Source organism: Streptomyces sp. NPDC059477 (assembly GCF_042749375.1).
Classification (GTDB): Bacteria; Actinomycetota; Actinomycetes; order Streptomycetales; family Streptomycetaceae; genus Streptomyces.
In genome coordinates, this window is the sequence record NZ_JBHYUG010000059.1 from 1 (window position 1) to 51941 (window position 51941).

41 protein-coding genes, 5 pseudogenes and 3 riboswitches are annotated in these 51941 nt (G+C 72.3%); of the genes and pseudogenes, 27 read left to right on the top strand and 19 right to left on the bottom strand.

Annotation, left to right across the window (positions count from 1 at the left end; translation table 11 throughout):
- A pseudogene (locus ACFXAZ_RS26150) lies at nt 1–541 on the bottom strand (hypothetical protein); the annotation flags it as partial.
- A 502-nt stretch (nt 542–1043) separates the two neighbouring features.
- Between ACFXAZ_RS26150 and ACFXAZ_RS26155 the strand changes: the two are divergent.
- The 11 genes from ACFXAZ_RS26155 (at nt 1044) to ACFXAZ_RS26205 (ending at nt 12937) form a co-directional block, all read left to right on the top strand.
- Nucleotides 1044–1547: a hypothetical protein gene (locus ACFXAZ_RS26155; RefSeq protein ID WP_384596075.1), complete on the top strand. Its 504-nt coding sequence runs from the start codon at nt 1044–1046 to the stop codon at nt 1545–1547.
- A gap of 77 nt (nt 1548–1624) precedes the next feature.
- Nucleotides 1625–3844 (top strand): S1 family peptidase, encoded by a 2220-nt coding sequence (locus ACFXAZ_RS26160; RefSeq protein ID WP_384595970.1) that lies wholly within the window; start codon nt 1625–1627, stop codon nt 3842–3844.
- A 127-nt stretch (nt 3845–3971) separates the two neighbouring features.
- The gene (locus ACFXAZ_RS26165; protein WP_384595973.1) at nt 3972–5372 is read left to right on the top strand and encodes a hypothetical protein; all 1401 of its coding nucleotides are present in this window, start codon (nt 3972–3974) and stop codon (nt 5370–5372) included.
- Nucleotides 5373–5401: 29 nt separating this feature from the next.
- Complete coding sequence (locus ACFXAZ_RS26170; RefSeq protein WP_384595976.1) at nt 5402–5908, top strand: DUF6461 domain-containing protein; 507 nt, start codon at nt 5402–5404, stop codon at nt 5906–5908.
- A gap of 548 nt (nt 5909–6456) precedes the next feature.
- Nucleotides 6457–7644: an ATP-binding protein gene (locus tag ACFXAZ_RS26175; RefSeq protein ID WP_384596078.1), complete on the top strand. Its 1188-nt coding sequence runs from the start codon at nt 6457–6459 to the stop codon at nt 7642–7644.
- A complete protein-coding gene (locus tag ACFXAZ_RS26180; RefSeq protein ID WP_384595979.1) occupies nt 7641–8483 on the top strand; it encodes a roadblock/LC7 domain-containing protein in 843 nt (280 codons plus the stop codon). Before ACFXAZ_RS26175 ends, ACFXAZ_RS26180 begins: the two co-directional genes overlap by 4 nt.
- Nucleotides 8476–8859, top strand: coding sequence for a DUF742 domain-containing protein (locus tag ACFXAZ_RS26185; RefSeq protein WP_384595982.1), 384 nt, complete (start codon nt 8476–8478; stop codon nt 8857–8859). Before ACFXAZ_RS26180 ends, ACFXAZ_RS26185 begins: the two co-directional genes overlap by 8 nt.
- Before the next feature lie 9 nt (nt 8860–8868).
- Complete coding sequence (locus tag ACFXAZ_RS26190) at nt 8869–9429, top strand: ATP/GTP-binding protein (RefSeq protein WP_384596081.1); 561 nt, start codon at nt 8869–8871, stop codon at nt 9427–9429.
- A 9-nt stretch (nt 9430–9438) separates the two neighbouring features.
- Nucleotides 9439–10797, top strand: coding sequence for a cytochrome P450 (locus ACFXAZ_RS26195; RefSeq protein WP_384595986.1), 1359 nt, complete (start codon nt 9439–9441; stop codon nt 10795–10797).
- Between the two features lie 56 nt (nt 10798–10853).
- The gene (locus ACFXAZ_RS26200; protein ID WP_384595989.1) at nt 10854–12143 is read left to right on the top strand and encodes a cytochrome P450; all 1290 of its coding nucleotides are present in this window, start codon (nt 10854–10856) and stop codon (nt 12141–12143) included.
- The gene (locus ACFXAZ_RS26205) at nt 12140–12937 is read left to right on the top strand and encodes an enoyl-CoA hydratase/isomerase family protein (protein WP_384595992.1); all 798 of its coding nucleotides are present in this window, start codon (nt 12140–12142) and stop codon (nt 12935–12937) included. The genes ACFXAZ_RS26200 and ACFXAZ_RS26205 overlap by 4 nt, the downstream gene beginning before the upstream one ends.
- A gap of 88 nt (nt 12938–13025) precedes the next feature.
- Here ACFXAZ_RS26205 and ACFXAZ_RS26210 read toward each other — a convergent pair whose 3' ends face one another.
- The 5 genes and pseudogenes from ACFXAZ_RS26210 to ACFXAZ_RS26230 form a co-directional block, all read right to left on the bottom strand.
- Nucleotides 13026–13796 (bottom strand): ECF transporter S component, encoded by a 771-nt coding sequence (locus ACFXAZ_RS26210; protein WP_384596084.1) that lies wholly within the window; start codon nt 13794–13796, stop codon nt 13026–13028.
- A gap of 182 nt (nt 13797–13978) precedes the next feature.
- Nucleotides 13979–15646, bottom strand: a complete 1668-nt coding sequence (locus ACFXAZ_RS26215; RefSeq protein ID WP_384595995.1) for an ABC transporter ATP-binding protein — start codon at nt 15644–15646, stop codon at nt 13979–13981.
- 476 nt (nt 15647–16122) lie between these two features.
- A pseudogene (locus ACFXAZ_RS26220) lies at nt 16123–17169 on the bottom strand (energy-coupling factor transporter transmembrane component T); the annotation flags it as partial.
- A gap of 140 nt (nt 17170–17309) precedes the next feature.
- Nucleotides 17310–18281 (bottom strand): hypothetical protein, encoded by a 972-nt coding sequence (locus tag ACFXAZ_RS26225; RefSeq protein ID WP_384595998.1) that lies wholly within the window; start codon nt 18279–18281, stop codon nt 17310–17312.
- Complete coding sequence (locus ACFXAZ_RS26230) at nt 18278–21013, bottom strand: prenyltransferase/squalene oxidase repeat-containing protein (RefSeq protein WP_384596001.1); 2736 nt, start codon at nt 21011–21013, stop codon at nt 18278–18280. Before ACFXAZ_RS26230 ends, ACFXAZ_RS26225 begins: the two co-directional genes overlap by 4 nt.
- A gap of 213 nt (nt 21014–21226) precedes the next feature.
- Nucleotides 21227–21297: riboswitch (cobalamin riboswitch) on the bottom strand.
- A gap of 230 nt (nt 21298–21527) precedes the next feature.
- Nucleotides 21528–21603: riboswitch (cobalamin riboswitch) on the top strand.
- 102 nt (nt 21604–21705) lie between these two features.
- Between ACFXAZ_RS26230 and ACFXAZ_RS26235 the strand changes: the two genes are divergently transcribed.
- Nucleotides 21706–23136, top strand: a complete 1431-nt coding sequence (locus tag ACFXAZ_RS26235) for a hypothetical protein (protein ID WP_384596004.1) — start codon at nt 21706–21708, stop codon at nt 23134–23136.
- Nucleotides 23137–23148: 12 nt separating this feature from the next.
- Here ACFXAZ_RS26235 and ACFXAZ_RS26240 read toward each other — a convergent pair whose 3' ends face one another.
- Complete coding sequence (locus ACFXAZ_RS26240) at nt 23149–23664, bottom strand: DUF4430 domain-containing protein (protein ID WP_384596007.1); 516 nt, start codon at nt 23662–23664, stop codon at nt 23149–23151.
- 125 nt (nt 23665–23789) lie between these two features.
- Nucleotides 23790–23930, bottom strand: a riboswitch (cobalamin riboswitch).
- A gap of 165 nt (nt 23931–24095) precedes the next feature.
- Between ACFXAZ_RS26240 and ACFXAZ_RS26245 the strand changes: the two genes are divergently transcribed.
- Nucleotides 24096–24365 carry a hypothetical protein gene (locus ACFXAZ_RS26245; RefSeq protein WP_384596010.1) on the top strand — a complete coding sequence of 90 codons (270 nt, stop codon included), beginning with the start codon at nt 24096–24098 and terminating at the stop codon, nt 24363–24365.
- Nucleotides 24366–24440: 75 nt separating this feature from the next.
- On the opposite strand, the gene ACFXAZ_RS26250 is transcribed toward ACFXAZ_RS26245, so the two are convergent.
- Nucleotides 24441–25517 (bottom strand): Ku protein, encoded by a 1077-nt coding sequence (locus tag ACFXAZ_RS26250; RefSeq protein ID WP_384596013.1) that lies wholly within the window; start codon nt 25515–25517, stop codon nt 24441–24443.
- Nucleotides 25518–25572: 55 nt separating this feature from the next.
- Between ACFXAZ_RS26250 and ligD the strand changes: the two genes are divergently transcribed.
- Complete coding sequence (gene ligD / locus ACFXAZ_RS26255; protein WP_384596016.1) at nt 25573–26451, top strand: non-homologous end-joining DNA ligase; 879 nt, start codon at nt 25573–25575, stop codon at nt 26449–26451.
- Between the two features lie 200 nt (nt 26452–26651).
- Here ligD and ACFXAZ_RS26260 read toward each other — a convergent pair whose 3' ends face one another.
- The gene (locus ACFXAZ_RS26260) at nt 26652–27452 is read right to left on the bottom strand and encodes a nuclease-related domain-containing protein (protein WP_384596019.1); all 801 of its coding nucleotides are present in this window, start codon (nt 27450–27452) and stop codon (nt 26652–26654) included.
- A gap of 176 nt (nt 27453–27628) precedes the next feature.
- Between ACFXAZ_RS26260 and ACFXAZ_RS26265 the strand changes: the two genes are divergently transcribed.
- From ACFXAZ_RS26265 to ACFXAZ_RS26295, 7 genes and pseudogenes are all read left to right on the top strand, one after another.
- Nucleotides 27629–28060: a dual specificity protein phosphatase family protein gene (locus tag ACFXAZ_RS26265; RefSeq protein WP_384596087.1), complete on the top strand. Its 432-nt coding sequence runs from the start codon at nt 27629–27631 to the stop codon at nt 28058–28060.
- A 216-nt stretch (nt 28061–28276) separates the two neighbouring features.
- Complete coding sequence (locus tag ACFXAZ_RS26270; protein ID WP_384596022.1) at nt 28277–29011, top strand: hypothetical protein; 735 nt, start codon at nt 28277–28279, stop codon at nt 29009–29011.
- A 59-nt stretch (nt 29012–29070) separates the two neighbouring features.
- Nucleotides 29071–30315, top strand: a complete 1245-nt coding sequence (locus ACFXAZ_RS26275; RefSeq protein WP_384596090.1) for an ATP-binding protein — start codon at nt 29071–29073, stop codon at nt 30313–30315.
- A 78-nt stretch (nt 30316–30393) separates the two neighbouring features.
- Complete coding sequence (locus ACFXAZ_RS26280; RefSeq protein ID WP_384596025.1) at nt 30394–30825, top strand: SH3 domain-containing protein; 432 nt, start codon at nt 30394–30396, stop codon at nt 30823–30825.
- Nucleotides 30826–30957: 132 nt separating this feature from the next.
- Nucleotides 30958–32307 (top strand): annotated as a pseudogene (locus ACFXAZ_RS26285) (FtsW/RodA/SpoVE family cell cycle protein); the annotation flags it as partial.
- 860 nt (nt 32308–33167) lie between these two features.
- Nucleotides 33168–34625, top strand: coding sequence for a penicillin-binding transpeptidase domain-containing protein (locus tag ACFXAZ_RS26290; RefSeq protein ID WP_384596028.1), 1458 nt, complete (start codon nt 33168–33170; stop codon nt 34623–34625).
- Nucleotides 34626–34667: 42 nt separating this feature from the next.
- On the top strand, nt 34668–35180 hold the full coding sequence (locus tag ACFXAZ_RS26295; RefSeq protein ID WP_384596031.1) for a DUF3291 domain-containing protein: 513 nt from the start codon (nt 34668–34670) through the stop codon (nt 35178–35180).
- Here ACFXAZ_RS26295 and ACFXAZ_RS26300 read toward each other — a convergent pair.
- The 3 genes from ACFXAZ_RS26300 to ACFXAZ_RS26310 all read right to left on the bottom strand — a co-directional run bounded on the left by ACFXAZ_RS26300 (nt 35165) and on the right by ACFXAZ_RS26310 (nt 39754).
- On the bottom strand, nt 35165–36112 hold the full coding sequence (locus tag ACFXAZ_RS26300; protein ID WP_384596034.1) for a hypothetical protein: 948 nt from the start codon (nt 36110–36112) through the stop codon (nt 35165–35167). The two genes, ACFXAZ_RS26295 and ACFXAZ_RS26300, sit on opposite strands and share 16 nt — an antisense overlap.
- Before the next feature lie 90 nt (nt 36113–36202).
- A complete protein-coding gene (locus ACFXAZ_RS26305) occupies nt 36203–37354 on the bottom strand; it encodes a ferritin-like domain-containing protein (RefSeq protein WP_384596037.1) in 1152 nt (383 codons plus the stop codon).
- Between the two features lie 204 nt (nt 37355–37558).
- Nucleotides 37559–39754, bottom strand: coding sequence for an MMPL family transporter (locus tag ACFXAZ_RS26310; RefSeq protein ID WP_384596040.1), 2196 nt, complete (start codon nt 39752–39754; stop codon nt 37559–37561).
- 306 nt (nt 39755–40060) lie between these two features.
- On the opposite strand from ACFXAZ_RS26310, the gene ACFXAZ_RS26315 reads away from it, so the two are divergent.
- Entirely contained in the window at nt 40061–41302 is a 1242-nt protein-coding gene (locus ACFXAZ_RS26315; RefSeq protein ID WP_384596043.1) for a sensor histidine kinase, read from the top strand.
- A gap of 29 nt (nt 41303–41331) precedes the next feature.
- A complete protein-coding gene (locus ACFXAZ_RS26320; RefSeq protein ID WP_384596046.1) occupies nt 41332–42039 on the top strand; it encodes a response regulator in 708 nt (235 codons plus the stop codon).
- Between the two features lie 22 nt (nt 42040–42061).
- Here ACFXAZ_RS26320 and ACFXAZ_RS26325 read toward each other — a convergent pair.
- Nucleotides 42062–42226: pseudogene (locus ACFXAZ_RS26325) on the bottom strand (TetR family transcriptional regulator); the annotation flags it as partial.
- Between ACFXAZ_RS26325 and ACFXAZ_RS26330 the strand changes: the two are divergent.
- From ACFXAZ_RS26330 to ACFXAZ_RS26340, 3 genes and pseudogenes are all read left to right on the top strand, one after another.
- Nucleotides 42200–42298 (top strand): annotated as a pseudogene (locus tag ACFXAZ_RS26330) (TetR family transcriptional regulator); the annotation flags it as partial. The pseudogenes ACFXAZ_RS26325 and ACFXAZ_RS26330 sit on opposite strands and share 27 nt — an antisense overlap.
- A 77-nt stretch (nt 42299–42375) precedes the next feature.
- Nucleotides 42376–42651 carry a hypothetical protein gene (locus ACFXAZ_RS26335; protein ID WP_384596049.1) on the top strand — a complete coding sequence of 92 codons (276 nt, stop codon included), beginning with the start codon at nt 42376–42378 and terminating at the stop codon, nt 42649–42651.
- A 103-nt stretch (nt 42652–42754) separates the two neighbouring features.
- The gene (locus ACFXAZ_RS26340) at nt 42755–43885 is read left to right on the top strand and encodes an NlpC/P60 family protein (RefSeq protein ID WP_384596052.1); all 1131 of its coding nucleotides are present in this window, start codon (nt 42755–42757) and stop codon (nt 43883–43885) included.
- Between the two features lie 77 nt (nt 43886–43962).
- Here ACFXAZ_RS26340 and ACFXAZ_RS26345 read toward each other — a convergent pair whose 3' ends face one another.
- Genes ACFXAZ_RS26345 through ACFXAZ_RS26365 form a run of 5 tightly spaced genes read right to left on the bottom strand, consistent with a single transcriptional unit; the run spans nt 43963 to nt 49911 of the window.
- Nucleotides 43963–45213, bottom strand: coding sequence for a styrene monooxygenase/indole monooxygenase family protein (locus ACFXAZ_RS26345; protein ID WP_384596055.1), 1251 nt, complete (start codon nt 45211–45213; stop codon nt 43963–43965).
- Nucleotides 45214–45256: 43 nt separating this feature from the next.
- On the bottom strand, nt 45257–45895 hold the full coding sequence (locus tag ACFXAZ_RS26350) for an ATP/GTP-binding protein (RefSeq protein ID WP_384596058.1): 639 nt from the start codon (nt 45893–45895) through the stop codon (nt 45257–45259).
- The gene (locus ACFXAZ_RS26355) at nt 45876–46295 is read right to left on the bottom strand and encodes a DUF742 domain-containing protein (protein ID WP_384596061.1); all 420 of its coding nucleotides are present in this window, start codon (nt 46293–46295) and stop codon (nt 45876–45878) included. The genes ACFXAZ_RS26350 and ACFXAZ_RS26355 overlap by 20 nt, the downstream gene beginning before the upstream one ends.
- Nucleotides 46292–46843, bottom strand: coding sequence for a roadblock/LC7 domain-containing protein (locus tag ACFXAZ_RS26360; protein WP_384596064.1), 552 nt, complete (start codon nt 46841–46843; stop codon nt 46292–46294). Before ACFXAZ_RS26360 ends, ACFXAZ_RS26355 begins: the two co-directional genes overlap by 4 nt.
- Nucleotides 46840–49911: a nitrate- and nitrite sensing domain-containing protein gene (locus ACFXAZ_RS26365; RefSeq protein ID WP_384596066.1), complete on the bottom strand. Its 3072-nt coding sequence runs from the start codon at nt 49909–49911 to the stop codon at nt 46840–46842. The genes ACFXAZ_RS26360 and ACFXAZ_RS26365 overlap by 4 nt, the downstream gene beginning before the upstream one ends.
- A 386-nt stretch (nt 49912–50297) precedes the next feature.
- Between ACFXAZ_RS26365 and ACFXAZ_RS26370 the strand changes: the two genes are divergently transcribed.
- The gene (locus ACFXAZ_RS26370) at nt 50298–51086 is read left to right on the top strand and encodes a protein phosphatase 2C domain-containing protein (RefSeq protein ID WP_384596069.1); all 789 of its coding nucleotides are present in this window, start codon (nt 50298–50300) and stop codon (nt 51084–51086) included.
- 150 nt (nt 51087–51236) lie between these two features.
- Here ACFXAZ_RS26370 and ACFXAZ_RS26375 read toward each other — a convergent pair whose 3' ends face one another.
- Nucleotides 51237–51797, bottom strand: a complete 561-nt coding sequence (locus tag ACFXAZ_RS26375) for a MarR family winged helix-turn-helix transcriptional regulator (protein WP_384596072.1) — start codon at nt 51795–51797, stop codon at nt 51237–51239.
- Nucleotides 51798–51941: the final 144 nt, after the last annotated feature.

Consider the following 51941-nt stretch of genomic DNA (forward strand, 5'->3'; position numbering starts at 1 on the left):
TGACCGGCAACCCAAAGCACCGGAACCCGCTCATCCGCCCTCCACCGGCCGTCTGGGCGCGCTCCCCACCCGTACGACCGGCCGCCCCTCGCCGTGGGGGGCCCGGGCCGCCCCGCCCCCCCCGCCGGGGGGGCGCGTCCCCGTGGGCGTGGAACGGGGCGTTGGCGTTGCCCCCGCCGCGGGGGGCGGCGACGGCCTCGCGGCGCAGGCCCTTGCCGGAGCGGGCGAGGTAGCTCACGATCGCGACCCGGTTGTCCTCCACGACCACCTTGGGCAGCGTCTCGCCGAGGAAGGCCCGGATCTGGGTGTCGGTGCCGTACAGCGCGTCGGCCGCCGCGGCCTTGGTTGCCCTGCCGCCGGTCAGCCATGCCTTGACCACCTTGGCCCGGTCGGTGTCCGGCAGGGCGAGCGGGTCGAGCGGCGGGTCCTGCGCGGTGGCGGCGCGGGCCATGGGGGCGAGGGTCAGGGGGGTGGCCGCGACGGCCGCAGTGGCGGCCAGGGTGGCGATGAGCCGTCTCCGACTCCAGAAAATCGTCTGCATAAGGGATTTACCTCATGGTCGGTCGGACGAGCAGGGGCTAGCAATGGACAGGACCCATAAGAACGTGCGTTCAGCAGGAAATCAATCGTCGCGCAAACGATTCGGACCGTCGGAAAATGGGTGTTTCTCCGGGAATCTCCGCACGGAATCATCGCCCCCCGAAGGAAACGTGTGACTCGTCACATTGCCCTGCAACTGGCCTGTTTCTCATGGCAGTTAAGGTCTGGACAGCAGTAGGTGATCAGTGATGGCATGGTCGGGCCGACGAGTGCACGAGGCGCGATCCGGGGTGTCTGTCCCCGCCAGCGGAATTCACGGACCGGTTCCGCACATCCGGGTCCGCCACCCGCGTAACGGCCATCGATTTGATTACACAAGGCTCCGCTTCGGGCACCATGCACGGCAGGAATCATTCGAATTGAGGAGTGTGAGAGGTGTGAGGGAAATACCCGCTGTTCTCGCGGCACGTCCGCGCCGGAGAAGATGGATCGGACGCGCACTGATGGCGGCGGGCGCCAGTGCGCTGGCGTGGACCGCCGTGCTGACCGCAGGCGCCCCTGGCGACTCCCCGGGCGCGACCGTCGCGGGGGACTCCCCCGGCGCGGCCGTGAACGTCGCGGAGGAGGCGCCGGGTTATGCGGTCGAGGACTTCGCCTATCCGGGGGCGGACACGATCCTCGCCGAGCAGAACATCCTCCTCCAGCGCGGCGACGGCCACATCACGCTCGCCGACTGCGCGGGCGGCACCGGTCTCATCCAGATCCTGGCCCGGGAGCACGCCGACCCGATCTGCTTCCGGGTGATCGGCAACGAGGGCTGGCTGACCCTGGAGATCCCCTCGGTCTATGCCGTCAGGGGCAACGACTACGACACCCAGGTCGACATGACGGTGGGTGCCGAGGAGAAGTCCTACGACATCGGCAACAACACCTGGACCGCCGTCGGCGAGAGCGCGGACGAGCAGGGCCGTGAGCATCTGCTCGTGGAGATCAGGAGCACCAAGTAGGCCCGCGCAGGGCCGCGGGAACGTTGTCACCCGGACTCCGGCGAACAGCCGGTCGAGACTCCAACGGGGAGCCCCCTTTGACCCGACACTCCAGACCCGTCCTCACGGCCGCTGCCCTGGCCACCGCCCTCCTGACCGGATCCCTCGCGCTCGCGGCCCCGTCCGCCACCGCCGTGACCGGCCCCGCGTCCGGCGCCTCCGACACCACCCACGCGTACACCGCCCGGATCGTCGTCGGCGCGCACGACCGGGGCTGCTCGGGCGTCCTGGTCGCCCCCGAGTGGGTGCTGACCGCCGCCAGTTGCTTCGCCGCCGACCCGGCTGTGAGCCTCGTGGTGCCCGCGGGCAAGCCCGCCCTGCGCACCACGGCCACCATCGGCCGCACCGACCTCACGACCACGCAGGGCGCGGTCCGTGACATCGTCGAACTGGTCCCCCGCGCCGACCGCGACGCGGTCCTTGCCCGGCTGAGCCGACCGGTCACCGATGTCACCCCGATCGCCCTGTCCGGCGCCGCGCCCACCACCGGTGAGCAGCTGACGCTCGCCGGGTACGGCCGCAGCGCGACCGAGTGGGCGCCGCTGACCCTGCGCACCGGCACGTTCACGGTGGACGCGGCCACCGCCACCACCGCCACGGTCACCGGTCAGGACGGCGTCGCCGCGTGCATGGGCGACACCGGTGGCCCGCTGGTGCGTACCGTGGGCGACACCCGTCAGCTCGCGGCCCTGGTCAGCCAGTCCTACCAGGGCGGCTGCTTCGGCATCGACGCGACCGAGACCCGTACGGCCGGTGTCACCACCCGGGTCGACGACCTGGCGTCCTGGGTGAGTACGGCGGTCGCCGCCCCGCGCGTCACGGACTTCAACTGCGACGGCACCGCGGACGTGGCCGTCGCCGACCCCGCGGCCACCGTGGGCGGCGACGCCGGAGCCGGTCTGGTCCGGGTGGTGTACGGCGGCGGCAAGGGCACCGCCGAACTGAACCAGGACCTGGACTGGGTGCCGGGCGGCGCCGAGGCGGGCGACGGGTTCGGTACGGCCCTGGCGACCGTCGACCACGATCAGGACGGCTGCACGGACGTGGTGGTCGGCACGCCGGGCGACGACCTGGGCACCGCCACCGACGCCGGGATGGTCGACATCCTCTACGGAGCGCCCGGGGGCCTGGGAACCGGCGCCACGAAGGCCGCCCACTTCGAGCAGGGGTCGGGAACCGGCAGCCTGGCCGCTTCCGCCTCCGAGACCGGCGACCGGATGGGCCACGCCCTGGCCGCCGGGACCACCGCCGCCGGTGAGCCGTTCGTGGCGATGGGGGTGCCGGGCGAGTCCCTGGGCACCGTCGCCAGGGCGGGCGGGGTGTTCTATCTGCACGGCGGCACCAACATCGCCGTCAACCAGGAGGCCACCGGCGTCTCCGGCGCCGCCGAGACCGACGACGCGTTCGGCAGCTCGCTCGCGGCCGACGGCCTGCACCTGGCTGTCGGCGTCCCCGGTGAGACGGTCGGGACGGACGCGGACGCCGGCATGGTGTCGGTCTTCTCCCACCAGCTCAACGCGGAGGGGCGGCCCACCCCCCGGTTCGGGATGGAGCAGGACCTGGACGCCGTCTCCGGCGCGGCCGAGGCCGGTGACCTGTTCGGCCAGTCGCTGGCCATGGTCGCCCACCGGCCCTCGGCGACGGCGGCCACGGAGTCGATTCTCGCGGTCGGCTCGCCCGGCGAGACCCTGGCCGTCGACGCCGTGGACAAGGCCGAGACCGGCTGGGTGCTGACCTTCCGGATCACCGCGGCGGGCACCTTCAGCCAGCTCGACAGCTACTCCTCGGGCACCGGCGACGACGACGTGTCCGGCACCTCCGAGGCCGGTGACCACTTCGGGCAGTATCTGACCGCCGTGAACACCGCGCCGGGCGCGGTGAGCACCCCGGCGACGCTGCGGCTGGCCGTCGGCATCCCGGGCGAGGCCATCGGCACCACGGCGGGCGCGGGCGCGATCAGCACCTTCTCCCTGCTGGACCCGGTGCCGGGCGCCAGCGACCGGTGGCTGGAGGCGGGTGACGGGGACGGCGTCCCGGGTGTCCCGGGCGCCAACCAGCGGCTGGGCAGCAGCATCCACTACACCGGCACGCACCTGTACGTGGGGATGCCCGACGGCCCGAGCGCCACAGGCGCCCTGCACGCCCTCCCGCTGTCCAACACGGTCGCGGGCGGCACGGTGGCCCCGGTGACCACGTACCAGCCTGGCCAGGGCGGGCTGCCCGCCACCGGGGACCGATTCGGCCACGCGGCCCGGTAATCCCTCCTTCCGTCCGGCCCCGGGAGGGCCCCGGCCGGGCCGGCCGCGCGTCCCGTGTCGCGGCCGGCCCGGTCTCGTGCCCGTGCGCCGGTTCGCACCAGCCGATCACTGAGCGAAGGAGCATCACGTGTCTCACCACACCTGGCGAAGACTCGTCGTCGCGATGTCCGCGGCGACCGCCCTGTGCCTCACCGTCGCCGGCGGCCCCGCCGCCGCGTCGGTGCCGGGCGGCGACGCCCGCCCCGCAGAGCAGGCCGCCCGCCCGCTGCCCGTGCCGCCTCCCGGCAACGACGGCGTGGGCCAGGCCGCGTTGCAGGTCACCGAGGACTGCGCACCCGCCTCGGCACAGGTGCGCGCCACTGTGAAGTCGGCGGCCACGGAGTGCATCACGGTGACGGAGGAACCCGTCCCGGACCGCACCCGGGTCACCACCACCGAGGTACAGACCACCGCGCTCGCCGACGGCACCGCGGCGGCGGAAGATCCCGGGACATACGACCCCGGGGTCTGGGACCCGGACCCCGCGGAGCCCCCCGTTGCCGCGTCGTGCGCCATCAACCAGGAGGAATCGTCCTATGTCTGGACCCGGACGGGCGGCCTGTGCGGCAAGATCCAGGTGACGTACACGCTCTACGACACGAACGGGCGGCCCGTCGGCACCGGTCTCATCGACGTCTCGACGCACCTGCGGACGGCGTGGGACAGCACCAAGCTGGGGGAGGAGATCCAGGCCACGGTCACCGATATGTCCGGCCAGGTCACGGCGTTGAACATCAGATTCCGGACCGACTGCACCAGCTCCTGCCTCCCCACCCTGACCGCCCCCTGGTACGGGAACACCGCACTCGCCAAGGGCCAGTCGAAGTCCGGAGAGGTCACCTACAGCGTCAACATCCCCACCGGGGCGACCCGGTCCGAATTCCGGACGGGCTACACGATGTACGTCACCACGGCGGGCGCCACACCCCTGGACGCCTCCGCGACCTGGTCGTCCCCCGAGGATGTGCCGATCAGGTGCGACTCGGAGATGCCGACCACCTCCGGCTGCGTCATCCCCGAACCGGACGACACGGACGCGCCGATCCTGGAGTACTCGCTGTCCAGCGCGAACCACGGTCAGGCGTCCGCGACCTATGAGCTGGGCCTGAGAATGCGCGGCAGCAGTCTGTTCCACGGCGAGAACAAGTCCAATGCCGACGCGAACCGGACCAACACCTGCGGTTCCGCCAAATTCACCAACCTCTTTCCCGGCGCGACCGGCGCGGACTCCTGCGACGAGTTCCCGTTCGCCGGAACGCAGGAGGGGGGAACCGATGGTCTGCTGTGTGCCGAGATCACCCCGACTCTGGTGAACGGCCACTGGACGACCCCGGCCACCGACCCGAACAAGCCGGTCACCAATCAGCCCTGCATCCAGTCCCATATGCCCTTGTACAACAACAAGTCCGCAGGTGGCGTCTACGGCAACTTCAAGAAGTTCAACCGCATCATCCAGGGCGATGCCTTCTGGATGGCCATCGTTCCCTGACCAAGGGCGCGGGAAAGCAGGAAAGCAGAATGGGAGAGTTGCGCACCGTGCCGTCCTTCGACTGGGTCCGCGGCGAATCGTGGAACGTCACCTTCACCCGCGGCATCACCCCCGACGACGTACTCAGCCGCTACGGCGCGGTCCCGCGAGACGCCCGGGTGATGCCCTTGCGGGAGGCGCTCCGCCTCGGTCACGACAGTTACGGGGCCGGAACCCCGAAGTCGGTGCTGCGGGTCGGCATGGTGGGCGACTGGTCGTTCTGCTACGAGGAGTGGGGCGTCCTGGGCTGCGCGCCCCGGGTGCTGTCGGCGCTCTCCCGGGACGGCGAGACCTTCGCCGTGCACACCGACGCGAACGCCCTGGACGCTTTCGCGCACTGGCGCGACGGCCGGTGCGCCGAGAGCGTCGAACTGGACGCGGCCAGGGCGATCCGGAGGGTCGGCGACCGCACGGGCGCCGTCCCGGACGACGCCATGGTTGGCGGACCTCTGCCGACCGTGCTGCTGGCGGAGCCCCGTACGGAGCGGAAGCCGTAGGGACGGCCTGTATATAGGGGAGACCCGTGCACCAGAGGGACTCCCGTACACCCGTGGGGGCAGCGTTGCGTCGCTGCCCCCACACGCCTTCCCAATCTGTGATATGCGTCACCCCCTCCCCCCGGCCGCCCCGCCCCGCTCCCCCACCGGCCCCACCCCCACCACCCGCCCTGCCCGCTCCGGCCCGCGGCACCCCCAGCAGGTCAGCGCGTCGATGGGGGGCGATGTGTGTGTCCGGTGGGATTTATGGGGGGTTCTGACGGGCCGCCAAGGGTCCGTCAAAAGGGTGGTGAAGAGGCTGTGTTGATATGAGGTTTAGACCTCGAACAGAGACTCTGGGGAGCACTTGTGCGGTGGTAGAGTTCCGGCGTCCGCGACCTTGATCCACTCGGGTCAGGCGCCATTTTGAAGTCGGCCGGCTTGCCGTGCAGAGCGGCCACCTGTGGCCACGCAGTTCCTGGGGGATGGCTGCGGATCATCGCGAGGTGAGTCGGGCCTATGTCTGCTGCCACGCGCCGGGAAAGGTTTCCATGATTCGAGACGTGCTCATATGGTGCCTGGCTGCGGTTGCGGCGATAGCCGTGGCCGCAGTCGTCGTACTGGTGGTACGCAACAGAGCGCTGGGAGTGAAGAGGGGGCAGCTGGAGGGCGCGCTGACCCAGCTTCACGGGGAGTCCGAGGCCGAGGCGCACAAGCTGCGGGCCGAGGTGTACAAGCTCCGGCAGGAGCAGGACGACGTCATCCGCGAGGCCGAGCGGTCCGCCGAGGACCGTACCAAGGCGGTGCTCAAGGGCGCGGCCCGTTTCCTTCAGAGCCTCGCCGCCGAGCAGACGACCGTGCTCGATGACATCCAGCGCAAGTACGGCGGGCACTCGGTGCTGACCGACCTGCTGGATGTGCACCACGCCAACGCGCAGATGGCCCGCAAGGCCCAGGGCATCGCCGTGATGTGCGGGGCGCCCATCGGGCGCCGGCCCCGGCCCGCGAGTGTGTACGACGTGGTACGCAGCGCGCAGGGGCAGATCCGCAACTTCCAGCGGGTCGAGATCATGCAGCACAGCGGGATCGCGCTGAAGGCCGCCGCGGTCGCGCCGGTCGCGCTCACCGTCGCCGAACTGCTCGACAACGCGGCGAGCTTCTCGCAGCAGGACGCGCCGATCGAGGTGACGTTCCAGCGGGTGCAGAACAGTGTGTGCATCGTGATCGACGACGCCGGTGTCGGTATGAACGACGAGGACCGGCAGATGGCCTCCGCGCTGCTCGCGGGTGCCGACATGCCCCGGCTCTCGCAGCTCGGCAACCAGCCCAAGTTCGGCTTCCCCGTGATCGGGCTGCTCGCCCGACAGCACGGATTCAATGTCGATGTCACCGGTGTCTCCCGGTACGGCGGTGTCCGGGCCGTCGTCCGCCTGCCCGAGGAGCTGTGGACCATGGAGGAGACAGTCCCGCCGGCCGGCCACAGCGACAACTTCGGCGAGGCCCCCGTCAGCAGCATCCGGCCGCACGCGGACGGTGTGCCGCGGATCGGCGGGCGTACCGCCCACGGGCTGCCCAAGCGGGGGGCGCGCAAGGCGCCGATCGCCGGGTTCGGCGGCGGCGACACCGACAACGGTGGTGGCGAGCCGCAGGCGCCGCGGCGCGGGCTGTCCGGCCGCGGTCTGGGTGCGCTTCAGCGCGGCACGATGTCCGGCCGCGACCTTTCCGCTCCATCGCCCGAAGGGTCCGAAGACGTATGACCACTGACCTGTCGTGGATGGTCAAGGACATCGTGGACAACGTGCCGCGGGCGCGGCACGCCGTGGTGCTCTCGGCCGACGGTCTTCCGCGGGGAGCCACCGACGGGCTGACCGAGCGCGATGTGCGGGCCGTGTCCGCGGCCATGGCCGGGATGCAGTCGCTCAGCCGGGCGGTGGCCGGCTTCGCCGGTCCCTCGGACCAGGTGCGCTGGAACCAGACCATCGTGGAGTTCGCGCATGGCTGGATCTTTTTGATCGCGGCCGGTGACGGGGCCTATCTCGCCGCCGCCGCCGAGCCCGATGTCGACATCGAGCAGATCTCGTACCGGATGAACCGGCTGGTCGCGCGGCTCGGGGACAGTCTCACCTCGGCGCCTCGGGTCAATCCCGGGGAGCTGGGGCAGGGGGACGGCACCGACGCGGCGTTCCGGGAGGGCGCCGGTGGTCCGGCGTTCGTGATTCCGGAGCTGGACAAGGCGATCGCCGAGGTGCGGGGCGCGCGGCACGCCGTACTGCTGGGGATCAACGGGCTGCCCCGGGGCGCGTCCTCGGGGATGGGCAAGGACCTCGCCGACCGGATCGCGGCGGCGATGATGGGCCTGCACGCCTACAGCCGGGCCACCTCGCCGTTCACGGGCGGCCGGGAGGAGCCCGAGTGGCGGCAGACGATCATCGAGTTCCAGCACGGCTGGGTCTTTCTGATCGCGGCGGGAGCCGGGGCCTATCTGGCCGCCGCCGCCGAGCACGACTGCGATATCGAGGAGTTCACCACCCGTCTTCAGGATGTGGTGCCCGCGCTGAGCGGGACGCCGCGGGGAGGGCCGTTCAGCGATGCATGACGATCCGGACCAGGAAATCGAGCTGACGTCCGATTTGGTCCCACTGTTCGTGATCACCCAGGGACGGTCCCTGCCGCCGGAGCACGAGTACTCGCACACCACGCTCGTGACCGCGAAGGAAGGGGCACCGGCCGCGGCCCGCACGCTCTCCCCGGAGGCTCGGCTGGTCATGGACCTGGTCGCCAACGGGTTCCTGTCGGTCGCCGAGGTGTCCGGGCACACCCGGCTGCCGCTGGGGATCGTACGGATCCTGCTGGCCCAGATGGACGACAGCGGCCTCATCGTCGTCCGGCCGCCCATACCGCGGGCCGAGCGACCCGACCGCGAACTGCTCAGCGCTGTCATCAGCGGACTCCAGACGAAATTCGGAGCCTGACCCGTGTCCGTGTATCTGGAACCAGATGTCTCCCACGCCGTGAAGATCCTGATCGTGGGTCACTTCGGCGTGGGCAAGACCACCTGCATCGGCAGCATCTCCGAGATCCCGCCGTTGCAGACCGAGGAAGAGATCACCGAGGCCAGTGTCGGCGTCGACGACCTGTCGGGCACGCCGGACAAGAAGACCACCACCGTGGCGATGGACTTCGGCCGGCTGACCCTGAGCGACCAGCTGGTCCTCTATCTCTTCGGCACGCCGGGACAAGAGCGCTTCAAGGAGATGTGGGAGGAGTTGTCGCGGGGGGCCCTCGGCGCCCTGGTGCTGGTCGACCCGGAGCGGCTGGACGAGAGCTTCGCGGTGCTGGACCTGGTCGAGCAGTTCGGGCTGACGTACGCCATCGGCGTCAACCAGTTCGACGGCACCCCCGACTACCCGTACGAGGAAGTGCGCGAGGCACTGAACCTCTCCCGTGAGACCCCCATCGTGCACTGCGACGTGCGCGATGAGCAGTCGTCGGCCCAGGCGCTCATCGCGCTGGTGAAACACCTCATGTCCATCCTCGGCTAGGAGCCAGGCATGCAGCACCACCACGACATACCGCCCGGTTGCCCCGCGCACGCGACCCACCGGCTGTACGGCCCGGAGTTCGGTGCCGACCCGGAGGGGCACTACGCCCATCTGCGCTCGCTCGGCCCGAGCGCCCAGGTCGACATCGCCCCGGACGTCCAGGTCGAGCTGGTCACCGGGTACGACGACGCGCTGTCCATCCTCCAGCACCCGGAGCTGTTCGTCCGGGACTCGCGACGCTGGACCGCGCTGCGGGAGGGCCGGGTGCCGCAGGACAGCCCGGCGCTGCCGATGATGGGCTACCGGCCCAACGCCCTGTTCGCGGACGGGGCGGCGCACGCCCGGCTGCGGCAGGCGGTGACCGACTCGCTGGCCACCGTCAACGAACTCCAGCTGGCCCGGCAGGTGCAGCAGTCCGCCGACTATCTGATCAGCGTGTTCAGCTCGCGTGGGCAGGCCGAGCTGATGGCGGACTACGCGCAGCCGCTGCCGCTGCTGGTGTTCAGCGATCTGTTCGGCTGCACCCGGGAGATCGGTGACCGGGTGATCGTCGGCACCTCCGGGATCTTCGAGGGGACCCCGGGCGCCGATGAGGTGCTGGGCGGTGCGCTCGCCGAGCTGATCGCGCTCAAGCGGCGGCACCCGGGTCCGGACCTGACGACCCGGCTGATGCTGCACCCGGCGGGGCTGTCCGACGAGGAGGTGCTGCACCAGCTGGTGACCCTGCTGTCGGGCGGCACCGCCCCGACGTCGGCGACCATCGGGACCAGCACCGCGCTGTATCTCGGCGAGGAGTGGCAGGTCGGGCTGCCGGTGGAGGACGCGGTCGCCAAGACGCTGTGGAACTACGCGCCGATCGCGAACTACGCGGCCCACTACCCGGTCCAGGACGTGGAGCTGGGCGGGCGGATCCTGCGGGAGAACGACCCGGTGCTGGTCTCCTTCGCGGCGGCCAACACCGACCCCAAGCTGAGCGAGCACCGTGAGCAGCTCAGCGGGAAGGCGCATCTGGCGTTCGGCGCCGGGCCGCACGCGTGCCCGGCCAAGGACCCGGCGTTCATGATCGCGGTGAAGGCGGTGGAGACCCTCTCCAACCGGCTGCCCGATGTCGAGATGCGGGTCGCGTTCAAGGAGCTGGCCTGGGTGCCGGCGCCGTGGAGCCGCTCGCTGGTGACGCTTCCGGTGCGGTTCAGCCCGCGCACGCTCCAGTCGGCGGCGCGGTCCGCGGCGCGGCCGGCGACGGGTTCGGCGCCGCAGTCGGCGCAGTCGGGGGACTTCCGTTCGGCGCCCGCGGCCCCGCGTCAGGGTGCCGCGCAGTCCAAGCAGGGCATGTTCAGCCGCTTCCTCGCGTGGACCAGGGGAGAGTGACGCAGGTAACCATATAAACGCACCGTGTTATTGGATGCTTCAAACAGCGCCCGGGTATGGATGACGGCTGTGCTCAGAAAGGGGCCGTCATCGTGAGGACCGTCACGACTCCGTCGTCCGATCGCAGAGCCACCGTCTCCCTCTTCACCCGACTACGTTCGGCACAGGGCCAGGAGGATCCCTTCCCTATATATGCCGAACTGCGTTCGATGGGAGCAGTCGCGCCCGCACCCTGGGGCGGACTACTGGTGACCAGTTTCGATCTGTGCGACCAGATATTGCGCAGCCCCGCCTGGCTGGAGCCCGACAAGCGCTGGCGGGAGAAACAGGGGCCGCGCACCCGTTGGAGCGCGCCTTCGTCGCGTGAGATCAGCAGTACTCTGCCCGCACTCAACCCTCCGGACCACACCCGGGTCCGCCAGGCCGCCGGAACCTTTGACCGGGGCACGATCCAGGGGCTGGGCCCGATGGTCGCCGAGGTGACCGACCGGCTCCTGGATTCCCTGGTGGAGCGGCTGCGCGACGGCGGCGAGGCCGACTTCGCCGCCCTCGTCGGGGAGGAACTCCCCGTCGCCACCATCGGGAACTGGCTCGCGCTGCCCGAGGCCGACTGGCCCCGGCTGCGCGAGCTGACCCATGACCAGGTCTATACCCAGGAACTGCTGCCCACGGCGAGCCAGCTGGCCCGGTCCGACGCGGCGATGGCCGAGCTGCGGACCTATTTCCTGGACCTGGTCCGCGAACGCCGCACCCGACTCGGGGACGACCCCGTGTCCCGGTGGATCGCCAAATGGGACGCCATGGAGCCCGACCAGGAGAAGGCCGATGAAGGGGTCTACTTCCTGGCCCTGTTCATGCTGCTGGCCGCTCTGGAGACCACCGCCACCCTTTTGTCGACCATGACCCTGCGGCTCGTCGAGGACCCCGGGCGGTGGGAGCGGCTCGCCGATGAACCCGATCTCGCGCCCGCGTTCATCGAGGAGAGCCTCCGCTACGACCCGCCCACCCATGTGATCAGCCGGGTCGCCGCCGATGACCGGGTCCTTGAGGGCCTGGAGGTGCACCGGGACCAGATGGTGCACCTGATGGTGGGCGCCGCCCACCACGACGCCGAACGGCACCCGGACCCCGAGCGGTTCGACTTCCACCGCAAGCCCGCCCATCTGGCGTTCAGCGCCGGTATCCACTACTGCCTCGGGGCGCCGCTCGCGCGTCTGGAGGCCGAGACCCTGCTCCGCCGGCTGGTCACCCGGCTGCCCCGCCTGACCCTGGTGCGCCGTCCGACGATGGCGCCGCGCCGCGTGGTGTTCAGGCGGCTGATGAATCTGGACGTCGCACTGGCATGAACTGGACACCAACGCTCACCGCACCACCCGGTACCGTGCCCGCCGCGCAACCGGTCGGCATCGAGGAGGACGGCCCCGTACTCCGGGTCCGGCTCAACCCGGCCGCCGGGACGGACGACTCCCTCGGCATCGCCGCGCTCGACGCCCTGACCGCGCTCCTCGACGGCCTGCACGAACGCCCGGACATCCGGGTGCTGGTGCTGTCGTCCTCGGGCGAGGACTTCTGTCTCGGCGCCGACCGGCACGAGTACGAGGGCGCCCTCGCCGGTGACCCCAGCGGGGCGGCGCTGCGGCGGGTCGCCGACAAGGCGCACCGGCTGTGCCAGGCCCTGGAGAACACCCACGTCGTCACCATCGCCCGGCTGCACGGCAAGGTGATCGGCGCCGGGCTGGCGCTCGCGTCGTACTGCGATCTGCGCGCGGGCGCGGACACCTGCCGGTTCCGGATGCCGGAGGTCGGCATCGGGCTGCCGCCGGCCTGGGGCGGGGCGATGGGCCGGCTGGTCGCGGAGGCGGGCGCGTCCCGTATCCGCGAACTCATGCTGACCTGCGACCCGTTCGACGCGGCCACGGCCGAACGGCTGGGCCTGCTCCACCGGGTGGCCCCGCTCGACCGCCTGGACGACACCGTCGCCGCCTGGACGAGACCGCTGCTCCGGCGCTCACCGGAGGCCCTGGTCCTCACCAAGCGCATGCTCACCGGCTTCGCCCGCGCCGCCCGCACGGCGGACGTGGGAATGCTCGACGCGCATCTGCTGACGTCGATCCTGGCACCGGGGCGGGGGGTGTCGTAGGGGTAGGCAAGGGAGGGCGCCGTCGGGTCGATGCCCGGCGGCGCCTTTGTCGCGTCCCGGGGGGGGGGGTCGGGGGCGTGACCCCGGGTCAGCCGGGATCGGAGCGAGCCGGTCGGGGCTTCGTGAACCGGACGGGCGCCCGGAAACGGGCCCTGCGGGCGGCGCGGCGGAAGGTCGTCAGGACCGCCGGGCCGGCCAGCAGGATCGCCACGAAGTTGGTGACCGCCCGGCCGGTGTCCCAGCCGAGGGACGTGGCGAGGTCGAAGGCGACGTACCGCTGCCACTGCTCGGTGAACGGCAGTCCGGGCAGATAGGCGATCGAGCTGGCCGGATCCACGGAGAACGGCCAGAAGGAGAGATTGAGCAGAAAGCCGTACAGATAGCCGGAGAGCGAGCCGTACACCGCGAGCATCGCCACCTCCGCGCGGCCCCTCGCCCGGGGCAGGAACCCGGCGAGCATCCCCACGAACGCGCAGCCGAACATCTGGTACGGCATCCAGGGCCCGACCCCGCCCGTGATCAGCGCGGACGCGAAGAGGGAGGTGCAGCCGAGGGTGAACCCGAAGCCGGGGCCGTAGACGCGTCCGGCGAGGACCAGCACGAAGAAGACGGTCTCGATGCCGGCCGTACCGGCGCCCAGGGGCCGCAGGGCGGCGTTCACGGCGGACAGCACACCCAGCATGGCCAGGGCCTTGGAGTCGATGCCGCCCTCGGCGATCTCGGAGAGGACCACGCACAGGACGAGGATCAGGAGCACGCCGAAGATCAGCGGGGGCGTGGAGTGCGAGCCGAAGGTGCCGGGGGCGACGACGAAGGGCCAGAAGAAGGCGACGACCCCCAGGAAGGCGGCGAGGGCCATGACGACACCGACGCGGGGGGTGAGGCGGATGGCGGGGTTGCGGGGGTGGTTCAGGGCGTGGCGCGGGGGGTTGTCCTTGGCGGAGGATGCGGGGTCGTCCCTGGCGGAGGACACGGCGTCGTCCTCGGCGGAGGACATGGCGTTGTCCTTGGCGGAGGACATGGCGTCGTCCTCGGCGGAGTTCATGGGCGGGCCTCCGTTTCGCGGGTCACCTGGGTGACCGTGAGGTACGGCAGGGGCGCCAGGATCTTCGCGGTCTGCGGGGCGAACACCGGGGAGGCGACGATGACCTCGGCCGTCGGGCCGTCGGCCACCATGTCCCCCTCGGCCAGCACCACCACCCGGTCGGCGGCGCGGGCCGCGAACTCCACGTCGTGGGTGGAGATCACCACCGAGGCGCCGTCCGCCGCGAGGGTGTCGACGATGCCGATGAGCGCGGACTTGGCCCGGTAGTCCAGACCCCGGGTCGGCTCGTCCAGGAGCAGGACCCGGGGCGCGGCGGAGAGCTGGATGGCGAGGACGAGGGAGAGCTTCTGGCCCTCCGAGAGATCGCGGGGGTGGACGGTGTCCGGGATGCCGGGCGCGAGGCGGTCGAGGATCTCGCGGGCGCGGCGGCCGGTGGAACCGGACTCCGCGTCGGCCTGGTCGAGTTCCTGCCGGACGCTCTCCAGGTAGAGGAGGTCGGCGGGGGTCTGCGGAACCAGTCCGACGAGGGTGCGGGCGCGGGCGGCGGGGACGGTGTGCGGATCGGCGGCCTCCGCCTTGCGGCCCTTGCCGCCCCTACCGTCCTTGCCTTCTTGGTCGTCGGTGACCTCGACACGGCCCGCGTCGCGCCGCCCCGAGCCCTGGAGCGCCCACAGCAGTGAGGACTTGCCGGAGCCGTTGCGGCCCATCAGGGCGGTGACCTCGCCCGCGGACAGGTCCAGGTCCACTTCACGGACGGCGGGGACACCCCGGTACGTGACGGTGACGCCGCGGGCCGTCAGCAGCCGGGGCCGGTCGGCGGGCGGGGCGGGGCGTACGGGGCCGGGGGTGCGGTCGGCCAGCCGCGACCGCAGGGGTGCCGCGGCGCGGCGGGCGTCGCGCACGGACAGGGGCAGCGGGGACCAGCCCGCCGCGCGGCCCAGTTCGACGATCGGCGGCGCGATGGCGGAGGTGCGCAGGATCTCGGGGGCGGGGCCGCTACGGATGTGGCCGTCGCCGGGGAGATGGATGACCCGGTCCGCGTACTGCACCACCCGCTCCAGCCGGTGCTCGGCCATCAGGACGGTGACACCGAGGTCGTGCACGAGCCGGGTGACGGCGGCCAGCACCTCCTCGGCGGCCGTCGGGTCCAGCGCGGAGGTGGGTTCGTCCAGGACCAGGACGCGGGGGTGGGCGGTGAGGACCGAGCCGATGGCCACGCGCTGCTGCTGGCCGCCGGAGAGTTCGTACAGGGCGCGGTGGCGCAGATCGGCGAGGCCCAGCAGATCGAGGGTCTCCTCGACCCGTTTGCGCATGACGGCCGGGGGGATCGCCAGTTGCTCCATCGCGTAGGCGAGTTCCTCCTCCACGGTGTCGGTGACGAAGCCGTCGGCCGGGTCCTGGCCGACCACGCCCACCACGTCGGCGAGTTCGCGCGGCGGGTGTTCAGCGGTGTCCCGGCCATCGACGGTGACCCTGCCGTGCAGGGTCCCGCCGGTGAAGTGCGGGACGAGCCCGTTGACCGCGCCGAGCAGGGTGGACTTGCCGGTCCCGGTGTGCCCGACGACCAGAGCGAGTTCGCCCTCCTCGACGGTGAGGTCCACGTCCCGCAGGGCGGGTTCGGGGGCACCGTCGTACTGGATGGTGACCTGATCGAAGATGATCACGGGCGATCGGCTTCCTGGGGGTTGCGGCGCGGGGGGTTGCCGGTCCGGGGGCGGGGGTGGCGGGCACTGGAGTCGGGGCCGCCCGGCATCGGACCACCCGGCATCGGACCACCCGGCATCGGACCACCCGGCATCGGGACCTCGCCCGTGGGGGCGTCGGTCCCGCGAGACCTGGGCTCATGGCCGTCGGACTCGTGGCCGTAGGGCTCATGGCCGTCGGACTCGTGGTCGCCGGGCTTCCGGTCACCGTCTCTCGGGTCGCCACCCCCGGGGGCAACGACCGGGTGGCCATCGGGCCCAGGTGCAGCGGGCCCAGGCGCAGCGGGCCGCGGGACACCGGCCTCCGGGTCGGCGGCCGGGCGGGCGTCGGCCCCGCGCCGCCCGGACCGCCGGCCTCCGGGCTTCGGGACACCGGCCCCACCAGCCCCGGGCCTGCGGTCACCGCCCCTCCCGTCCTCACCCCCGCCCACCGGCCCCGGCGGGGGCGCCGCGAAGCCCGCCGTGCCCGCGAGGAGGATCGCCAGGGTCGGGACGAGGGGGAGTTCGGGCCAGCTGAGGGGGTAGTACGTGGGGTTGAGCTGGGCGGGGTCGTAGCCGAGGCTGGTCAGGAGGAGGACGGCCGCCAGGATGCCGCTGGCCGCGACGGTCCACTCGGGGAGCCGCCAGGGGTCGGGGCGGTACGTGGTGCGGGTGACCCGGCGTCCGCCGAGCCGCAGGCCCGCCACGCACAGCAGCGCGCCCGCGCCCATCGCGGGCAGGCCCAGGAAGGCGGGCGCGGTCGCGTCCAGCAGCCCGTACGCCCCGGCGCACAGCCCGCACATGCCGAGCAACAGCAGCGCGCCGGTCAGCCGCCGGGAGCGGCGGGTCGCGGTGCCCGCCCGGCCGTAGCCGCGCGAGTCCATGGCGGCGGCCAGCCGCAGGGAGCGTTCCAGGGCGTCCTCCAGGACCGGCACGACGATGCCGCGCAGCGCCCGCAGCCCCTGTGTGCGTCCGGCGCGCAGCTTGCGGGCGCGGGCAACGCGCTGCACGCTCTGCACGAGTTGCGGCGCGACGCTGATGGCGACGGTGACGGCCACGCCGAGTTCGTACAGGGCGCCCGGCAGCACCCGCAGGGCCCGTTTGGGGTTGGCGAGGGTGTTGGCGGCGCCGATGCAGCACAGCATGCAGGCCAGCCGCAGCCCCTCGGTCGCCGCCGACAGCAGCGCCTCCAGGGAGACCGGGCCGCCGAGTTCGATGCCCGCGTACCAGTCGGGCGTGGGGATGCGCGGCAGGGCGAACAGGAAGTGGTCGGTGGGGTGGACGCCGGTCGCGAAGACCGCCCGGAAGACGACCCGGATCGCCACGACCGTGAGCGCGAGGTAGAGGTAGTACTTGAAGCCACGCGCCCAGGGCGCCTCGGTGCGCCGCGCGGAGACGACGTAGCCGAGGACGGCGAGGACCAGGAACAGCAGCAGCGGGTTGTTGGTGCGGCTGGCGGCGGTGGCCAGGGCGAGCGCCCAGATCCACCAGGCCACCGGGTGCAGGATGCGCGGCAGACGGCGCCCGCGCGGGTCCGGGAGGGCAGGGAGGGGACCGGACCCGGTCGCGGGCGCCGCCGGGTTCGTAGGGTTCGTGCTCTCGCCACCGTTCACACGGTTCGTACGGTTCGCACGGGGCACCGCGTTCACTCGGTACGGCGTCGGCGGCGGGCCGCGAACACCGCCGCGCCGCCGACCAGGGCGACCAGGGCGGCGCCGGTGAGCACCGGCGTGAGCGAGCCGGTGTCGTGCGGGGCGTCGGCCGCCGGGGCGGCGTCGACCACGGTGGGACTGGGGCTGGGGGGCGGGGCCGCCACGGCGGGCGGGGTGGTCGCCGGGCTGGTGGAGGCGGTGGGGGTGGGTGACGGGGGTGGTGAGGTGCTCTTCTCCGGCTTCTTCGGGGTGGGTTCCGGCATCGTCGGGGTGGATTCCGGCTTTGTCGGGCTGGGCTTCGGGGGCGCTGTGGTGCGCTGCTCGGGTGCCGGGCCGGTGTCCGCGTCCGGGGGCAGTGGGGGTGCCTTGTCGTCGGCGGCGGGCGGGGCCGCGTTCCCCTGCGGGCTGGTGTTCTTGGCGCGCAGTTGGTCGGGGGTGACGGTCGGGCGGCCCTCGGTGCCCTCGATGTCGGTGCCGCCGAAGACCCACAGGTCGACACTCCCCGGCTTGGGTTCGTAGAGCATGGCGCCGAGTTGGCTGTAGCTCCAGTCGCGCTGCCCCGGGTCGGCGTGCCAGTAGGACCAGTACGCGGAGGCGGGCGGGGTCAGGACGCAGTCGTCCTCGGCGGCGGTCGGGAACTGCTTGCCGTTCTGGTAGCCGCTGTAGCCGATCCGGCAGATGAACGCCGGGCCGTCGTGACCGGTGCCGGTGGTGCGCCAGCCGCCCTGGTTGAGCAGCTCGTAGCCGGTGGTCGGGGTGGTCCCGCAGGAGCGCAGGACGGGGCCGCCCCAGTCGCTGAAGTCGACGGCCAGGACCGCGCCGGAGGTGGTGGTGCACTGGCCCATCGGCTGCGGGTCCGCTGCCGCGGGGGTGGTGGTGGCGGTCAGCGCGGCGGCGGTGAGGGCGGCGGCACCGAGCAGCCGGAGTCGTGGTCGTGGTTGACGTGGGCCTCGGCGTCGGCTCATCGGACACCCCCGGTCCCGGGCCCGGTCCCGGTCCGTCGCCGGGCCACGATCACGACCCGCCAGCCCGCCAGCACCAGCAGCGCGGCGGTCAGCGCCAGCGCCGTGGCCTGTACGCCGGTGGAGGCGAGGCCCCCGCCGCCCCCGCCGCTGCCGCCGTCGGCGCCGAGGCCGCCGCCCCCCGACTCACCCGGCGTGACGATGTCCGGGGTGGTGCCGCCGCTCGGGCTCGGCGTCGGCGTGGGCTGCGGGGAGGTGCCGTCGAGGCTGCGCTCCAGGTGGGCGAAGGAGATCCCGGTCGAGCCGCCCACCGCCTGGGTGGAGGCACGCAGATCGGAGCCGCGCTGGCCCTCCTCGGCCACGTTGAACCCGCCGTCGGCGTTCTGCTGCGAGGCCAGGAACTTCCGCGCGTCGGCGATCTCGTCGGCGTACTTCCCGGCGTCCAGCGACAGGCCCTGGATCGCGAGGGCCGCCGAGTTGACGGAATTGCCGACCGCGCCGGGGAAGCCGCCGTCGTCGTACTGCTGGTCCGCGATCCACTCCAGCGCCCGGTCCACGGCCTCGTCGTCGCCCGCGAGGTCCAGGGTCATGGCGGCCATCGCGGTGGAGTCGACGTCGGAGTCACCGGTGGCGGGGATCAGGCTGGGCCAGGCGCCGCTGTCCTGCTGGAGCCCGGCCAGGTAGGCGAGGGGCCCGGCGGCGGCCTCCTCCTCCCCGGCGCGCAGCTGGGCGATGACGCCGAGAGACTGGGCGAAGACCGAGGGGGCGTAGGTGTAGTTGCCCGGGGCGGCGCAGGAGCGGTCGGGCGCGGTGCTGGCCTTCGTGCAGACGGCGGCGTCCAGGGCGGCGATCAGGTCCTCGCCCGCGAAGTCGCGCGGGTCACGGCCGACGGCCTCGGCGAGCAGCGCGGTCTTGCCGATGGAACCTCCGGCGGCGTACGCGGTGCCGATGCCCATGTAGTCGGTGATGGTGCGGCCCTCGCCGTCGGTGCCCGCGTGGTCGAGGAAGTCGACGACGCCGCGCAGCTTGGCGTTGTTCAGGCCGGTCGCGGCGAGCGCGTAGGCGCCGTCGATGGTCAGCCCGAAGTCGGCGCGGGTGGAACCGGGGCCCGCGGTGTAGTACCGGCCCTGCTGGAGGTTGGCGGCGCTGGTGAGGTAGGCGACGCCCTTGGCCAGGTCCGGCCCGTCGCCCGGCGCGGGCGGGGTCGGCGAGGCGGGCGGGGTCGGCGAGGCCGGTGGGTCGCTGGTGGGCGGGCCGGTGGGCTCCGGCTCCCTGATGGTCAGCTCGGCCAGGCTGGTGCCGGTGCCGGTCAGCACGGCGAGCGAGGTCGGGTAGAGCTGCGGGTCGGTGAGGCCCTCCTCGAAGCCGAAGCCGCCGCTCTCGGTCTGCTCGCGCGACAGCCAGCCCACGGCCGCGTCGGCCCGCCCGGTCTCGCCGAGCACCCGCAGCGCCTGCGCGGCGTACGCGGTGCCGATCACTCCGGCGCTCGGGGAGCCGGTGTAGGCGGGGAAGGCGCCGTCCGCGCGCTGGTTCTCCGTCAGATACGCGAGGGCCCGGGCGACCTCGGCTTCGTGCCCGCCCGCCGTGTGCAGGGCGAGGGCGGCCAGGCCGGTGGTGCCGGCGTCGCCGTCGCAGTACTCCCCGGGGCGGATCAGGACGCTGGTGATGCCGCCGTCCCGGCACTGGAGCTGGGCGAGCCGGTCGACGGTGGCGGCGGGCGGGGTCTCGTCGGCGCGCAGCAGGGCGAGTACGGCGAGGGCCTGGCCGTCGGTGTAGGTGGCGTCCTTGAAGTCGCCCTTGGCGGTGCAGCCGGGGGTGGGGCCGGACTCGGGGCCCGCCGGGCAGACGTTCGCGACGAGGTCGCCGACGAGGTCGTGGCCGCCGAAGTCGTGGGGGTCGCGCTCGGTGATCGCGGCGAGCAGGGCGAGGCGGGCGGCGGCGGTGGCGTCGGGGGCCTGGTCGGCGCCGCCCGGGTAGGCGTGGCCGGTGGCGGTCGCTTCGAGGAAGTCGGTGACCTTGCCGAGGGGGTCGGAGTCGCCCTCGGCGGCGGCGAGGCCGTAGGCGGTCTGGACGGTGAGGAAGTAATTGGCGTCCGTGGCCCCCTCGTCCACGATCCGCTCGCCGTCGGTGAGGCGGCTCCTGAGCCAGGCGGCGGCGCCGTCGGTGTCGATGTCGCCGGGGGCGCCGGTGGGGCCGGTGGTCGGACCGGGGGTGGTGCCGCCTTCCGCGCGGACGTCGTCGGGGCTGAAGGCGGGGCGGCCGGTGCTGCCGCCGACGTCCGTGCCGCCGTACACCCAGGCGTCCACGTCACCGTCGGCGAGCCGACGGTCCATGGCGCCGTACTGGCTGTAGGACCAGTCGTCGTCACCGGGTTTCGCGACCCAGTACGACCAGTAGGCGGTGGCGGGCGGGGTCAGGACGCAGGACTCGCGGTCCGGGGTGGGGTACTGGGTGCCGGAGCCGACCGAGCCGTGGCCGATGCGGCAGATGAAGGCGGGCCCGTCGTGGTCGGTCCCGGCGGTGCTGAACCCGCCCTCGTGGAGCAGCTCGTAGCCGGTGGTGGGGGTGGTGTCGCAGCCGCGTTGCACCGGGCCGCCGAAGGGCCCGAAGTCGACGGCGACGATGGCGCCCTTCGTGGCGGTGCAGTCGTCGAGGGGGTCGGCGATCGCCGGGGAGGAGACGGTGAGGAAGCTCACGCAGGCGGCGAGGAGCGCCAGCACCGCCGTCGTGGCCACCGTCCGGGGCCGGGGCCCGGGTCTGCCACCCGCCCGTCGCTCAGTTCGCTCTCCGGTCCGCACCGCGGCCCCCTCAGTCCCTAGCCATTGCTGTCCGGCACGGACGGGAACGTGGGGAGAGCCCGCACGGCACACGGGGTCGCACCCGTGCCCGGGGAACTGGTCGCACCACGCCGTAGTCCGCGACGGCGTCTGTCGCTCGATCACGCCCCAGGCATTCCGGCTCGCCCGGCGCGAGCCGGGCCTACGGTTGCGGGTCAGCGCCGGAATTCGACCGGCTTCCCCTGGAACTTGTTGCGTATCAGCCGGATTTGAACACGCATCGCACAGAGCGTCAAGGCACCGTGAGGGCGTCGGCAGGGCGCTGACCGGGCTCCGCCAGGGCATTCCCGGCGTTCACGCCAGGGCATTCCCGGCGTTCAGGCACGGGGGACACCGAGGGTTCTGGCACGGGGTGACATAGGCCCTATGGCCAGGGCCGCCCCCCTCGGGTACCGTCCCGCTCTGCCGCGTGGGGGAACCCGGTGCGAATCCGGGGCTGACGCGCAGCGGTGTGGGACGGCGGGAGGCCGTTCCGAGCCCGAATGCCCGGCGGCGATCCATCTCTGGCAGCCCGTTCACGCGTCCCGGACGGCGGCCCGCCCCGCGCTGCCGCGGGCCCGGCCGGCGTCCTCCTTTCCCAGGAGCAGGCCATGTCCCTCACCCTTCCCGGAACCCGGAACCTCGCCGTGCGGCGTGGTCTCCTCACCTCGGTCGCGGCGCTCGGCGCGTTCGCGCTGAGCACCCTGCCCGCGGCGGCGACCGCGACCCCGGCGCAGATCGCGACCTCCAAGACCAACGGTGTCGCCTATCTCAAGACCCTCCAGGCGGCGGACGGTTCGTTCGCCGGGTCGGGGCTGTCCAACGAGTGGGCGTTCAGCGCGTTCGCGGCGGCCGGGACGGCGGCCGTGGACGTGACACCGGGCGCAGACGCCACCAAGAACGCCAGAACGGTCTACCGCGCCCTCCTCTCCACCAGCACCTGGCCGTCCGCCACCCCGGTCGTCACCGACTACGAGCGCGCGACCCTCAACGCCTACGCGGCGGGCATCGACCCGGCGAGGGTCTCCGCGTCCCGCAACCTGATCGCGGACATCTACCGCTACTGGCAGACGGCGGAGCCGGGTTACTTCGGCCCGTCGGCCAACTTCAACGGCACGGTGTTCGCGGCGCTGGCCCTGAACGGCGCGAAGACCCAGTCCGGCCAGGTCCGCGTCCCCCAGTCCCTCCGCGACTCCCTGATCACCCGTATCCGGGCCAACCAGCACAATGACGGCGGCTGGAACTACGGCAAGGCCGAGGGCAACCCGACCCAGCTCGCGGCGGCCGGCGACATCGACATGACCGGCGCGGCGATGGCGGCGCTGTGCGTGTCCGGCGTCCCGAACACGGACCCGGACATCACGCAGGCCAAGGCGTTCCTGAAGAGCAAGCTGGTGGCGAACAGCGGTGCCTTCAACGCCATGTTCGGGGCGAACACCGACTCCAACGGCTGGGCGGTGTCGGGCCTGAACGCCTGCGGCATCAACCCGCAGACCGGTGACTTCCTGACCTCCCTGGGCCGGACACCGGTGGACTTCCTCATCGCCCAGCAGTTCAACCCGGGCGGCGGCTTCAAGTACCTGCCGACCGACACCGCCCCCGCCGCCTACGCGTCGATCGACGGCCTGCGCGCGGTGGCGGGCGGCGGCTTCACCTCTCCCCCGCCGGTCCCGGTGACGTCCGGCGCCCCGCAGTGGGTGGGCCAGAGCACGTTCACCTCCGGTACGGCGACGAGTCTGCCCCTGACGGTGGACGACGGCGCCGGGGGCCTGAAGGTCTGCTCGGTGCCGGTGACCCCCACGGGAGGTACGACCACGCTGGGCGCGGTGCTGGACGCGGCGATCACCGGGGCCACCCCGTCAGGCTGCGTGACCGCCCTCACCCCGGCCTCCGGCACCGGCACGATCACCGCCCTGAACGGCAAGGCCAACAGCGGCACGAACACCTGGAAGGTGAGCGTCGACGGCGCCCCCTTCACCGCCGCCACCCGCCAGAGCACGGTGAACGTGGGTGACACGATCGCCGTGCGCTGGGGAGCGTGAAAGGCCAGAGGCTCAGAACGCCGTCCAGGTGAACGCCACCTGATCCCCGGCGTTCAGCTTGAACTGGCAGCCACCGACGGGGGTGGGGACACCGTTGACGGAGATGTTCCAGTAGGCGACCCCGCCCCCGCTGACGTTCTTGATGGTGTCGACGGAGTAGTCGTCGAACGACGCGTACCAGGTGCCGTCCCAGGTGAAGTGACGCTTGCGGGCGGCATCGTCGAGAGCGGCGGTGGGCGTCGGGACGGCGGTGGGATTGACCCCGCCGTTGGTCCCGTCGCATCTGTGGGTACCACCGCTCACGGTGGTCACGTCGTGCCCCTTGGTCCTCACCTTCCCGTTGAACAGCACCCCGTCCGGCCCCTGCACGGTGAGGGTGACCTTGATCGGGGCGTTCGTGTTCACGGCCGGGGCGGTGGTCCTGGCCGACGCTCCGGTGTCGGCATGGGCGACGGCCGGGCCGGAAACGAGGGCGAGCCCAAGGACGGCAGCGGCGGCGAGAGTACGAGAGACGGCTGTGCGCGGCATGACCGGGCCTTTCGGTGCGGTACGGCGGTCCACGCCCGTCACCGAAGAACGCACCCACGCCACCGGTTCACCGGAACCGGGCGGGACGGCCCTCTCGGCTTCGCGCTGTAGACCATGACAGGGAAGCGGTACGCACGGCACACGCCGGGTTCCCCGACTCACGGCCCCAAGGACCGCACACGGTTGCAGGTCAGCGCCGGATTCCCACCGGCTTTCCCCAGTCGCGCACCTGTTCAGTTGTGACAAGCCTTTGGATTCTAGGGCGTGTTGGCGTCCCTCGCCCCGGACTCGGCCATCATGTCCAGCACCTTCGGCTCGGCCCACCCGGTCCCGCCGCGTGAGCGACCTTTCTCGGTCATCTGCGCCGAGCCGGTCCCTACACCGGCTGCTACCGTGTCATGTCTCTGACCCAATCGAGGGGGCGGGTACTCATGACCAGGCCATGGGAAGCCGATCCGGCCACGACGTTCAAGCGGCGACTGGGGAAGTCTCCGCAGGAATTGGGGATCACGACCGACAATCCCGATTGCCCCGACATCTGGGAGCTGGCGAACGGGGACATCGCCGTCGTGGGCCGGGACCTCACGGAATCCCTGGGCGAGAAGCTGCCGCCAGGGGTCTCGGTGGGGACGGACGAACGGCTCGTGGTCATTCCGAGGAACATGCTCATCGCGGCGAAGCCGGATATCCCGAGCGCTTGATCACTATCCCGAGCGCTTGATCGCTGCTCGATGACGAGATGAGGGCGGGGCGCGCCCCGCGCTCTCTGGAGCACCTCACGCGCTGCGTTTGCGGGCCGTGGTCTTCTTGGTCGGGGTCGGCTTCGTCGTGGGTTTCTTGGTGGTGGATTTCGCCGTCGGCTTCTTGGCCGTGGACTTCGCGGTGGTGGGCTTCGCGGTCTTCTTCGCTGTGGACGCGGTCTTCTTCGCGGCCGTTTTCCCGGTCGCGGGCGTTTTTGCCGTCGTGGACGTCGACTTCTTCGCGCCCGTCTCCTTGGGGGCCGCGCGGGGTGTCCTGCGGGCGGGCAGGGTGCGGACCTCGGCCTCCTCGCCGGGCCGTGGTTCCTCGCCGCGGGATTCCTTCGCCGCGCGGACGCTGCTCTCCAGGGCCGCCATGAGGTCCAGGACCTTGCCGCCGGAGGCGGGCTCGGGGAGGGAAGGGGGGGCCTCGCCGGCCACCTTCGCGGCGATGACCTCCTCCACGGCCTCGCGGTACTCGTCGTGCAGATCGTCCAGGTCGACCTCGCCGAGGGTGGCCATCAGGGCGTCCGCCAGGTCCAGTTCCTTGTCGCGGACCGTGACGGAGGCGTCGGGGGCCACGCCCTCGGGGGCGCGTACCTCGTCGGGCCAGAGCAGGCCGTGCATGGCGATGACGTCGTCCAGCACCCGGAGCATCCCCAGGCGCTCCCGGCCACGCAGCGCGAACTTGGCGATGGCGACCTTGTTGCTGCGCTTGAGCGCCTCGCGGAGCAGGGTGTACGGCTTGGCCGCGGGGGTGCCGCTCGCGGCCAGGTAGTAGGCGGTGCCCATCTGGAGCGGGTCGATCCGGTCGGCCGGCACGAACGCGACGATCTCGATCGTCTTCGCCGTGGGGATGGGCAGCTGCGCCAGGTCCTCGTCCGTGATGGGGATGACCGTGCCGTCCGCGTCCTCGTAACCCTTGCCGATCTCGGCCTGGCTGACCTCGCGGTCCTCCAGGTCGCAGAACTTGCGGTAGCGGATCCGGCCGCCGTCCTCCACATGGATCTGGCGGAAGGAGATGGAGTGGCTCTCGGTCGCGTTCACCAGCTTGATCGGGATGCTGACCAGGCCGAAGGAGATGGCTCCGTTCCATATGGATCGCACGATCAGCACCTTTCGAGGCCCGTAAAATAGGCGAATATGGTTGATTTCGTGTGATTCTCATCGTATGACGCCTATCACCGAGGTGGCGGGGCGGCGGCTCGCGCTGAGCAATCTGGAGAAGGTGCTCTATCCGGCGACCGGGTTCACCAAGGGCGAGCTGCTGCACTACTACGCGACCATCGCCGACGTACTGCTGCCGCATCTGCGCGACCGGCCGGTGTCCTTCCTGCGGTATCCCGACGGGCCCGGCGGTCAGGTGTTCTTCACCAAGAATGTGCCGCCGGGTACGCCCGAGTGGGTCACCACCGCCGAGGTGCCGCGCGCCGAGGGGCCGGCCCGGATGGTCGTCGTCCAGGATCTGCCGTCGCTGATCTGGGCGGCCAATCTGGTCACCGAGTTCCATACGCCCCAGTGGGTCGTCCAGGCCCCGGACGTCGCCGACCGGCTTGTCCTCGATCTCGATCCGGGGGCGCCCGCGACCGTCGTGGAGTGCTGCGAGGTGGCGCTGTGGCTGCGGGAGCGGTTGGGGGTGGATGGGATCGAGGCGTATGCGAAGACCTCGGGGGCCAAGGGGCTGCATCTGCTCGCCGCCGTGCGGGGGGCCGGGTCCGGGGAGGTGTCGGAGTACGCGAAAGGGCTCGCCCTGGAGGCGGAGCGGGCCCTGCCCCGGCTGGTCGTGCATCGGATGACGCGGAGCCTGCGGGGCGGGAAGGTGTTCGTCGACTGGAGTCAGAACGCCGCGCGGAAGACGACCGCCACGCCGTACACCCTGCGGGCGCGGGGGGAGGAGATGGTGTCCGCGCCGGTCACGTGGGGGGAGGTGGAGGGGTGTGGGGTGGCGGCGGAGTTGGAGTTTCGGGCGGGGGATGTGGTGGATCGGGTTCGGGGGTTCGGGGATCTGATGGCGGGGCTCTGGGGGGCTGGTGGATCGGGTTTGCCGTGAGGGGGTGGGGGCAGCGGTTGTCGGCGGGGTGCGGGTGGTGTGTGGGTGCTCGCGCAGTTCCCCCGCCCCTGATGGCGTTGCGGTGATCGGAGGTTCCAGCGGGCCCCACTGCCCTGCAGCGACGCCCGGTCCCTCGGCCCAGGGGCGCGGGGAACTGCGCGACCAGCCACCTCCCAGCCGCAGACGAAGGGCCGCCCCCCTCACACCCGCCCCCAGGCCCTCCGGTCGCGGGCCATCGCGTGGAGGGCCTCCACGTCCGCCGGTTTGAGGACTCCGCCCTGGCGGGACAGGTCACCCAGGGTCACGTCCGTCAGCACACGGACGCCTCGCGGGAGGGCGAGGACGTCCAGCCGGGACGCGCCCACCACCGCCAGTACGGCGTGCACCTCGGCCGTGAGGGCGTAGGACGCGCGGTCGGCGTCCGCGCGGGCCCGGCGCAGCAGGGGCCGGGGCTCGCGCCGCCCCAGCATCACCATCGCGTCGGCGACCCGCACCCGCTGCTTACGGGCGTACAGGGTATGGACGGCGAACAGTCCCGCCGGGCCGATCGCGAGGTGGTGGACCCGGTCGCCGCCGGGCAGCGGCACCGAGTGCAGGGTGTGCCAGCCCGCGCCGTCGAGCCCGTCCAGCGCCTCCCCCACCGTCTGCTCCGCCTCCAGGGCGCGGCGGCGCGGGTCGGCGCGCAGCCGGGGCGGGGCCGGGTCCCGGTCCAGGGCGATGAGCAGGGCCTCGCCGGGGCGGTTGGGGGCGAGGTCGTCGTCGGGGTGGAGGGCGAGCCGGGCCAGGTCGAGCGGGGTCGGCACCGGGGGCGGGCCGACCGCGACCGTGCCGGTCAGGAAGGGACCGAGGGCCGCCAGGACATCGTCCTCATGGTCCCCGCTCAGCAGATGGACCCGGGCCGCCTCCCTGTCGTACCAGGCGACGTGCCGGCCGTCCGGGAGACAGACGTAGAGCCGCTCCTGGCCATGGCGCCGGCTCGGTACGACGCGCAGTCCTCTCATGCATCATCACCCCCCGACCCATGGGAACAGGCGGGGTGCTCCAGGGGCAAGAACCCGGCTACCTTTGAGAGGAGTTGGGTCGACTTGGTGGGGAGGCTCCTGTGCAGAGCCGGGGGAAGGAACGGGACGTACCCGCACCCGAGAACCCGTGGGACGAGATCCTGCCCGGCCTGTGGATGGGCGGGCACGAGTTCCAGGGGCGTTCGGGGCAGCGGCGGTCCGTCGTGGCCCGAGGTGAGTTCGATCTCGTACAGACACTGCTGCGACAACCGGGGCACGGGCCCGATCCCGGGGTCGAGCACCAGGTGTGGCCCATACCGGACGGGCCGCTGGACGGCACCCAGCTCGCGGGGGTGATCCGGCTGGCGCAGGCCACGGGCGACGCGCTGGACGCGGGGCGTACGGTCCTGGTGCGCTGCTTCCACGGCTACAACCGCTCGGGGCTGGTGGTGGCGCAGGCCCTGATGCACCGGGGGCACTCCGCGGACCAGGCGATCCGGCTGATCCGCGCCCGCCGCTCACCCTGGGCGCTGCACAACGATCTGTTCGTGGAGTATCTGCGGACGGGGCTGACGACCGTACGGCTGCTGGAGGAACTGACCGAGTAGCCAAGTGGCCAAGTGGCCGGGTAGCTGAGTGGCCGGGTAGCCGAGTGGTCGGGGTGCGGGGCGTCGTCCCGCCCGGGCGGTGCGCAAAAAGGGACTTCCCTGCGAATAGGGTGTACCGGGCATCGAACGCTGCCCCGGTCCCCCACCCCGCCCGTCTCCCCCGCCCGTCACACCCGCCCCCGCCCCCCGCCCCCACCCCCGTCGCCCAGGAGTGCCGTGCCCCCGAGCCGTCCGGCGCGTGCCGCCCGTCGTGGCGTCCGGCCCGCCGTCGCCGCCCTCGCCCTGCTGCTGGCGGCGACCGCCTGTGGTGACGCGGGTGAGCTGCGGGCCGCGGGCGCCGCGCCGACCGCCAGCAGTCCCGAGCGGCTGTGGCCGGAGCTGACCCCGGCCACCGCCCCGGCGTTCCCGCTGGACGAGGCCGACCGCGAGGTCGTGCGGGGCGTCGTCCCGCCCGGCGACGATCTGCGCGAGGTCGACCCGGCGGCGCTGATCCGCGCGGAAATCGCCGCCCACCCGGAGGACTACACGGCCACCGGGGCGCCGTACGGGGAGACCGCCGCCCGGATGCCGGACTGCGCGACGGACGCCGACCGGGCCCAGTGCCCCGTGCTCACGCCCTACTACCGCGATCTGACCGGCGACGGGCGACCGGAGCTGACCCTCGGCTTCCGGCTGCTGCCCGGTGCGCTGACCGCCGTGCGGATCTACACCGTCGAGGATCACCAGGTGGTGCGGGTGATGTCCTGGGACGACGCCTTCAGCTCGGCGGAGCTGGCCGAGCGGGCGCTGATCATGCGGCTGCCGTCGGACGTGCCCGGCTACGACTACCGCTTGCAGTGGACCTGGGACGCCGAGCAGCGGGCGATGCTCCTCACCCACGACGAGATGGTCCGTACGGGGGTCAGCCCCACGCCCGCCAGAAGCGCCACCCCGACTGCGAGCCCCCGGTGATCCGGCTCCCCCAGTGGGCCGGCACCCTCGGGGCGAAGGCGGCGCTGTTCATCACGGTCATGTCCTGCGCGCTGGCCGCGCTGCTCGGCATCCTCGTGCATGTCTCGGTCACCAACCAGACCGTCGGCCAGGCCCGCGAACTGGCGCTGACCCGGCTGGCCGACTCGACCCGGACGTACGAGGCCGGCGGCACCCCGCTGCCGGGTGCGGCGATCGACCCGGCGGGGCTGCCGGAGCCGCTGCGGGCGCTGGCCGCGTCCGGCCGGCGCGGCACGATGGTCGCCGACCACCGGGGGCAGCCCACGATGTGGGCGGCGGGGCCTGCGCAGGGCGGACGGGCGCTCGCCGTGCGGGTCGACTACGCGCAGCAGGCCCGCACGATCGACGCCCTGGACCAGGCGATCGTCTGGTCCTCGGCGCTGGCCATCGGGGCGACGCTGCTGGTCGGGGCGTTCGCGGTGACCCGGGTGACCCGGCGGCTGCACACGACCGCGCGGGTGGCCCGGCGGATCAGCGCGGGCGATCTGGACGCCCGGGTCAACGACCCCCGGACCAAGGACCCGGCCCGGCCGCAGGACGAGGTGGCCGTGGTCGCCGCCGCGCTGGACTCCATGGCGGGCTCGCTCCAGGGCAAGCTGCTGAGCGAGCAGCGCTTCACCGCCGATGTGGCGCACGAACTGCGCACCCCGTTGACCGGGCTGCACGCGGCGGCCGAGCTGCTGCCTCCCGGGCGTCCGACCGAACTGGTGCGCGACCGGGTGCAGGCGCTGCGCACGCTCACCGAGGACCTGCTGGAGATCTCCCGGCTGGACGCCGGGCGCGAGCGGCTCGATCTGACCACGGAGGCGCTGGGCACCGTGGCCGGGCGGGTGGCGCGGGCGGCGGGCGACGGCGCGCGGGTCGAGGTGGTGCGGGACGCGTACGTGGAGACCGACCGGCGGCGCCTGGAGCGGGTGCTGGGCAATCTGGTCGCCAACGCGCACCGGCACGCGCGTCCGCCCGTGGTGCTGACGGTCGACGGCCCGGTGGTGACCGTACGGGACCACGGGGACGGGTATCCGGGGTACCTGGTCGCGCACGGGCCGCAGCGGTTCCGTACCGAGGGCGGGGCGACCGGGCACGGGCTCGGGCTGACCATCGCGCTGGGGCAGTCCGAGGTGCTGGGGGCGCGGCTGGAGTTCGCGAACGCGCCGGACGGCGGCGCGGTGGCCCGGCTGACCCTGCCTCAGAGCCCGCCCCAGAGCCCGCCTCAGAGCCCGCCTCGGAGCCCGCCGGACCGGCGGTGCCCCGATGGGGGAACGTGACGGGCGCCCTGGGGGCACCCCTCCTAGGGTGGGCATATGTGGCGATTTGTCACATGCATCCGCCCGTGGAGGTCACCCATGTCCCTGCGCTCTTCCCTCACCCGCCTCGCCATAGCCACCGCCGCCGGCGCGCTCGTCGCCGGCACCTTCGCCGCGGTACCGGCCTCCGCCGACGAGTGGAGCGGGAGCGGCGACAGCGCCGGCCGCTCCGACGAGGGCCGTGACAGCCTGGCCCGCGACGAAGGCCGCTACGAGGACGGCCGACACGACACGCGGGGGCACTACCGGGGCCGGGTCACGGCCGACCGGCTGCTGCTGCGCACCGCGCCCAACCGGGGCAGCCGGGTGATCCGTTCGGTGCACCGCGGGCAGATCGTCTCCATCTACTGCAAGACCACCGGTGAGCGGATCGACGGCAACCGACTGTGGTATCTGCTGACGGACGGGACCTGGGCGTGGGGCTCGGCCCGGTACATCGACAACATCGGGGCGGCGCCGAGGTGGTGCTAGGGCGGGCCCGCCGGGGGACAGGTTCTGGGTGGCCCCGGACGGGCTCCGGGTGGTCGTGGCGCGCGCCACGAACCCTGACACCCGGAACGCCAATAAAGCACCCATCCAACGCCAATTAGGTAAGTTCCGGACATGAGCAAGGCCGGAACCCTCTCCACGGCGGAGCCCTCCGTGCCCGCCGTGCGCCTTCCCCGGCGCCGGGGTGTCGAGCTGGCGCTGATCGTCGTCGCCGTACTGCTGTCGGTGTACGGCTACTGCGCGGTCGGCCTGGCCCGGACCGGTTCCGTGCCGCCCGGCGCCGCGGGATACGGCGCCGGGCTGGGCGCGCTGGCGCTGGTGGCGCACCTCGCGGTGCGGCGCCGGGCGCCGTACGCCGATCCCCTCCCGTTGCCGATCGGCGTGCTGCTCAACGGGCTCGGCCTGGTCCTCATCTACCGGCTGGACCTCGACACCCCGGGCGACCGCACCGCCCCCGCCCAACTGGTGTGGTCGACGCTCGGCGTGGCGTTCTTCATCGTCGTCGTGGTCGCCCTGCGCGATCACCGGGTCCTCCAGCGGTACGCGTACGTCTGTGTCGCCGCCGCTCTCGCTCTGCTGATCCTGCCGATCCTCTTCCCCGCCGTGAACGGGGCCCGGATCTGGATCCGGATCGCCGGGTTCTCCCTCCAGCCCGGTGAGTTCGCCAAGGTGCTCCTCGCCGTCTTCTTCGCGGCCTACCTCGCCGCGAACCGCGCCGCGCTGGCCTACTCCGGGCGGCAGATCTGGCGGTTCGAGCGGCTCCAGTTGCCGACCGGGCGGGTGCTCGGGCCGATCCTCGCGATCTGGCTGGTGAGCGTGGGCGTACTGATCCTGGAGCGGGACCTCGGGACCTCGCTGCTGTTCTTCGGGCTGTTCGTCGTCATGCTGTACGTCGCCACCGGGCGCACCGGCTGGATCGCGGTGGGGCTGGTGCTGGCCGCGCTCGGGGCGGTGGCCGTCGGACGTCTTGAGCCGCATGTCGCCGCCCGGATCCAGGACTGGCTGCACCCTTTCGCGTCCATCGAGGCCGGTCAGGGCCCCAACCAGCTCGCCCAGTCGCTGTTCGCGTTCGCGGCGGGCGGGATGCTCGGCACCGGGCTCGGGCTCGGGCACTCCCCGCTCATCGGGTTCGCCGTCAAGTCCGACTTCATCCTGGCCACCGCCGGTGAGGAACTGGGACTGGCCGGGCTCAGCGCGGTCTTCCTGCTGTACGGGCTGCTGGTGGAGCGGGGCTTCCGGGCCGGGCTGGCGCTGCGCGACCCCTTCGGGCGGCTGCTCGCGGTCGGGCTGTCGTCGCTGATCGCACTCCAGGTGTTCGTCATCGCGGGCGGAGTGACGGGGCTGATCCCGCTGACCGGCATGGCGATGCCGTTCCTGGCCCAGGGCGGCTCGTCGGTGGTCACCAACTGGGCGATCGTGGCCCTGCTGATCCGCCTCAGCGACTCGGCCCGCCGACCGGGCGACGGTGGAAGTTACGCGGCGGATGGAACGAGTGACCTGGCCGGCCGGCCGAGCGGCCAGGACGGCCTGCCGAGCGGCCCGGGCAGTGAGGCGAGCGCCCCCGGCAGTGGGCCCAACACCCCGGATCACCGCCCGCGCGCGGAAGGAAGCACGCCCGGCAGCAGCCCGCGAGCCCGGGACAGTAGGGCAAGCGCCCCCGGCAGTAGGCCAGGTGACCCGGGAGGTCGGGCAAGCGCCCCGAATCACCGCCCCCGCGCCACGCAGAGCACCCCCGACAGCAGACCGAGCAGCCCGGTCTCTGGTCCGAACGTCCCGGATGGCCGGCCCAGCACACCGGACCACCGCCCCCAGGCCGGGAAAAGCGCCCCTGATGGCAGGCCGAGCGCCGAGGACAGCGGGGCAAGCGGCCCGGGCAGTGGGGCAAGCGCCTCGGATCGCCCCCGCGCCGGGAAAGGCGCCCCCGACAACAGGCCGAGCCCCCCGGACAGCAGGGCAAGCACCCCAGCCGATGACCCGAGCGCCCTGGACAGTAGGCCCAACACCCCGCACCACCACGCCCGCGAGAAAAGCAGCGCCCCCGGCGGCAAAGAAGGCGGCCCTGGCCCCCGGCCGGGCGACCCGCCCCACCCGCACGCCGAGCCGGGCGCCCCGCCCCACCCGGACCCCGGACCGAGCGCCCCGCCCCGCTCAGAGCCCGCGCCAAGCGCCCCGCCCCGCTCAGACCCCGCACCAAACAACCCACCCCACCCAAACCCCACGCCAAACAACCCACCCCACCCAAACCCCACGCCAAACAACCCACCCCACCCAGCCCCCGCGCCAAACGCCCCGCAAGCCCGCCCCCATACCGGACCGGCCGCCGGATGACCCGGCACGTACGGCACGCCGCCGTCTTCTGCGCTCTGTTGCTGGTCGCCCTGCTGGTCAACGCCACCCGTGTCCAGGTGTTCGAGTCCCGCTCCTACGACGACAACCCGGCCAACCGCCGCGAGGTCATCGCCCGTTACGGCCAGCCGCGGGGCGACATCCGGGTCGGTGGCCGGTCCGTCACCGGGTCGGTGGACACCCGGGAGCAGCTCCGCTACGAACGGACCTACGCCCACGGCCCGCTGTACGCCCCCATCACCGGCTTCGCCTCCCAGGAGTACGGCACCACCCTGCTGGAGCACGCCGAGGACCCGCTGCTCTCCGGCACCGACCCGATGCTGTCGCCGTTCCCCCTGTGGAACGACCTCGCCCGCAGCCAGAGCCCCGGCGGTGACGTCGTCACCACGATCAACGAGGCCGCGCAACGAGCCGCGTACCAGGGGCTGGGCGCCCGCAAAGGCGCCGTCGCGGCGGTGGAGCCCGCCACCGGGCGCATCCTGGCGCTGGTGTCGACCCCGTCGTACGACCCCGCCGTGCTGTCCGGCAACGGGCCGGACGTGACACGGGCGTGGGAGCGGCTGAACGGCGACCGGGAGAAGCCGATGCTCAACCGGGCGGTACGGCAGACCTATCCACCCGGGTCGACGTTCAAGGTGGTCACCGCGGCGGCGGCGCTGGACGCGGGCGTGATCGAGGACCTGGACGCGCCGACCGACTCCCCCGCCCCCTACACCCTGCCCGGCACCACCACGACCCTGGACAACGAGTCGAAGGGCTGTGCGGACGCCTCGCTGCGGGAGGCGTTCCAGTGGTCGTGCAACACGGTGTTCGCGAAGCTCGGCGTCGACACGGGCGTGCGCGACATGACGGCCACGGCCCAGGCGTTCGGGTTCAACGACACCGGCGTGAAGATCCCGTTCCCGGCCGCCCAGAGCACCTTCGACACCACCGTGGACCGGGCGCAGCTCGCGCTGTCCTCCATCGGGCAGTACAACACCCGCGCCACCCCGCTCCAGATGGCGATGGTGTCGGCGGCGGTCGCCAACAACGGTCAGCTGCGCACCCCGTACCTGGTGGAGCGCACGACCACGAAGGACGGCGACACCCTCCGCACGGCGGGCCCGCGCCCGGCGCGCCAGGCCATGCACCCGATGACCTCCGTGCGCATGCGCGAACTGATGCGGGACGTGGTCGAGGAGGGCACCGGCACCAACGCCGCGATCCGGGGCGCGATCGTCGGCGGCAAGACCGGCACCGCCCAGCACGGCGTGGACAACACCGGCACCCCGTACGCCTGGTTCGTCTCCTGGGCGCAGCGCGAGGGCGAGTACGAGCCGAAGGTGGCCGTCGCGGTGGTGGTCGAGGACGCGGCGGCCGACCGGGGCCACATCAGCGGCAACGGGGTGGCGGCGCCGATCGCGCGCGCGGTGATGAAGGCGGTGCTCGGGCGCTGACCCGGGGTACCGGAGGCGGGCGGGCCGACCTACCGTGCGGTCATGACTGCGCACACCGCTTCCCACGAACTCGCCCAGGTCAACATCGCCCGGCTCAGGGCCCCGCTGGACTCCCCGCGGCTGAAGGACTTCGTCGACGCCCTCGACGAGGTCAACGGCGACGCCGACACCGCCGACGGTTTTGTCTGGCGGTTGCAGAGCGGCACGGGCAATGCCACCGATGTGGCCGTCTTCGGGGACGACTGGCTGATCGTCAACATGTCGGTGTGGCGGGACACCGGCGCCCTGACCGCGTACATGTACCAGGGCCGGCACCGGGAGATGCTGGCCAGGCGGCGGGAGTGGTTCGAGCGGCTCCAGGAGGCGGTGACGGCCCTGTGGTGGGTGCCGGCGGGCCACCGCCCCACGGTCGCGGAGGCGGAGGCCCGGCTGCTGCGGCTGCGGACCGACGGCCCGACGCCGTACGCCTTCACCCTGCGGACGTCCTTCCCGCCGCCGGGGCGGACGGACGGGCTCGCGGACGGCGTCGCGGGCGCCGGTCAGCCGATCGGCTGACGCATCTCCTCGCGGATCTGGAGCGCCGACCTGGCCGCCGCCTCCAGGTCGACGTCCGCCGGGTCCATGGCGATCAGTTCGGGCGTCACCTCGGCGATCGAGGCGCCGGTGTTGCCGTCGACCCAGCCGCAGGTGGGGATGGACATCTCGGTGCCCATGGAGGACTGGCTGAGCACCTCGCAGGTGACCGTGACACCGGAGTCGTCCGGGGTGAAGTCCTGCGGGGGTACGGCGACCGTCATGCCCTCGGCCTCGGCGGCGCCGGTCATCATGTTGTCGCGGGCCTCGTCCGTGTTCTGGAACCGCCCGTACATGCCGGACACGACGAGCGTGCCCTGGTTCTGGTCGCCGCCCAGGTTGTAGGTGGCGACGACGGCCGTGGTGTCCTTGGCGTCCCACGCGCCGTCGGCCTCGTCCTCGATGGCCTGGCCCTCGGTGTCGGACAGGTCCTCGGCCAGCTCGTACTTGTCCGCGAGCAGCGTCTCCGGCACGGTCAGCCGGTACTCGGCGGCCGGGAAGCTGTCCTCGACCTCCTTGCCGATCAGCGCGAGCCCGACCACGACGGCCACGACGACCGCCACGCCCCCGCCGACGATGCCCAGCACCAGCCCGGTCCGCTTCTTCCTGGGCGGCGGGGCCATGGGCGGGGCGCCCCAGGGCTGGGGCTGGCCGTAGGGAGTGCCGGGCTGGGGCTGCCCGTAGGGGGCGCCGGGCGGCGGCGGAGCACCGAAGGCGCCCTGGGGTGCCTGCGGGTACTGGGACTGCTGGGGCTGCTGGGGCGGCTGACCGTAGGGCCCGACCTGGGCGGGCGGCTGCGGGTAGGCACCCGGCGGCGGGCCCTGGCCGTACGGCTCCTGGGGCGGTTGCCCGTAGGGGTTCTGCGGTGGCTGCTCGCCGTACGGGTTCTGCGGTGGCTGCGGTGGTATGGACACATCGGGAAAGGTACTGCACAGGAATGACGGTCAGGCACCCGCTTCCGGCGGACCCATCGCTTCCGCACACACCGCGCAGCGCCCGAAACCTCACCCCGTCCCCACGGCACCCCCCACCTCCACGGCACCCCCCGCTTCCATGGCGTCCCCCGCCTCGATGGCGTCCGCCACCTCCGCCACCCGCGCCCGCTCCTCGGCGGCGAACCGTTCGGCGTCCAGCCGTTCGGCGATCTCCTCGTCCTGGTGCATCAGCGCGTCCAGATCGGAGTCGCCCAGCTCCAGGACGCCCATGTCGACGTACGCCTGCTGGAGCCGGGGCCCCCACAACCCGATGTCCTTGACACAGGGCACGATCCGGGCGAACAGCAGCTTGCGGAACAGGGCGAGGGACGCGGACCGCTCGCTCAGCTCGGCCGCCTCGGCCTTCGGGATGCCGAAGTTCTCCAGCACCTCGACCCCGCGCAGCCGGTCCCGCATCAGATGGCAGCCCTCGATGACGAACTCCTCCCGCTCGCGCAACTCGGCGTCGGTGAGCTGCCGGTAGTAGTCGCGCAGGGCCATCCGGCCGAAGGCGACGTGCCGGGCCTCGTCCTGCATGACGTAGGCGAGGATCTGCTGGGGCAGGGGCTTGTCCGTGGTGTCGCGGATCATGCCGAAGGCGGCGAGGGCGAGCCCTTCGATCAGCACCTGCATACCGAGGTAGGGCATGTCCCAGCGGCTGTCGCGCAGGGTGTCGCCGAGCAGGGTCCGGAGATTGTCGTTGACGGGGTGGACGAGCCCGATCTTCTCGTGCAGGAACCGCCCGTAGATCTCGGCGTGCCGGGCCTCGTCCATCACCTGGGTCGCGGAGAAGAACTTGGCGTCCAGATCGGGCGCGGACTGCACGATCCGCGCCGCGCACACCATCGCCCCCTGCTCCCCGTGCAGAAACTGGCTGAACTGCCAGGAGGCGAAGTGCTGCCGCAGTTCACCGCGTTCGCGCTCGCTCATCTTGTGCCAGTAGGGCGTCCCGTACACGGACATGGCCTCGTCGGGGGTGCCGAGCGGATCGAGCGGGTCGACCTCGATCCCCCAGTCGATCCGCTTCTGCCCGTCCCACTGCTTGTCCTTGCCCTTCTGGTAGAGGGCGAGCAGCCGCTCCCGGCCGTCGTCGTACTCCCAGCTGAACCGGGCCGCACCACCGGCCGGAACCTGCCACAACGGGTCACCCGGATCACTGGCATACAGATCGAACGTCGACATACCCCGCAGGCTCACACGCCCCCGCCGAGGCAACAAGCGCACCCCGTCGACGACCCCCGACAAGTGAGCAACCCGACGCAAGCACTGTGACGCAGGTCCAGGGCAACCCCTGAGGGGCACGGGGCGGTATCGATATGCGGCTCCGCCGCGTGGGCGCGACCAGCCGCGTACCAGCCGCACCCACCCCCACACCCCAGCCGGCCCCTACCTCCCCTCCACCCCCTGAGAGATCAACTCCCGCTCACCCGGGCCGCCCTCGACATCCGCACCCCTCTCCACCCGGCGCCGCCCGCCGGGCCACCACATCCCCCGCCCGAACAACACCGCGAGCGCCGGCACCAGCACCAGGGACAGCACCATCGCCGACAGCAGAATCCCCAGCGCGGTGGAGAACCCGACCTCCTGGGTCGCGGGATCGGCGACCAGACTCCCGAAGGACCCGGCGAGCACCAGCCCCGCCGTGGTGATCGCGGGCGCGGTGTGCCGTACCGCCCGTGCCACAGCCACCCGTACCGGCACCCGCTTCGCCATCTCCTCCCGCATCCGGTCGCTGATCAGGATGTTGTAGTCCGTGCCGAGCGCGACCACGAACAGGAACAGCACCAGCGGCAGGGTGAAGGTCACACCCGCCCGGTCCAGCCCGTGCTGGAAGAGCAGCGTCGCCGAACCGAGCGTCGCCGCGAAGCCCAGCCCGACCGAGACCAGCAGCACGACCGGCGCCACGAGCGAGCGCAGCAGCAGGAGCAGGATCAGGGCGATGAGCGCCGCCGCGATGGGAAAGACGAGCCGCAGATCCTTCTCGACGGCGTCGGAGATGTCCGCGTAGACGGCCGCCGTACCGGTGATGTGCGCCTGCGTCCCCTCCGGTTCATGCTCGGCGAGAGCGCCCCGCACGGGCCCGGAGATGAGGTCCCGCGCCTCGGACGTATCGGAGCCGACCTCCAGGACCACGCCGATCCGGGCCGCCGTACCGTCCTGGTCGTACTGCGCGGGCGTGACCTGGCCGACCCCCTCGGTCCGGGCGAGGGCGTCCGCGAGCGAGGTCACCGCGTTCTTGTCGAGGGCGGTGTCGCCGTCGACGTAGACGGTGTGCGGGTCGGTCGCGCCGGCCGGCATCACGCGGGCGATCTCCTCGGAGACCTTCACCGCGTCCGTGCGGGCCTCCTCGGGCATGTCGTAGCTCATCCGCATGCCCATCGCGCCCGCCGAGAGCGCGCCGAGCAGCGCCAGGCTGGCGAGCACGTACCGGACGGGCTTGTGGGCGACGGACAGGCCGACCCGGGCCGCGAACCCGCCCTCCCGCTCCTTGCGCCAGGCCTTCGACGGCCAGAACATGCCCCGCCCGGCGACCGCCAGCAGCGCGGGCATCAGGGTCAGGCTGGCCAGCAGCATCACCAGGACCGAGACGGCGATGGAGGGGCCCAGCACCTTGAACTGACCGAAGCTGGCGACACCGAGCGTGGCGAACGCGGCGACGATGGTCAGCCCGGCCGAGGCGATGGCCCCGCCGACCTTCGCGGCGGTCGCGGCGGCGGCCTCACGGGCGTTCTGCCCGGGATGGGTACGCAGCTGCTCCCGGAAGCGGAACAGCAGAAAGAGGAAGTAGTCGATCCCGATCCCGAGCAGTACGACATTGATCAGCGACGGTACGGAGGCGTCCAGCGGGATGTCGAACAGCACCGCCGCGCCGGCCACCGCGCCCATCGCCACCCCGCCGATCAGCGAGCAGGCGATCAGCGGGAGCAGCGCGGCGAGCGGGCTGCGGAAGACGAGGACGTTGAGGAGGACGATCAGGCCCATGGTGAGCCCGGCGATCAGCATCTCGCGCTGCTCCCCGGCGTCGCGCGTGTCGACGGTGGAGGCGATCCCGCCGGTGAAGCCGACCCGCAGTCCGGCCGCCGAGAACTCGTCCTCGGCCAGGTCGCGGAAGTCGCGGTAGACGTCCTGGAGGCCGGGGTCGTTCATGTTGCCGGTCAGGGAGAGGGACAGCAGCTGGAAGGTGCCGTCGGGGGCGGCCGGGCCCGGGGTGAGAGCGGGCCGCTGGGAGTGGTCCTCCATCAGCGGCATCTCCGGCTTCGGCGCGGCGATGCGCCGCTCGGCCAGCTCGGCGGTGATCGCGCCGATCCGCTCCCGGTCGGCGCCGGTCAGTCCGGCGCCGTCGTCGCGGGCGACGAGCACGGTGGCCGCGTTGGCGTCCGGCTTCTCGCCGAACTCGTCCTCGGCGATCCGCAGGGCGGCGGCGGAGTCGTACCCCTTCGGGAGGAAGTCCCCGGGCTGGGAGTCGGTGGCCTTGTACATCAGCGACTGGCCGAGGAGCGTCAGGGCGATGCCGAGCACCGCCCAGACGGCGATGGTCAGCCAGCGCCGGCGCGTGGCGAACGAGGTCAGACTGCGAATCATGTCTTCTGCGGCCTCTTCCGGAGACGGGGATCGGGTACGTCTCCAGCCCATCAACCCGGGGCCGCACCGGACATCGTGCACGGGACGGAACGGCCCCCCGGACCCCGGTCATGCCCCGCCCGGCACCCAGGACCGGGGTACTGGTCCGGGATCCCCCGGGGTGGGGAGGGACCGGGGCCGGGGTCGTGGTCGGATGATGGAGTGGCTGGTCCCGGCCCGCAGGCCGGCCACAAGGCCAGCCGCGCCCGCCCGCGCACAACAAGACGTGAAAGACACAGAAGACACAGAAGACACGGAGAGACCCGGATGAACCGCGACGCAGCCGCCGCCACGGGTGACACGGGCGACCCGGCGGACCCCGGGCCCGTCGCCCGCGCCTGGCACTGGTACACCGCGCACGCCGGCCGGCGCGGCCTGGTCTCCCCGGCCCTGTCCTGGCTGCGCAACGACGTCCTGATCCTGTTCGTCACCGCGCTGGAGCTGCTGGACTACCTCGCCTCCGGCCACGGCAACGGCCAGGTGACCCGGGCCGGGATCGCCGTCGTCGCGCTCTCCCCGCAACTGCTGCTCGCCCGCCGCGACCATCCCGTACGGACGCTGGTGGCGCTGATCGCCGTACAGACCGCCACCGCGCTGTTCGTGCCGCTCACCCACGGCATGAGCATCGCCGTCCTGGTCGCCCTGTACGGGGTCGCCCGTACGGCCGGCCGGTCCACCCTGGCCTGGTGCTTCGCCCTCGCGGTGGGCTCCAGCGCGGTGCGCTCGGCGGCGGGCGACGACCCGCTGATGTCGGTCGTGTCCGACATCCTCGGCATGGCCCTGATCGTCTTCATCGCCCTGTGGGTACGGCAGTGGCGGCGGCAGACCGAGCTGACCCGGCGGCTGCTGGCGGAGAACGCGGTGGCGGCGGAGCGGCGCCGGATCGCCCGTGAGCTGCACGACGTCGTGGCGCACCACATCACCACCATGTTCCTGATGTCGGGCGGCGCCCGCAGCGTGCTGGACCATGACCCGGCCGCGTCCCGGGACGCCCTGATCACCCTGGAGGCGTCCGCGCGCGAGGCGCTCGGTGAGATGCGGACCCTGCTGGGTGTGCTGCGCAGCGACGACGCCCCGGAGGCACCGAGCGAGCCGCAGCCCGGCATCGCCGACATCGAGCGGCTGGTCGAGACCGTGACGGCCGGCGGGCTGCCGGTGAAGCTCCAGGTCAACGGCGCCCCACCCCCCGTACCCGTCCCGGCGACCGTGGGCCTGACCCTCTACCGGGTCGTGCAGGAGGCGCTGACCAACACCCGCAAGCACGCGGGCGGCACCGGCGCGACGGTTCTGCTGGAGTACCGGCCCGACGACGTCACGGTGTCGGTCACCGATGACGGGCGTCCGTCCGGCCGGACGCCCGGACGCCGGGGATCGTCGCTGGCAGGGGGCGGGTATGGTCTGCTGGGAATGCGGGAACGCGTCGCGGTGCACGGGGGCTCCATGGAGGCGGGCCCGCGCGCGGAGGGCGGGTTCCTGGTGACGGCGACGCTCCCGCTGCCGCCACCGTGACGCCGATCCACGCCATCGAGCCGCCGAGGATGACCGCCCGAGTGACGACGACCCCGCCCGTACCGCCGCCGTCCGGCGCGGCACCGCTCACGGTCCTGATCGCCGACGACCAGCCGCTGGTCCGCACCGGCCTGGCCCTGATCCTGCGGGCCGCGCCCGGCATCGAGGTGGTCGGAGAGGCCGGCAACGGCGAGGAGGCCATCGAGGCGGCCCACCGGCTGCGCCCCACCGTCGTCCTCATGGACATCCGGATGCCGGTCCTGGACGGCGTCAGCGCGACACAACGCCTGGTCGCCGAGTTGCCCGACACCCGCGTCCTCGCCCTGAGCACGTTCGACATGGACGAGTACGTGATCCGCGCCCTGCGCGCGGGCGCCTCCGGCTTCCTCCCGAAGGACGTCTCCCCCGAGGAACTGGCGGCGGCCCTGCACACGGTCCGCGCGGGCGAGGCCGTGGTCGCCCCCCGCCTGCTGACCCGCCTGATCGCCACCTTCGTGGCGGCCCCGCCCCTGGCGACGGACCTGGCCGACCTCACCTCGCGAGAGACGGAGATCCTGCGCCTGATCGCGTCGGGCCTGGACAACACGGAGATCGCGACGACCCTGGGCATCGGCGTCCAGACCGTCAAGAACCATGTCACCAGCGTCTTCGCCAAGCTGGGGGTACGGGACCGGGCACAGGCGGTGATCGTGGCGTACGAGTCGGGGTTGGTGCGCGCGAGAAACGGAACGTCGTAGCCGCGGGCGCGGCAGCCGATGCCTCGCGGGGTTCATCGAAGCGGTGTTCGAGTTCATCGGCCGCGGAGTGCGGTGCTGCCTCGTAGAGCTGCTGCTTGCCGCCGGGGAAGCAGCGGTGGACCAGGGAGCGGGAGACTCCGGCCGCTTCCGCCAGGTGACAAAGCCGCGGGACTGGCTGGTGGAACAGTTCGTGGCGATGCTCACGGTGACGGCCACCCGCGACCCGCAGACCACGACCCTGCTCGCGGCGCTCGCCGCCGGGGACGACCGACACCGGCCGGGGACCCGCCGACACGGACCGGGGATGACCGGCCGGTGGCGCGGGACACTGGTCCTGTGAAGAGCGAAGACACCCCATTCGAGGGCGGCCCCCTGGACGGCCGGGTGCTGCCGGTGCTGCTCGGCATGACCGGGCACCCCCCGAAGACGTACCGCGTCCCGGTCCCCGGCCCGGACGGCGGTGAGCCGACCGTGCTGGTGTATCTGCGGGTGCCGCGCTCCCCCAGCGGCCGGGTCGGCCTGCGGGACCGCTGGAAGTACGTCCACGCGCCGGAAGGCAAGCCGACAGGCCGACGGAACTGGCCATGGACCCGGCCGGGCACGCACGGGTGACCCCGTTACGCCATCCCGCCGACGCTCGGCGCGCGCCCCGCGCCGGGCGGCCCCATCCTCGCGGTGCGGGGCGGAGATTCCTCCCCGTGCCGGAGGTGATGACGTGTCAGGAAGGCTTCTGCGACTGGCCTGTACGGTCTGCGCGCTCTGCTCGGTCGCCCTGGCCGGTCCCCCGGCGGTGGCCGCGCCCCCGGGGGAACCGCCGCAGGACCCCACCATCGCCTCCCTCCTGACAGATCTTCAGCGGCTGTACCGGGAGGCCGAGAAGGCGACCGAGACCTACAACGCCACCGAGGAGACGCTGAAGAAGCAGCGCGCCGAGGTACGCCGGCTGGACACCGAACTGGCCCGCGCCCGGACGTCCCTGCACGACAGCCGGGGCGCGGCCGGCCGGCTGGCCCGCCAGCAGTACCAGGCCAGCACGGACATCTCCCCGTACGTCCGGCTGCTGCTGGCCCGCGATCCGCAGCACGCGCTGGACCAGGGCCATGTGATCGGCCAGATGGCGCGTGAGCGGGCGAAGACGGTGGACCGTCTGGAGGGCGGCGAACGCAAGGCCGATGTCCTCGCCCGCAAGGCCCGCACGGCCCTGGACCGGCAGCTGACCCTCGCCGAGAGACAGAAGAAGGCGCGCGACGAGGTCCAGAACCACCTGGACGACGTGGAGAAGCTCCTCGCCTCACTCACCGCCGAACAGATCCGGCAGCTCGCCGAGGTCGAGGCCGCCGACGTCGCGAAGGCCCAGGACACGTTCATGGCGTCGGGCGCCCTGAGCAGTACGGCGGGCAACCCGACCGAGGCGGGGGACCGGGCCCTGCGCTATGCCGTGGGGCAGCTGGGCAAGCCGTACGAGTGGGGCGCCGAGGGCCCCGACGCGTACGACTGCTCGGGCCTGACGTCCGAGGCATGGGCGGACGCCGGCACCCCGATCCCGCGCACCAGCCAGGAGCAGTGGGCCCAGCTGGAACACATCCCGCTGGACCGCCTGCGCCCCGGCGACCTGGTGATCTATTTCCCCGAGGCCACCCACGTGGCCCTCTACCTCGGCGAAGGCAAGGTAGTCCAGGCCCCCCGCCCCGACACGAACATCAAGGTCTCCCCCATCGCGGCCAACCCCATCCTGGGCGCGGTACGCCCAGACCCGACATCCACCCCCATGCCGACGTACACCCCACCGGACCTGCCGGAAAACGCCGAGGACGGCTCAGACGAGGGCTACAACCAACGCCGATAACGGGCGCGGGGCTGTGTCGATACGCGGCTCCGCCGCGTGGGCGCGAGCAACCACACTCAACCCGCACCCGTCAGACATCAACCAGCCAAGGAAGACAAATAAGCCGAACTCTTCTCAGGCTCATAGAAGAAGTTCTCGAAGTCCGAAGGATCATCGAACCCATTGGCGAACCGATCAGCCACAGGCTGAACCTGCCCGGCGGCCCCGATCAGATTCAGGACATGCTCGGGCGGCGGAGCCAACATCGCGTTGGTCCACTTGGTGACATGCCGCGCGGTCTCCCAGTACCGCTCGAACGTGGCCCGCATCCAGTCCTCGTCGAACTCCCCCTCCCCGCGCTCCAGGATCGACGCGAGATACACCGCCGCGCACTTGGCCGCGGAGTTGGACCCCTGCCCGGTGATCGGGTCGTTGGCGACGACGACATCGGCGACCCCGAGGACCAGGCCACCGCCCGGCAGCCGCCCGATGGGATGGCGGACGGTGGGCGCGTACCGTCCGGAGAGCGTGCCCCCGGCGTCGGTGAGTTCGACCTTGGTGGCGCGCGCGTACTCCCACGGCACGAACTTCTTCATCAGCTCCAGGGTGAGGGAGAGATGCTCGGCGGGGTCCTTGACGCCGTTGAAGACGTCCACCGGGCCGCCGGGCACGCCCTCCCAGAAGAGGATGTCGGCCCGCCCGGAGGCGGTGAAGGTGGGCATGACGAAGAGTTCGCCGACGCCGGGGACCAGATTGCAGCGGACCGCGTCGAACACCGGGTGCTCCGGGCGCGGGCCCAGACCGTGGACGTACGCGACGGCCAGCGCCCGCTGCGGCTCGGCGTACGGGGAGCGGGAGGCGTCCCGGCCGAACATCTGGACCAGCTCGCCCTTGCCGGCCGACACCAGCACCAGGTCGTACGTACGGGCGAAGAAGTCGAGGTCCCCGACCGCCGCGCCGTGGATGACGAGCTGGCCGCCGCGCTGGACGAAGGTGTCCATCCAGCCGGCCATCTTGACCCGCTGGTCGACGGACTGGGCGTAGTGGTCGAGGCGGCCGACCCAGTCGATGACCCGCTGGGTGGGGCCGGGGTCGTGCGAGCCGGGGGCGGCGACGGAGACGCCGAGGCCCTCGATCCGCGAGGCCTGGGACTCCCAGAGGTTCAGCTGGAGATCGCGCTCGTGCTGGAGCGCCGTGTGGAACATGACCTGCGTCGACATGACCCGGCCGGACCGGATCTCGTCCGCGGTCCGGTTGGACAGCAACGTCACCTCGTAGTCGTGGGACTGAAGGCCGAGGGCGAGCTGGAGGCCGGACTGTCCGGCTCCGACGACGAGTATCTTCCGCATACGGCTGCTGGCTCCCTGGGTCGGGCCTATGGGGTAGGCCGGTCTACTCGGGTGTTTCGTCGAGCGCGTGGCCGACGAGAGCCAGAAGGGTCTCGATCACGGAGATCCGGCGCCGCGCGTCCATGATCATTACAGGGATGTGTGAGGGGATCGTCAACGCCTCCCGCACATCATCCGGTTCGAAAAGCTCACTCGCGTCGAAGTGGTTGACCGCGACGACGTAGGGCAGCCCGCAGCTCTCGAAGTAGTCCAGGGCCGGGAAACAGTCCTTGAGGCGGCGGGTGTCGGCCATCACGACGGCACCGACCGCGCCGCGCACCAGGTCGTCCCACATGAACCAGAACCGCTGCTGGCCGGGGGTGCCGAAGAGATACAGCACCAGATCGTCGTCCAGCGTGATCCGGCCGTAGTCCATGGCCACCGTGGTGGTCAGCTTGCCGGGCGTGGCGGTGAGATCGTCGGTCTCCTCGCTCGCCTCGGTCATCAGCGCCTCGGTCAGCAGCGGCGGGATCTCCGAGACCGAGGTGACCAGGGTGGTCTTGCCGACCCCGAACCCCCCGGCCACCACGATCTTGGTGGCGATGGGGGCCCGGGTGCGGTCGGTCTCCCAGGACCGCAGAGGACCGTCCTCTTCGAGGAGCGGAGCGACGCCCGAGGCGGCGTCAGAGACGACGGAGTCCACTCAGCACCCTTTCCAGCAGCGCGCGCTCCGGCCGGCCCGTGCCATGGCCGGTCCCGGTTCCGTACACACGGATCTTTCCCTGGTCCGCGAGGTCGCTGAGCAGCACCCGGACCACGCCGAGGGGCATCTTCAGCAGCGCGGCGATCTCGGCCACCGTACGCATCCGGCGGCACAGTTCGACGATGGCCCGCATCTCCGGCATCACCCCGGCCAGGGAGCCCTTGGTGAGTTCCTTGCGTTCCTCGCCCGCCTCCAGCGCTTCCGTGCTGGCCACGAACGTCTCCACCAGCAGGACATGCCCGAAGCGGGTCCGGCCGCCGGTGAGCGAGTAGGGCCGGACGCGGGCGGCCTTGCGGTCGCCGCCGCGCACCGGGAGTTTCTCGTGCCCGCCGTCACTCATCGCTCACGCTCCGCCAGCTCGGGCCTGGCCCCGGACCCGGGATCGGATCCGGACTCGGACTCGGACTCGGACTCCAGGGATTTACGCAGCTCGCTGCGGAGTTCGGGGGTCAGCACATGTCCGGCGCGGCCCACGAAGAGCGCCATGTGGTAGGCCACCACGCTCATGTCGCAGCTCGCGGAGCCGTGCACGCCGAGCAGCGAGCCATCGCTGATCGACATGATGAACACACTGCCCTCGGCCATCGCGATCATGGTGTGCTTCACCCCGCCGAAGTCCAGCACCTTGGCCGCGCCGACGGTGAGGCTGCCGATGCCGGAGACGATGGTGGCGAGGTCGGCGGCGGAGCCGCGCGGCCCACTGGGACGCTCCTCCCGCGCCTCCCGCGCTTCCGCGTTTCTCCCGGGGTCGGACGAGAGCAGCAGCAACCCGTCGGAGGAGACCACCGCGACAGAGAGGATGCCGGGCACCTCCTCGACGAGGTTGGTCAGCAGCCAGTGCAGATTACGGGCCTCACTGCTCAGTCCGAACGTACTGGGCGCGGTCAACTGCTTGCCTCCTCGACGGTGCCCCCCGTGAATTCTTCGGCCTCTGTGTGTCCTGCGTCGGATCCCGCGTCGGATGTCCGGGTGCGGGCCGTCTGCTCGGCGATCTCCACCGTCACGTCCCGGTGCCCGGCCTCGGCCCCCTTGCGGAACCCGCCGAGCCGCCGCCGCAGCGCCTCCGCGTCGACGGAACCGGTGCGCGGCCGGGGCGCGGCCTGCGGGGCGGTGATCCTGGGGGTGCGCTTGGGCAGCCCCTTGTCGGTGACGGGCTCCTCGGCATCGCCCGGATCGCCGTGGGGCCGCACATCGGGCGCGCGCTCGTGGGTGTCGGGCCCGATGGCGTAGGGATCGGACGCGGGGGCCGCGTGCTCCTCCAGCGGCTCGGGCGCCAGCAGCTCCATCGTGGTCTCGGCGGCGGGACTGGGCTCCCGCACCACCTTGCGCACCGGCAGCGGCGCCGGGACGACGGGCTCCGGCACGGACTCCCGTACGCGCTCCCGTTCCCGCAGGTGCTGCCGTACGTGCTCCCCCACGAGGCCGTCGGCGTCCGGCGCGATGTCCGGTACGGCGGTTTCCTGGACGGCGGCTTCCGGTACGGCGGCTTCCGGTACGGCGGCTTCCGGTACGGCGGTTTCCTGGACGGCGGTTTCCGGTTCGCCGGTCTCCGGTGCGTCCGGCGCGGCGGTGTCCGTAGCGTCGTCCGGGGCGTCCGGGGTGTCCGAGCCGTCCGGGGTGGGCGGCTCGTCCCGTACGGGTTCCAGCTCGTCCGGCGTCGCGGCGGCCACCGCCTGTTCCGCGAGGGCGACCAGGGGGTCAGCGGCCTCGGTGCGGCGGCCGTGCAGGACGTTGGAGTTGGCCTCGGCGTCGGCGCCGGGGAGGGTGAAGGTCCCGCTGGCGTCGGCGCCGGGCGCCGGGGCGGGGACGGCGGCCGGGCGCGGATCGGCGAGCAGTGTCCCGGGCAGCACCACGACGACGGCGATGCCGCCCTGCTTCTGCTCCCGGAGCTGGACCCGCACCTGATGGCGGTGGGCGAGCCGGGCCACCACGTACAGGCCGAGCCCCAGACCGTCGTCGCCCTCCTGCTCGTAGGGCGAGTCGGGGTCGAACTCGCCGAGCCGGGTGTTGAGCCGGACCATCCGCTCCTCGGTCATGCCGATGCCCTCGTCCTGCACGGAGAGCATCACCTCGCCGCTCTCCAGCAGCCAGCCGGAGACCTCGACGGGCATCTCGGGCGGGGAGAACGCGGTGGCGTTCTCCATGAGTTCGGCCAGCAGATGGGAGAGGTCGTCCGCGGCGAACCCGGCGACATGCGCGTGCGGCGGCAACGCGGCGATGCGGATCCGGTCGTAGCGCTCGATCTCGCTGACGGCGGCGCGGACGACATCGACGAGCGGGACCGGTCCGGCGCTGTGCTGGACATGCTCGGTACCGGCCAGCACCAGGAGGTTCTCGCTGTGCCGGCGCATGACGGTGGCGAAGTGGTCGAGCTTGAAGAGGGTGGCGAGCCGGTCGGGGTCGTCCTCGCGGTCCTCCAGTCCCTCGATGACCGCGAGCTGACGCTCCACCAGGCCCAGGGTGCGCAGCGAGAGGTTGACGAAGGTGGAGCCGATGGTGCCGCGCAGCCGCTCCAGGGCGGCGGAGGAGTCGGCGAGTTCGCCGCGCAGTTCCTCGCGGGCGTCCGCCATCCGCTGCCGCTGGGCGACCAGGTGCTTGCGGTCGGACTCCAGGGTGGCGATCCGCTCGTGCAGCGCGACGGCCTGGGCGTGCAGGGTGTTGACGGACCGGACGACCTGCGCGAACTCGTCGTTGCGGCCGGTGAACTTCACCGCTTCCACGGCACGCGGGTCATCGGCCTCGGCGAGCCGGGCGGAACCGAGGCGCAGCACCGCGAGCGGGCGGGTGAGGGTGCGGGCCATGGCGGTGGCGATGCCGATGGTGAGCAGCAGCAGCGCGCCGAGCGCGGCGATCCGGATCTCCAGCGCGGTGACATCGTCGTCGCGCAGTGCCTCCAGATCGGTGGTCCGGCGTTCGTAGAGGGCGGACTCCACGCCGCGCATCAGCTCGATCCGGGCCGACAGGGCGGTGTCCAGCTCGTCGGCGGCGGTGGACAGCTCGCCATCGCCGAGCGTGGGCTGGTCGGTGAGGTCGGCCAGGAACTTGTCGGCGGAGTTGACCTCGGTGCCGGTGAGGGTGGAGTCGTAGGAGGTCTTGGCGCTTTCGGTGGCGCTCTCGTGGAAGCCGGCGAGGGCCGCGTCGGAGCGCAGCCGGGCCTGCTGGGCGGCGGCGGTGAGCGCGTCGCGGACCTCGGTGTCCTCCTCGGAGGACACGGTGGTCTCGATGGGCAGACCGGTGTAGGGGTCGTAGGTGGTCTCGGTGGTGGTCGGGACGCTGAGCGCGGCCAGCAGCAGGCCCCGGGTGGCGGCGGCCTGCTGGACGGCGGTGTCGAGTTCGGCGAGGGCGTAGCCGCCGGACCCGGCCCGTGGGGGCAGGTCCTCGGCCAGGTCCTCGGCGAGCTGGTGGAGTCCGGCGATGGCGTCGGAGTACGCCTGGTGCGCTTCGATGGCGGTGTTCTTGCCGGTGAGCGCGGTGCGGCGGACACCGGCGATGCTGTCCAGGTCCTCGCGCAGCGCGGCCGGGGTGCCGGGGTCGGCGCGCAGTTCGGCGACCTGGCGGTCCACGCGGGCGCTGTGCTGCTCGGAGGGCGCCATGGACTCGTCGCGGCCGGCCGCGACGAAGGAGGTGACCTCGTCGCGCTCGTCGGCGAGCGAGTGGGCCAGGGTGAGGGCGCTCTGGGTCGTCGCGGCCAGCGTCACCAGGTCCTGGGTGTCGCTGAGCCGGCCGGAGGCGTCGAGCACCGAGGGGGTGCCCGCACCGGCGACCGCCGCGGCGACCACGGCCACGGCGATGATCAGCCGGTTGCGTACATGGGTGGGCCGCCCGCGTCCGACGGCCGGGCCGGCCGGGCCCGCGGATCCCCCGGCGATGGTGCCGGGCGGGTACTCCTGACCTCCCGTGGGGGCCGTCCGCTTGCCTGCGCGCCGAAGCCGCTTCTTCTGCACCGGTGCTCGCATTCCTGACTCGCTGTACCCAAAGGGCCGGGTGACGTTCGGCCGGGTGACGTTCCGTCAATTCGGTGCAACTGGTGTGACCTCACCCGGTTTCGGTGACCGACCCTCCCAGTGCCGCTGGATGGTGGTCGCGCATCATCGGACCCGCCACCCGAAGGAGTGAACATCGGAGGGGAGTTGGCGGGCAAGTTCCTCCGGCCTGTGCGGAGGGGTGGGTCCCGCGCCCCAGTTGGACGTGCGGGACGCACTTTGACAGGATTCGCCGTCACCAGTTCCCGGATCACCGCATTTACTCGCAAAACCGGCGGCTGACCTGCGCCGCCGTGCCGTCTGGGCAGGCGTTGTCGCCCATTCGCGCAGGTTGTGAAGGCGTGGTGCAGACTGACGGGATGCGTACGGAACTGGTATCGGAGCCCGGTGAGCGGGCGCGGCCCAACGAGGACTTCGCGAGTGTCGGACTACCCGCCCACGGACAGGGCGGTTCGCTCGTGGTGCTCGACGGGGTGACACCACCGTCGGACGGGACGGGGTGCGCGCACTCCGTCCCCTGGTACACCGCGCGCCTGGGCGGGGCATTGACCGAGCTGACCGTTTCACTCACCGATGTCCCCCTTGCGGAAGCCCTGTCGCTCGCCATCGCGCGTACCGCTTCCGCACACGCCGAAACCTGTGACCTTTCTCACCCTCGCACCCCACAGGCAACGGTCGTCACCGTCCGCTGGTCCGCCACGGAGGTCGAATACCTGGTGCTCTCCGACTCGGCACTGCTGCTGGAGTCGCCCGATGGCCTGGTCACCCCGGTCCTCGACGACCGGCTCGACCGGGTGCCCCGGTCCACCCTGACCTCGGCGGCGGCGACCGACGCCACTCTCCGTAACAAGGAGGGCGGCTTCTTCACGGCCGCCGCGGATCCCTCGGTGGCGGCCCGCGCGGTGACGGGGACGCTGCCGCGCTCCGCGGTCCGCTCGCTGGCCGCCCTCACCGACGGCGCGACCCGCTGGACGGAGACGTTCCGCGAGGGCGACTGGACGGACCTGTTCCTCCACGTCCGCAAGAACGGCCCCCAGTCCCTGATCGACCAGGTACGGGCACGGGAGCGGGCCGACGCGGAGGAACGGGTGCATCTGCGGCGGAGCAAGACGCATGACGATGCGACGGTGGTTTTCGTGGAGTTCTGAGGGGGCTCTGGGTGGAGCCCCTGAGCAGAACAGTGCGTGGAGCCCTGAGTGGAGCGGCGCGTGGAACTCTGAGTGGAGCAGCGCGTGGAGCCCTGGGCAGAACTCTGGGTGGAGCCCTGGGGCGGGCCTCCGTCTCCGCCCCGGTCCGCCCTACTTCTCCATGCCCCGGTTCAGCTGCTGAAGGAGCCTCGCCAGTTCCGACACCTCGTGCCGGTCCCAGTGGGCGAGCTTGCTGACATAGCGGGCACGGCGGGCCTCGCGGACGCGGCCGACGCGGGTGCGGCCCTCCTCGGTGAGATGGACCAGCCAGGCCCGGCCGTCCGCCGGATCGGGCTCGCGGGCGATCAGGCCGAGGTCTTCGAGGGCGCGCAGCTGGCGGGACATGGTGGCCTTGCCGACGCCGATGTACCCGGCGAGGTCGGTGGCCCGCTGCCGCCCGCACTCGTCCAGCCGCACCAGCAGCCCGTACGCCGACGACTCCAGGTCGGGGTGGACCTCGCGGGCCATCTCGCCCTGGTTGGCCCGCGCCCGGCGCATGAACATCGTCAGCTCGCGCTCCAGGGCCAGGAACTCCCGGTGCACGACCGGATCCGGGCCCTGTTCCGATTCCCGCTCCGGCCGCTCCGACCGCCGCTCCGCGCCGTGGTCCACACCACTCGGCGTCGGCGCCGGTTCGCCCCGATGCCCGTCGCCGTTTCCGTCCTCGTGCACGTCAGCACCCCTGCCCGGTTTCCCGTTCATGAAAGTTTCCGCCAGGAGCTGTCATCTCCGCAGCTCGGTCAGTATTTCGCAGGCGTAGACCAACGGCAGCCTCCGACCCCTCTTCGGGCGAAGGCCCGGGGTCCCCCTCACGGG

Excerpts from the sequence above, each read along its gene's own strand:
- ACFXAZ_RS26275 (WP_384596090.1), top strand. The coding sequence starts at position 29,071 with ATGTCCTGCGCGCTGGCCGCGCTGCTCGGCATCCTCGTGCATGTCTCG.
- ACFXAZ_RS26260 (WP_384596019.1), bottom strand. The coding sequence starts at position 27,452 with ATGAGAGGACTGCGCGTCGTACCGAGCCGGCGCCATGGCCAGGAGCGG.
- ACFXAZ_RS26290 (WP_384596028.1), top strand. The coding sequence starts at position 33,168 with ATGACCCGGCACGTACGGCACGCCGCCGTCTTCTGCGCTCTGTTGCTG.
- ACFXAZ_RS26305 (WP_384596037.1), bottom strand. The coding sequence starts at position 37,354 with ATGTCGACGTTCGATCTGTATGCCAGTGATCCGGGTGACCCGTTGTGG.
- ligD (WP_384596016.1), top strand. The coding sequence starts at position 25,573 with ATGACGCCTATCACCGAGGTGGCGGGGCGGCGGCTCGCGCTGAGCAAT.
- ACFXAZ_RS26315 (WP_384596043.1), top strand. The coding sequence starts at position 40,061 with ATGAACCGCGACGCAGCCGCCGCCACGGGTGACACGGGCGACCCGGCG.
- ACFXAZ_RS26210 (WP_384596084.1), bottom strand. The coding sequence starts at position 13,796 with ATGGCCCTCGCCGCCTTCCTGGGGGTCGTCGCCTTCTTCTGGCCCTTC.
- ACFXAZ_RS26240 (WP_384596007.1), bottom strand. The coding sequence starts at position 23,664 with ATGCCGCGCACAGCCGTCTCTCGTACTCTCGCCGCCGCTGCCGTCCTT.
- ACFXAZ_RS26155 (WP_384596075.1), top strand. The coding sequence starts at position 1,044 with ATGGCGGCGGGCGCCAGTGCGCTGGCGTGGACCGCCGTGCTGACCGCA.
- ACFXAZ_RS26195 (WP_384595986.1), top strand. The coding sequence starts at position 9,439 with ATGCAGCACCACCACGACATACCGCCCGGTTGCCCCGCGCACGCGACC.
- ACFXAZ_RS26355 (WP_384596061.1), bottom strand. The coding sequence starts at position 46,295 with ATGAGTGACGGCGGGCACGAGAAACTCCCGGTGCGCGGCGGCGACCGC.
- ACFXAZ_RS26200 (WP_384595989.1), top strand. The coding sequence starts at position 10,854 with ATGGATGACGGCTGTGCTCAGAAAGGGGCCGTCATCGTGAGGACCGTC.
- ACFXAZ_RS26235 (WP_384596004.1), top strand. The coding sequence starts at position 21,706 with ATGTCCCTCACCCTTCCCGGAACCCGGAACCTCGCCGTGCGGCGTGGT.
- ACFXAZ_RS26185 (WP_384595982.1), top strand. The coding sequence starts at position 8,476 with ATGCATGACGATCCGGACCAGGAAATCGAGCTGACGTCCGATTTGGTC.
- ACFXAZ_RS26295 (WP_384596031.1), top strand. The coding sequence starts at position 34,668 with ATGACTGCGCACACCGCTTCCCACGAACTCGCCCAGGTCAACATCGCC.
- ACFXAZ_RS26180 (WP_384595979.1), top strand. The coding sequence starts at position 7,641 with ATGACCACTGACCTGTCGTGGATGGTCAAGGACATCGTGGACAACGTG.
- ACFXAZ_RS26370 (WP_384596069.1), top strand. The coding sequence starts at position 50,298 with ATGCGTACGGAACTGGTATCGGAGCCCGGTGAGCGGGCGCGGCCCAAC.
- ACFXAZ_RS26345 (WP_384596055.1), bottom strand. The coding sequence starts at position 45,213 with ATGCGGAAGATACTCGTCGTCGGAGCCGGACAGTCCGGCCTCCAGCTC.
- ACFXAZ_RS26280 (WP_384596025.1), top strand. The coding sequence starts at position 30,394 with ATGTCCCTGCGCTCTTCCCTCACCCGCCTCGCCATAGCCACCGCCGCC.
- ACFXAZ_RS26365 (WP_384596066.1), bottom strand. The coding sequence starts at position 49,911 with ATGCGAGCACCGGTGCAGAAGAAGCGGCTTCGGCGCGCAGGCAAGCGG.
- ACFXAZ_RS26205 (WP_384595992.1), top strand. The coding sequence starts at position 12,140 with ATGAACTGGACACCAACGCTCACCGCACCACCCGGTACCGTGCCCGCC.
- ACFXAZ_RS26265 (WP_384596087.1), top strand. The coding sequence starts at position 27,629 with ATGGGCGGGCACGAGTTCCAGGGGCGTTCGGGGCAGCGGCGGTCCGTC.
- ACFXAZ_RS26170 (WP_384595976.1), top strand. The coding sequence starts at position 5,402 with ATGGGAGAGTTGCGCACCGTGCCGTCCTTCGACTGGGTCCGCGGCGAA.
- ACFXAZ_RS26245 (WP_384596010.1), top strand. The coding sequence starts at position 24,096 with ATGACCAGGCCATGGGAAGCCGATCCGGCCACGACGTTCAAGCGGCGA.
- ACFXAZ_RS26310 (WP_384596040.1), bottom strand. The coding sequence starts at position 39,754 with ATGATTCGCAGTCTGACCTCGTTCGCCACGCGCCGGCGCTGGCTGACC.
- ACFXAZ_RS26320 (WP_384596046.1), top strand. The coding sequence starts at position 41,332 with ATGACCGCCCGAGTGACGACGACCCCGCCCGTACCGCCGCCGTCCGGC.
- ACFXAZ_RS26225 (WP_384595998.1), bottom strand. The coding sequence starts at position 18,281 with ATGAGCCGACGCCGAGGCCCACGTCAACCACGACCACGACTCCGGCTG.